We start from the raw sequence: 49,667 nt of genomic DNA on the forward strand, positions 1-49,667 counted from the left end.
GCCACCTTATTTTTATGCACCCTATTGCGTTCTTGCATAGATAGGGAAAGAGGAACTGCACTGTGGTATTCAGGGGAATAGGAAAAGATAACTTGGCCGTTTTTCTCCTCAAAAGTACCGCATAGCTCCCCGTCCAGATAAGCCTTGAGTTCACTCATGATGTAGCTCTTACCTGTAGTTCTAGGTCTAGGGCCCAGAAGGCGTCAAGGACCTTATAGAGTTCGATTGTTGGCTTCCCTTGCTCCAGGTCGATATACCACTTGCGTGATACGCCGATTTTAGTGGCTACTTCTTTTTGGGTTAGGCCGAGTTGTTCTCGGCGGAGGCGGACGACCTCCCCAACTTCACCTGTGATGTGTAGGGTGCGTAAGCCGATAGATTCCTGTTGCGTCATACCGCAAGTGTAACCGAACGGATACTTTTAATAAAGCAACCGTACGGTGACTTGTTTTTGAGTTCTCGCATGCCACTACCGCCCCTCTCACCATGCGGTTCCAGACCCTGCACCGGGGGCCGGTAAAAGCTAGACTGAAACCATGACTTTTACAACTGGTGATTCTGTAGGCTTTGTTGGTTACCGTGGCATGGTTGGCTCCGTGCTCATGAAGCGCATGCTTGAAGAAGGTGACTTCGAGGGTATCAACCCCGTCTTTTTCTCTACCTCCCAGGCAGGCTCCCCCGCCCCCACCTTCGGCGGTGCCCTGGCTGAGTCCACCCTCAAGGACGCCCACGACATCGACGAACTAGCCAAGCTGCCCGTCATTGTGACCGCCCAGGGTGGCGACTACACCAAGGCCGTCCACCCCCAGCTGCGCGAGCGCGGCTGGCAGGGCATCTGGATTGACGCAGCCTCAACCCTCCGCATGAACGACGACGCCGTCATCGTCCTGGACCCCATCAACCGCGACGTCATCGACCGCGGCCTGGAATCCGGCATCAAGGACTACATCGGCGGCAACTGCACCGTCTCCTGCCTGCTCATGGGCCTGGGCGGCCTGTGGAAGCAGGGCCTGGTTGAGTGGGGTACCTCCATGACCTACCAGGCAGCCTCCGGCGGCGGCGCCCGCCACATGCGTGAGGTTCTCAAGCAGTTTGGTGACATCAACGGTAACGTCAAGCCTGAGCTGGACGACCCCGCCTCCGCCATCCTTGAAATTGACCGCAAGGTGCTGGAACTGCAGCGCTCCGGTGAGCTTGATACCACCCAGTTCGGTGTGCCCCTGGCTGGTTCACTGATTCCCTGGATCGATTCTGACCTGGGTAACGGCCAGTCCCGCGAAGAGTGGAAGGCTGAGGCTGAGTCCAACAAGATTCTGGGTCTGGAGGGCGACGAGCGGGTGGCCCTGGACGGCCTCTGCGTCCGTATTGCAACCATGCGTTCCCACTCCCAGGCGCTGACCTTGAAGCTCAAGGAAGACCTGACCGTCGAGGAAATCGAGAAGATCATCGATGAGGACAACGAGTGGTCGAAGGTTATCCCCAACACCAAGGACGCCACCGTGGAGGGCCTGACCCCTGTTGCGGCGTCCGGCACCCTGGACATTCCGGTGGGCCGTATCCGCAAGCTCTCCATGGGCCCCCAGTACATCTCTGCTTTTACTGTGGGTGACCAGCTGCTGTGGGGTGCTGCTGAGCCGGTACGTCGCATGCTGAAGATTGCAACCGGCACCCTCTAAACTGGTGCTATGACTGACCACGAAATGCCCCCGCTGAATGACTCCCAGGTGGAGTCGCACGGGGGCATTCGTGCTTTAAATTTTAGGGTTGATAAGGGGTCGGACGTCCCGCCCTACTCCCAGCTGCGCCGGGCGATTATAGCGGCGCGGGCTTCTGGGGTGCTGACTGCCGGTGACCGGCTACCACCCATGCGGGCCCTGGCGGCTGAGACGGGTCTGGCCCTGAACACGGTGGCTAAGGCCTATAAGGAGTTGGAGGCTGCCGGTGCCATTGAGACGCGCGGCCGGGCTGGGTCTTTTATTACGGCTCTTGATGCAACGGCGCATCAGGCGCAGACCTTGACCGAAAATTATATTTCGGCTATGCACAAACTGGGCTTTGAGGACCAGCAGATCCACGAGACCCTGGACCGTATGCTTACGTTCCACCTCCACTAGAATCCCATGCGACCAGAGGGGTCTATACTCTTTGGCATCTGCTAGGCGCAGAAGTAAGTCGCACGTTGGCATCGGTAGCAGTACGCATGCGTCGAGAACAGCGGATAGCCCAGACATTACGATATGCGAGTCTGCGCGAAGCCTGTGGGGAGGTCAAAGTAGCTACCGTCTGCTGATGATTCTTGCGTTTGTTCCTGGAGGAAAGCTCTACGTTCCCTTCGCTCTTTCTCTTCATACTGAATCAAGTCTGCGAGAAGTACACGACGATGGCGGCCAACAGTAGTAAAGGGAATATCACCAGATTCGAGAATTTTTACGAGTGTTGGGCGAGATATTTGGAGATAATCAGCAGCTTGCTGAGTGGTGAGCTTGGTATCGGTAGGGGTAATCGAAACAGCCTTGTTATGGGCTAAGGCATCAACAATGGTTGTTAGTGTGTCATATAAGGGGAAGGGAATAACCTGTTTTTTACCGTCTGGCGATAGCAGCGCAGGCTGAGCCCCCTCACCCTCAGTAGAAGCGCTGTGCAAAAAAGAAAAAAGTAGTTCCAAGTCTGCTTCATGGAAGGTGGAGGGTTCAAGAATAGAACGCTGATTATTTTGAGTGACGGTCATGCCACCACTATAGCACTATTCGAAATATTCGAAATACTATGATGTTTCCCGGTAGTGGCAGCCTGTGGGGCAGTAGTGGCTGGAGTTGGTGCGTCCGGCCCAGCGGGCGGCGGTGCGACGGCGGTTGACCCGCTGCCGCTTGGCCTCAAGTTCCCGCCAGATGGATAAGACTTTAGCCCGCGCCCACACGTTCAGGCGGTGGGCCCAGTGGAACTCCGTGCCCCACAGGCTCATGCCCATGAAGATAAAGAGCCAGCCGGGCCCTGGCGTCACCAGCATGATAATACCGGCAACAATGCAGAGAAAGCCGACCCCAATCACCAGCAGGCGGTAGAAGAGCAGCAGGGCGGGGTGGCGTCCCATCATGGCGCGGAACCGCTCCATACGCTGGTGCAGGCGGCCCCCCTGCCCGCTCTCGATCTCCTTATCCAGGCCCATAGACGTCCTAGAGGGTGAAGCCTACGGTAACGGGCTCAGGTTCCAGGTGCACCCCAAAGCGGGCCTGGACGCCGTCGCGCACAGCGCGGGCAATGGCCGCGATATCGGCGGTAGAGGCGCCCCCGCGGTTGGTGATAGCCAGGGTGTGCTTGGTAGAGAGTGAGGCCCGGCCACCGGCAAGTTCCGCCGCCTCGCCTTCTAGACCGAAGCCCTTGTCAAAGCCAGCGTGCTGGATCAGCCAGGCGGCAGAAAGTTTGACCATGCCCTCGATGGGTTCACCGGCGGGGGTGGTTGCAGGGTAGGACGGGGCCCCCTCGGGCAGGGTGGCTGCAACAGCTTCGGGGACGATGGGGTTGGTGAAGAAGGAGCCGGTGGAGTAGGTGTCGCGGTCGGCGGCGTCGAGCACCATGCCTTTACCGGCGCGTAGGCGCAGCACGGTTTCGCGCACCTGGCGGGAGTCGGCCCGATCCCCCACTTCAACGCCTAGTTGGCGGGCCAGCTCAGCGTAGCGGACGGGGGCGGACTGGGAGCCGTGCGGCAGCTGGAAGTCTACGGTCAGCACCACATAGCGGGGGGAGCCGTTGACGGTGGACTGCTTAAGGATCGAATCCCGGTAGGCGAACTTGAGGTCGGCGTTAGCGAAGGTCTTGTAGCCGCCGGTTTGGCGGTCCCAGGTACGCACCGAGGCGATGGTGTGGGCGACCTCAGAGCCGTAGGCACCCACGTTCTGCACGGGGGTAGCGCCCACGGTGCCGGGGATACCTGAGAGAGCCTCAATCCCGGAGAGTTCCTGTTCGACAGCGTAGGCCACCAGGTCGTCCCAGGTATGGCCGGCCTGCACGCGCAAGGTGGTGCCGCCGCAGGCATAGTCGCTAACGGTCTCGATACCGGTTGAAGCGATGTGGACCACTGTCCCGTCAAAGCCCTCATCGGCTACCAGCAGGTTAGAGCCCCCACCGACTACCAGCAGGTCTTCTCCTGCCTGGTCGGCGGTGCTTACGGCCTCGATAATTTCCTGCTCGCTGGTGGCCTCAACGAAGAGGCGGGCGGGGCCGCCCACAGCGGCAGTGGTCAGTTCACTTAAAAGCTTGTCAGTCACGGTGCCTATTCTACCGGCTTAGCCCGGGTGCCGCCTGCCTGCCCCCTGAGCTGTGGCTGGGAGCCGGGCAGGGGCGTCCTGACAGCTCTCCCCTAATCTAGAGCTTTTCGGTATGGACGGTGCGGCTGGGCTTCTTAGGTTCTAGCTGGCTAGTTAGAGCCAGGGAAACCACCACGAAGACCAGCACGACGATCAGGCCGTTCCGAATGCCGAAGTGCTCCCCTAGCAGGCCCAACAGGGGCGGGCCGCCTAGGAAGGCTGCGTAGCCGATGGTGGAGACGACGGAGACGCGGACGGCGGCCTTGAGCGGGTCGTCGGAGGCTGCTGACATGCCGGTGGGGAAGCCCAGGGAGGCGCCGAGGCCCCAGAGTACCAGGCCGACGAAGCCGAGGGGGACGGTGGGGGCAAGGATGAAGAGGGCTAGGCCGAGGATGGCGAGGGTGCAGGTGGCCCGGAGGACGGGAATCCTCCCGTACCGGTTGAGCAGGGTGGTGCCGCCGAAGCGTCCTGCCATCATGGCTACTACGAAGGTGAAGTAGCCGAGGGAGCCGATGGTGTTGCTGGTGCCGTAGTCGTGGGTGAGGGCGAGCGCGACCCAGTCGTTGGCTGAGCCTTCTGCCAGGGCCATGCCGAGGACGAAGAGGCCGATGAGGATGGTGTGTTTGTCGCGCCAGGCGTCGCGCACCCGGTAGGAGCCGACGGCTGCGATGGCTTGGGTGTCGTCTTGGCCGTAGTGTTCGCTGTGGCAGAGTTTGAGGGAGATGAGGACGAGGGCGGCTACGGCGAGGGCGAAGTAGAGCATGTGGATGGCGAAGGGGACGCCGAGGCGGGTGTCGAGGGTGCCGATGGCGGCGCCGATGACGGTTCCGATGGAGAAGAAGCCGTGCATGATGGGGGTGACGTAGCGCCCCAGGGCTCGTTCGTTGGCTACGCCTTGTACGTTGGAGGCGACGTTGGAGACGGCGCTGCCTAGGCCTTGGAGCATGAGGCCGAGTAGGGTTACGGGCACGTTGGTGAGGTGGACGCCGAGGCCGATGAGGATCATGCCGGTGACGGTGGTGGTGTAGGCGGCGGCGATACAGCGGATGGCGCCGTGGCGGGCGACGAGGGCGCCGGAGAAGCTCACGGCGCAGAAGGAACCGATGGTCATACCCAGTAGCAGTAGGCCCATGGGGCCGGAGCTGAGCCCTAGCCCGTTGGCGACGTCAGGCAGGCGGGTGAGTAGGGCAGAAACCACTAAACCGCTAGCAAAGAAAAGCCCCAGCACCGCCCTGTACCAGGTCTTAATCTGCCGGTCGGAAAGCTGGGTGCGGGAGGTGTGTGCCATGGTGGGTGAGGTCGATTCTCTCGTGGTCAGTCTCAAAAGGCTCGTTCGTGTTTGTGTCCTGCTGTCTATTCTAGTGGTCGTGCACGACAAGGCGCCCGCTCAAGCTCTGAACGGGCGCCTTTGGTACGCAATTTGGGGGTGCGCTAAGCGAGCTTCACTAGGGCCTGGGCCTTCATCAGCACCTTCTGCTCCTTGCCCTCGCTGTCGGGGGCAGTGACGGTCAGATCAATACGGGCTGTGCGGGCGTCCGAATCCAGGGCCCCCACCTTACCGGCAACCGAAATCACATTCCCGCCGGTAGCCGGGGAGGCCGCGTCATCAGCATCGGGTACCGGAACCGGCTTGGAGAAGCGGGTCTGATAATCCACAATAGCGCCAGCGTCGCCTACCCAGTCAGTCACCAGCTGCACGGCAGCGCCCATGGTGAACATGCCGTGGGCAATCACGCCAGGCAGGCCCACAGCGGTTGCGAAGCGCTCGTTCCAGTGGATGGGGTTGAAGTCGCCGGACGCGCCCGCGTAGGCCACCAGGTCAGCACGGGTGACAGGAATCTGACGGGCACCGATCTCGGTACCCTTTTCAAGGGAGTCAAAAGAGATAGCCATGGGTTAGTCCTCCGCCCGAACCAGCAGTGATGAAATGCAGGTGGCAACCTTTTCGCCCTCTACAGTGGTGATTTCCTCGCGGGTGGTCAGCATAGCGCCAGCCCCCATAACCCGCACGCTATCGACGTGAACCTCGGTCAGCAACTTGTCCCCGGCCACGATCGGGCGGTGGTGGGTAAAACGCTGGTCGGCGTGGACCACACGGGAAAAATCGATACCGGCCTCCGGGTCGCCGATCAGGGCGGCGTCCGCTTTCTGGGCCAGAATAATCGCAAAGGTGGGAGGGGCAATCAAGTCGCTGTAGCCTGCGCTCTGGGCGGCCTGCACATCAAAGTGCAGGGGGCTGGTAGCTTTCACAGCGGCAGCGAATTCACGGATTTTCTCTCGCCCAACCGCATAGGGCTCTGTGGCCGGGTAGACCCGGCCCACGATCTCTTCATTAATAGCCATGTAAACACTCTACGGGGCAGAACCATGTTTCATGAAATAAAAAGGAAAAAAGTTCAAATACCAGCCCGGGGTGACTCCCCTGCTTGTGGGTAAGAAAAAACCTGCCAAGCTTCTGCTTGACAGGTTATCTGAGCCCCGACCGGGAATCGATCCCGGGACCTCCATCTTACCAAGATGGCGCTCTACCACTGAGCTATCGGGGCGTAGCGGTGGACGGGCTCGATCCGTCGACCTCACGATTATGAGTCGTGCGCTCTAACCAGCTGAGCTACACCGCCAGGTATAAACCACATGGGCTCATACGAGAGCCCCGACCGGGAATCGATCCCGGGACCTCCATCTTACCAAGATGGCGCTCTACCACTGAGCTATCGGGGCAACAGATACTAGCTTACGGTACATTGTTTAGTAAACGCAAATCCAGAACCTGTTTTTTGAGGTGTTCTAGGGCACAACCTTAGAACTTTTTGCGGCCCTTCTTCTTACCACCGAAGTCCTTGCCGCCGAAGTCGCGGTCGAACTTCTTCTTGCCGCCAAAGTCCTTCTTGCCGTAGCCGCGGTCGTCGCGGTCGAACTTCTTTTTGAAGCCCTTACCGCCAAAGTCCTTGCCGCCGAAGTCACCGTCGCGGTCAAACTTCTTGCCGCCGCCCTTGGGGCCGCGATCCTTCTTGATGTTGATGAACTCACCGGCTACCTGGGTGTCGCGCAGGCGGTCGAAGAAGTCACCGGGCAGTTCGTTCTCGGGCAGGGAGACAATAGTGAAGTGCTGGCGGATGTCAATGGCACCCACCTGGCTACCCTTGAGGCCACCCTCGTTGGTCAGGGCACCGACGATCGCTGCCGGGGAAACCCGGGAGGAACGGCCGACGTTCAGCTTGTAGTCAACCATGCCTTCCTCTGAATGGCGGCGGCCGCCGCGGGGCTTGTCGTCCCGGTCGAAATCGCGGTCGCGGTCGCGCTTCTTGCTCTTGGGCTCGGGCATTTCTTCAGCCAGGAAGGGGCGGCCCTGCTGGGCGATGACGGCCAGGGCAGCTGCGATTTCTTCACCCTCAACGTCGTGTTCCAGGGCGTAGGCGTCGATGAGCTCGCGGAAGAAGCTGAGATCTTCGGTTTCGATGGTGTCGGTGATCTGCTGGGCAAACTTCTGCTTGCGGTTGCTGTTCACATCGTCCACGGTGGGCATGTGCATCTGCTCAACCTGCTGGCGGGTTGCCTTTTCGATCTGGCGCAGCATGTACTTTTCGCGGGGGGTCATGAAGAGGATCGCTTCACCCTCGCGGCCTGCACGGCCGGTACGGCCAATACGGTGGACGTAGGATTCGGTGTCGTGGGGAATGTCGAAGTTGACGACCAGGGAGATACGCTCGACGTCCAGGCCTCGGGCGGCGACGTCGGTAGCGACCAGGATGTCGATTCGGCCGTCACGCAGGGCTTCGACGGTGCGTTCGCGCTGGGTCTGGGGGATGTCACCGTTAATGGCGGCAGCCTGGTAGCCGCGAGCCTTGAGCTTATCGGCGACCTCTTCGGTTTCCTTCTTGGTACGGACGAAGGCGATGACGCCGTCGTAGTCCTCAACCTCAAGCACGCGGGTCATGGCTTCGAGCTTGTGGGAGTGCATGACCTGCATGTAGCGCTGGCGGATGTTGGCGCTGGTGGTGGTCTTTGACTTGACGCGCACTTCGACGGGGTCGTTGAGGTACTTGTCGGCGATTTTGCGGATGGTCTTGGGCATGGTGGCCGAGAAGAGGGCTACCTGCTTGCTGTCGGGGGTGCCTGCCAGGATTTCTTCGACGTCCTCAGCGAAGCCCATGCGGAGCATTTCGTCGGCTTCGTCGAGGACAAGGTACTGGAGGTTGGAGAGGTCCAGGGAACCCTTCTTGAGGTGGTCGATGACACGGCCGGGGGTGCCGACGACGACCTGGGCGCCGCGCTTGAGGCCGGCCAGCTGGGGGCCGTAGGGGGAGCCGCCGTAGATGGGCAGGACGGTGAAGTCGTCCATGTCGGTGGCGTAGGAGGAGAAGGCTTCTGCAACCTGCAGGGCTAGTTCGCGGGTGGGGGCGAGGACGAGCACCTGGGTGTCCTTGGAGACGCCGTTGATGTCGGCTAGTTCTGCCAGGGTGGAGAGGGCTGGCAGGGCGAAGGCGGCGGTCTTGCCGGTGCCGGTTTGGGCGAGGCCCAGGACGTCGCGACCTTCAAGGAGCAGGGGGATGGTTTTGGCCTGGATGGGTGAGGGCTTTTCGTAGCCTACCTTGTCGAGGGCGGCCAGGACGCGGCCGTCGAGGCCCAGGTCGGTGAAGCGCACGGTTTCTTCTTCGGTGGTTGCTTCGGTGTTTTCTGCGTTGACAGCAGTATTTTCAGTCAATGTTTTCCTCATCGAGTGGGGTTTCAGCACGGTTGTTCGTGCTTACGGGTGTTCCCCGTGGAATGCTCGCGAGGGGCCTCAGAGCGAGGTCTTCGGTTCGTGGGCGCTGTGCCTTCGACTGTTGACGCGCGTGTACGCGGTTTTCTAGCTCCTGGGCTAGTACAGGTGGGTTAGGGGTTCGTGGCAGCGAGTCTAACCGGGCAGGGCCCTGGTGGGGTTTCCTGCGGGTGAAGGGGTGCGCGCTTGGGCGAGCTGATTACACATCAGGTTCTCTTCTAGGTTCAACTGTTTTCTTTTGCCGAAGAGGGTTGAACGCGCGTAGCCCTTGGGTGGTTTGCCGGTTGCGTCCGGCGGGTTGCCGTGGTGGGCGTGGGCGCTAGAGAAGCGTCTTTCGGGGGTTCCCGAGTCTTACCTTTCAACCCTACCTTAGTTTGGTGGGTTTAGGGGTGTTGGGTGATAAAGGGTACAGGTTTAGGGGACGCGGCGGGCGATATCGATGGTGCCGATGGTGGTGTAGGGCTCGTAGGTGGCGTTGCCGTAGCGGCCGGTGGCGTAGGCGGTGGCGCTTGTGGGTGGGTTGCCGCCCCAGGCGCTGCCTGCGCGGTCGATGAGGACGTAGTCGGGGGCGGGTTGGCCTGAGTGGTTGATCCAGTAAACGGTGTGGTCGGGTACGAGGTAGGTCAGGACGGAGAGGTCGGCAGCGACGCTGGCCCCGGCGGGGATTGCGGCGACGGCTTGGGCTTTCATCTGGTCGGCGCTGCTTTGGGTGGTGGTGGCGAAGGCGGGGTTGGCCAGGTCTGAGAGGGGCTGGTTGGTGGTGCCGATGAGGTTGATGAGCAGGACCAGAGCGGGGATGAGGACGGGGGCCCGGTGCCGCAGGGTGCCGAGGACCTTGGCGGTGGTTTGGGCTAACGGGGCTGATCCTAGCCGGTAGGCGGGGGTTTCGGTGCGGGCCTTTGCCTTGGCGAGCGCGTCCAAAAGTGCCATGAAGATGATGGGCATGAGGATGAGGTTGTAGTGCCAGGTGGCTTCCCAGTAGCCCTCTTGGGGGGAGAGGAAGCGCCAGATGAGGGTGGGCGCGACGATCAGGGCAAGGGGGCTGGCCAGCCAGGCGAGGGCTCCGGTGAGCAGGAGCAAGCCGAGGGTGGCGGTTTTGGTCCAGGGGTAGAAGAGTTGGGCGAAGGCGCCGAGGGGATTACCCAGGGCGGCTTGGACATCCAGTTTGTCGGAGTAGTCGAAGACGCCGCCTGTGTTGAAGAAGGGCAGGATCAGGCTGACGGCTAGTACCGACCAGGCGACGCCCCAGAGGGCCAGGAGGGTGGCTTCGGCGACGGCTGGGGCTTTGGTCCAGGAGCGGGTGAGGGTTTGGAGACGCTGGGACCATGGGGTGGCTCCTGCGCTGGCTAGGGGGAAGAGGATATTGGTGGCGGTGGTGATCCAGCCGGTGCGCCAGAGGATGACGAGTCCCAGGGCGAAGACGGTGATACCGACGTCCTCTTTCACGAATACGAGGGGGGCACCCCAGTAGGCGGCCCGGCGGAGCAGGGGGGCGGGGTCGTCGGTGAGGCGGGTGAGGGCCAGGTAGCCTAGGCTGAGCATGAGCAGGGGTAGGGCGAAGGCTACCTCGTGGAACTGTACGGAGATGGCCTGCTGGACGCCGAAGCTGAGGGCGTAGGCAGCACCCAGGGCGAGGGCGGCCCAGGGGGCTAGGAGGCGCTGGGCAAAGCGTACTAGCAGGTAGACGGAGAGGGCAACAAGCCCGTTTTGTACGTAGAGCAGGGTAGCCGGTGAGGGCCAGAGCCAGTAGAAGGGGGTGAGGAGGACGGTGAGGGGGTGGAAGTGGTCACCGAGTAGGTTGAACCCCTCGCCCTTGATGGGAACGATGGGGGCTTGCCCGTTGGCGTAGGCCTTGGCTAGTTGGGAGAAGATTCCGAGGTCCCAGGAGGGGGTGATGAAGTGCTGCCATTGGAACCAGGAGTAGAGGCTGTAGAGACCGAAGACAGCTACTGCGAGCAGGGCTGCAAGGACGCGGGAGCGCCCCAGGTTGGTTTCGGCAGGTAGGTTGAGCTTGGTCATGGGCCTTCTTAGGTGGGCTGGTTTGTGGGCTATGTATGAGTATAGACAGTTGACCTGGGTGCGGGGCGGGTAGCAGTTGGGGGTGTGAGACGATAGGGAGCATGTTACATGCCTCTATGACCCTTGAGCCGACCCACCGGGTAGATTTGGGGCAGACTTTTGCTCCCCTCCAGCGGGGCAAGGCTGATCCTCTCTTTCAGGCAGTTGCAACCCCGGTGGGCAGGGTTTTTTGGGCGACGGCCCGGGAGCAGGGGGTAGGGTTGCTGGCCCGGTTCTCCCGGACGCACCCCCACGATCTTCTGGCCCCTCTTGAGGTAGAGCTGTGGGAGGTCCCAGAGCCTAGCCGCGGGCAAGGGGGTGGGAGGGCCGCGTCCGCCCTGGAGGCCTTTGCCTCCCGCCTGCCGGGCTGGGTGGGTGAACGGGACCGCTGGAGCTCTTTCCTGGCCTCCCCGCCCTGGGGTCAGTTGCCGGAGCGTCTGAAACGAGCCCGGGCTGAGGCTCCGGGCTTGCGCCTGCCCTCGGTGGGGCTGCTCTCCCAGAACCTGCTCCTGGCCGTCAGTGAACAGCGGGTCACCGGCCTAGAAGCAATGGGTGGAATGAGGGCCCTCCTGCGCCAGTACGGAACCCCTGTACCAGCAACCGGGCACCCAGACCAGCCCGAGGGCATGATTGTTTTTCCTCCCCCGGAAGCCTTTGCCGCCATACCAGACTGGGCCTACCACCGGGCAGGTTTTGACCGATCCCGCTCCTCAGCCATGGTGAACTACGCCCACCGGGCAGCCTCCTTTGAGCGTTTTGCCGAGGCCAACCCCGTCGGCGAACTCGCCCGGGCCCTCCACTCGGTCCCCGGCATCGGCCCCTGGACTATCGCCGAAACCCTCCAACGCTACTGCGGGCACCCGGACGCGATCAGCGTCGGCGACTACCACCTGGCCCACCACGTCACCTACGCCTTCGACGGAACCCGGGGCGACGACGCCCGTATGCTCCAGCTCCTAGCCCCCTACGCGGGCAACCGGCAGCGCGTCATCTCCCTCATCAAGGCCGCTGGAATCAGCGAACCCCGCAGGGCACCCCGCTACGCCCCACAAGACATCAGAAAGCTCTAGGGCAACAAAAACCCAGGGCCGCTCCCCCATCAACGGGGAAGCGGCCCTGGGCCTTAAATCTATGCTAATAAGCCTTATGCCTGGGCGGGGTTATCGGAGACATCTTCACCAGCGGCCTGGGCAGCTTCAGCCTCAGCAACCTGCTTGTGAACTTCTGCCATATCGAGGTCCTTGACGGCCTCAATGATCTGGTCGAACTGCTGGCCGTTCAGCGCACCGGGCTGAGAGAAGACCAGGACGCCCTCGCGGAAGCCCATGATAGTGGGAATAGAGGTAATACCTGCGGCAGCAGCCAGCTGCTGCTGGTCCTCGGTGTCGACCTTGCCGAAGGTAATGTCAGCGTGCTTCTCTGACGCTGCTTCAAAAATGGGGCCGAACTGCTTGCAGGGGCCGCACCAGTCTGCCCAGAAGTCAAGGAAGAGAATCTCTGAGGATTCGACGTGCTGGGTGAGGTTTTCCTGAGTGATTTCAATGGTTGCCATGGGGAACACGCTACCTGGTTTAGGGGGCCTTGTCTAAAGAGTGTGGCAGGTTTCTCTCTCAATGAAGCCGCAGCCCCCACTTCACGGTGGAGGGCATAGAAAAATCCCGCCTCCGAAGAGACGGGATTTTTGCTGGTGGCAGATGAGGGATTTGAACCCCCGTAGGCAATGCCAGCTGATTTACAGTCAGCCCCCTTTGGCCGCTCGGGTAATCTGCCGTATTCAATTTCTTGAATCATTCACTCTTTCAAGCGAACAGTAGATTACTTTACACGAGATTTGGGGCCGTGCAAAATCGTTCCCCGCTTTTGTTGCCAAGACCACACAAAGATGGGGGGGTGGGTCCGGTCTTTCGGGCCCACCCCAAGCCTTTTAGGCGTTGACCGCCGCTTCTTGCTCAAGCAGGAGGGAAATTTCTAGGTTTTCAAGGTAGGCGTAGGCCTGCTCGGGGGTACACATGCTCCCGCGAATCTCACGCTCTAGGTTCTCTTTCACGCCCTCAAAACGGGCGATGAGGTCAGGGTGGCGGAGGGTCGCACCCAACTCAGGAGCAAAAATAAGCTGCTCCTGCTGGGAGACTGCCCCCTCCTGGGCCAGCTCGGGCATGTCAAAATTGTCTGCCGCAAGATCCGCGATCAGGGCCTCATAGGCCAACTGAACAGTTTGATCGGTTACAGCCTGGTGATTTTCTGCTACCTGGAGTGCCCCTGCGCCGGGCTGTACGCCAGCATCAGAAGCGGTAGCTATCTTTTGTTCAACCATGACTCCATTCTTTCTGACGAAGATGAACTCTAGCTGAGAATGCGGTCACAGTTTCATAACGATTCTCAGAACCTGACCTCTGACCCCAAAACAGGGTACGGTTAGAGGTGAAACCCCTCTCCCCCGGCTTTCCCCCGAGGTGAGAGCAACCCCCTACCGATTGAAAGAGGTGCCCACCTATGGCAAGCGATTCATCATTTGACGTAGTCTCCAAGGTTGATAAGCAGGAAGTATCTAACGCCCTCAACCAGGCCCAGAAGGAGGTCGCCCAGCGCTACGACTTCCGCGGCGTCGGCGCTGAGATCGATTTCTCTGGCGAGAAAATCCTAATCAAGGCTAACTCTGAAGAACGCGCCCTGGCCGTACTGGACGTCTTCCAGTCCAAGCTGGTCAAGCGCGGAATTTCCCTGAAATCACTTGATTCCGGTGACCCCTACGCCTCAGGCAAGGAGTACCGCATTGAGTCTTCCATCAAGGAGGGCATTGCCCAGGATCAGGCTAAGAAGATTTCTAAGCTGATTCGTGAGGAGGGCCCCAAGTCTGTCAAGGCCACCATTCAGGGCGATGAACTGCGCGTTACCTCTAAGTCCCGTGACGACCTGCAGGAGGTCATTGCCCTACTTAAGGGTGCTGACCTTGAGGTGGACCTCCAGTTCGTCAACTACCGCTAACCCACTGGCCCTAACCGGGCTAGCCGGGGCGGAAGCGTCCTCCCCACAACAATAAAAGCTCCCCTGACCGGTGCGGTCAGGGGAGCTTTTTCACGCCACAACCCCGGGTAATGGTACGAACCTTTCCCAGGGCGGGGTGGGTTAGAGGTGGCCCATCTGGCGGGCCATGCCCTCCAGGCGGGCAATGCGGTCGGACATGGGCGGGTGGGAGGCCATCAGGTTCTTTACGGAACCGCCACCCCGGAAGGGGTTAGCAATCATCATGGACGCTGCCCCCGCTACCTGCGGCTGATCAGGGTTCATGGGGTAACGGGACACCCCGTTCTCCAGCTTGTGCAGGGCAGAGGCCAGGGCGAGGGGGTCGCCGGTGAGGCGGGCACCGTCCTCGTCGGCGTCGTATTCGCGGGTTCGACTAATTGCCATCTGCATGACGGCTGATACCAGGGGGGCCAGGAAGGCCAGGAAGAGGGTGAAAATCAGGCCGCCTGCCCCGCGGTTTTCTTCGTCGCGGTTCCCACCGAACATCATGCCGAACATAGCGAACTGGGAGATGGACCCCACCACGGAGGCCAGGGCCGCTGCGATGGACCCGGTGAGGATGTCGCGGTTGTAGACGTGCATGAGCTCGTGGCCGATAACGCCGCGCATTTCGCGTTCGTCGAGGAGCTGCAGGATTCCTTCGGTGCAGCAGACGGCGGCGTTCTGGGGGTTGCGGCCGGTAGCAAAGGCGTTGGGGGTCATGGTGGGGGCGACGTAGAGCCGGGGCATGGGCTGGTTGGCCTTGGCGGAGAGCTCTTCGACGATGGCGTAGAGGCCGGGGATTTGCTCACGGGTGACCGGGTAGGCGTTCATGGAGCGGATGGCGATTTTGTCTGAGTTCCAGTAAGTGTAGGCAACCATGCCGACGCCGACGAGGCCCATGAGGAGGATCCAGATGGAGCTTTTGGTGTAGGCGGCCAGACCTGCGCCAATGAGCAGGAGGAGGCCCACCATGGAGCCGAGCAGGAGTGCGGTTTTGAGGCCGTTATTGTGACCGTGCACTGGGTGCCTTTCGTGGGGTTGGGGGTGTCTTTGTGGTTCTAGGGTAGCGGACGCGCCGGGTTGGTTTCTGGGGTCAGCCTGGGAGTTTGCTGGGTGGTGTTAAAGGTGGGGCGCCTGCCCTCCCCTGGGTGGGGTGGGCAAGCGCCGGGGGGGTTAGCTACACATGACGAATTCTAGGTTTCCGTAGTTGTAGTAGCTTTCGAGGACGTAGACCCCGTAGGGGTGCTCGAGGAGCATGATGGGGATGTACTCGCGGAAGTCGATGGGGGCGCCGTCCAGGTTGAAGGAGAGCTGGCAGGAGATCGTGGTGGGCAGATCCTTGCCGAAGTCATCCCAGGGGATTGACTTCATGAACTCGTAGTATTCCGGGGTGCCTACCCAGTTGCGGGGGTCGTCCGGGTCGAGTTCGGGTAGCTCGGGTTCAACCGGTACCGGCTCGGGCTCGGGCTCAACCGGCAGTTCCGGCTCAACCGGTAGTTCCGGCTCAACCGGTAGTTCCGGCTCAACCGGTAGTTCCGGCTCAACGGGCAACTCGGGCTCAACGGGTAGCTCGGGCTCAACGGGGAGTTCCGGCTCCACAGGCAGCTCAGGCTCAACCGGCAGCTCAGGTTCTACCGGCAGTTCCGGCTCAACGGGAAGCTCAGGTTCGACCGGCAGCTCAGGTTCTACCGGGAGTTCCGGCTCAACGGGCAGCTCGGGCTCGACGGGCAGCTCGGGCTCAACCGGCAGTTCCGGCTCAACGGGTAGCTCGGGCTCGACGGGTAGCTCGGGCTCGACGGGCAACTCAGGCTCGACAGGGAGTTCCGGCTCGACAGGCTGCTCGGGCTCAACAGGTTCAACCGGTAGTTCCGGCTCAACGGGCAGCTCCGGTTCAACCGGCAGTTCCGGCTCGACAGGTTCAACCGGGAGCTCGGGCTCAACCGGCAGTTCCGGCTCGACAGGCAACTCGGGCTCGACAGGCAACTCGGGCTCAACCGGCAGCTCGGGCTCGACAGGCAGCTCCGGTTCGACGGGGAGCTCGGGCTCGACAGGAAGCTCAGGCTCAACCGGCAACTCGGGCTCAACCGGGAGTTCCGGCTCGACAGGTTCAACCGGCAGTTCCGGCTCAACGGGGAGCTCAGGCTCGACCGGGAGTTCCGGCTCAACCGGCAGCTCAGGCTCGACCGGCAGTTCCGGCTCGACGGGGAGCTCAGGTTCGACCGGCTCGACAGGCTGCTCGGGCTCAACAGGTTCAACCGGCATTTCCGGCTCAACCGGCAGCTCGGGCTCGACGGGGAGCTCGGGCTCAACAGGCAGCTCCGGTTCGACGGGCAGCTCAGGCTCGACCGGCAGTTCCGGCTCAACAGGCAGCTCGGGCTCGACGGGGAGCTCAGGTTCGACCGGCTCGACAGGCTGCTCGGGCTCAACAGGTTCAACCGGCAGTTCCGGCTCCACGGGCAGCTCGGGCTCTACCGGGAGTTCCGGCTCAACGGGTAGCTCGGGTTCAACCGGCAGTTCCGGCTCAACAGGAAGCTCGGGCTCAACCGGCAGTTCCGGCTCAACAGGAAGCTCGGGCTCGACGGGCAGCTCGGGTTCAACCGGGAGTTCCGGCTCGACAGGCAGTTCCGGCTCGACGGGAAGCTCAGGCTCGACCGGTAGTTCCGGCTCAACCGGCAGCTCAGGCTCAACCGGCTGCTCGGGCTCAACCGGCTGCTCGGGCTCAACCGGCTGCTCGGGCTCAACCGGCTGCTCGGGATCAACGGGTAGCTCCGGCTCAACAGGTTCAACCGGCAGTTCCGGCTCCACGGGCAGCTCGGGCTCAACCGGCAACTCGGGCTCAACCGGGAGCTCGGGCTCGACCGGCAGCTCGGGCTCGACCGGCAGTTCCGGCTCGACGGGCAGTTCCGGCTCAACGGGGAGCTCAGGCTCGACCGGGAGTTCCGGCTCAACGGGGAACTCCGGCTCCACAGGGAGCTCGGGTTCAACCGGCAACTCGGGCTCGACGGGCAGTTCGGGCTCCACAGGGAGCTCGGGCTCGACGGGCAGCTCCGGCTCAACCGGCAGCTCAGGTTCTACCGGGAGTTCCGGCTCCACAGGGAGCTCAGGCTCAACAGGCAGCTCAGGCTCAACAGGCAGCTCAGGCTCAACCGGGAGTTCCGGCTCAACCGGGAGCTCAGGCTCAACCGGGAGCTCAGGCTCAACAGGCAGCTCAGGCTCGACGGGCTCGACAGGCAGCTCGGGCTCAACCGGGAGTTCCGGCTCCACAGGGAGCTCAGGCTCAACGGGGAGCTCAGGCTCCACAGGGAACTCAGGTTCGACCGGCTCGACGGGCAGTTCCGGCTCGACAGGCAACTCGGGCTCGACCGGGAGTTCAGGCTCAACAGGTTCTTCAGGAGCAGGAACCACAGGAACCACAGGCTCAACAGGTTCAAGGGGCTGCTCCGGAACAGGAACCACAGGCACCTCGGGCGCAGGAACAGGAACCTCAGGCGCAGGCGCAGGCACCTCGGGGGCAGGCTCTACCGACGCATCAGCAGGCTGAGGCGGCACGGAAACACCAGGCGCGGCAGCGTCAGGTGCGGCAGCGTCAGAGGACGCAGAGGCCGACGCAGCAGGCAAGGAAATACGATTCCCGACATTCTCAACAGAATTCGCCGGAATAGCCGACGAGGAAACAGCCGAACCCCCCGCAGACACAAGACCAGCAACAGCCGACCCAGCAGAGGCCCCACTAGCAGCAGAAACCCCGGCAGGTGAACCAGTAGCCTGGCCCGGACGGCTCTCACCAGCAGGATCAGCACTCGTCACACCCGCAGAAAGGGCATCCCCCTGGGGGGCAGCGTCCTCAGCATCAGCTGAATCAAGCTCCTCCACAGGAACAGGGGCACTCCCCTGGGGCTCATCCACCAGGGAATCAGCAATGCCTTCAGATACTTCCTTGCCCTCAGCAGATTCAGGGGTATGCAACTGGGAATCTGCACTAATCAGAGGCTGCTCAGGTGAAATGTTATTCACCAGGGCGATACCACCAGCGACAGCACCAAGAGCGGTTGCAACCGCAGCCGCCCCAGCAATCGCCTGGCTACCGGAGTTCCAACGTCCGCCCATCAGGCCATTACCTGAGAGCAGGCCACCACCCTGGGAAGCGCCAGCAACACCACCGGCTGCAATACCGCCAGTCAGGAAGGGCAGAAGCACCTTGGAACTGTCAGTGATAATGGGGGCAAAACCTGCCAGAACAGGGAAAACCCAGACGCGCATGGACTTGTTAATCCCCGCCAGATTCAGATACTCAGAGGTGCAGTAGGAGCACACCGAAAGGTGGGTTCGTAGGGCTTCACTACGCTTCTTCGTCAGAGAACCACGGACCATTGAGCTCAGATGGGACGAGTACTGAGCACATTCAGGGGTCTTGGGGGCATTCTGATGGGCGCGTAGGAAACCTTCCCGGAGACTTTCACGCGCACGAGTAGCCAGCGCCGACACGGCGTTAGCTGAAAGGTTCATAGTCAAGGCGACTTCGCGAGGCTTCTTATCTTCAACCTCAGTCATCCACAAAACGGCCTGCCAGCGCTCGGGCAAACCGGTGAAAGCAGAAATCAGCTCGTCAGATTCATGCAGACGCAGGACGGACTCGTCGAGAGACCCCATTGCCTCCAAGTGGTCGTCCTGGCTCGGAACTTCCTTCTGAGCCAGCAGCCCGTTCTCGGCAGCTAGGTGGGCGATGGTCGTCGCCAAATAGCCCCCCACGAAAGAGCGAGGGCCCTTGCCGTTTTTCAGGGCCTGAAGCACGCGAACGAAAGCCTCAGAAACAATATCCTCTGAGAGATTGGAATCGCTAGTGTGCTTGTAAGCGACCGCACGGGCCATGGATACGTAGCGTTCATAAAGTACACCGAAGGCGTCGAGGTTGCCCTCGCGAACATTTGACAACAAAAGTTCGTCGGTCATACCGGTCTGAGCGGTGTTCTGTGGTTGCATGGATGTCCCTAGTTCAATGCGAGCCAAACCCCAGAACGTAATACTGGGGCATTCTCTCTAGTCTACCTATTTTAGTGCTGCCTGTGCAGTTATGTGTACCGAATGTAACGAAGATATGGGCCCGGCAACTCTCCCCCGAGAGATGCCGAGCCCATAGACAAAACCGAAAAGAGACGGACGGTGCGAACGCCCTTCCCTTCCGGCCCAGCAGGCCGCCCCTAGCGGCCCACTCAACTGATGCGGTGTTTCAATTTCAAATTTTTTGTGGTGCCACCACCCGCGAACGGCATTGGCACCAGATGGTGGTCATGAGTGCGAAACATGCTCACCGGTTACCTCTATTGGTCGTATGTAATTTTTCCCTGGGTCTTCTGTGTGCCTTCCTTTCAGAACCCGCGAACGGCCCTGACTATCTAGCCTGGCGTGTTCAGAACCCGCGAACGGCCCTGAACCTCCTTGTGTATTCAGGTGGCAGAGCCGCCAGAGTTTCCAGCAGCGGCGGCCCTGCACCTTTTTGAATACACATCACAGTGTTTGCTTCTTGTCTGAGGCGTTTTCCCCTAGTCTCAGACGATCAGCGGTGGAGCTCACTGATCCCCACGATCGTATGTGGGCTCCGTTTGTTTATTCCCTTATGTTTCGCTCCCGCTTCCCATGACGGGAACGAATTTGGTTTGGTTCACTGTTAGGCCTTTGCAGGCTGTGGCAGATTCCCTGACAGTTTTGCGCTGTCATAAATAAAGAGCGCTGGGGGCCCGTTTCATGACGCAAAAATCAGAACTTTTTTAAAAAATCTTTCACTTTCTCAAGAGTCCTGTTGTGACTAGGCCTTTTATCGACAATATTTTTTCCCGCACCCCGCTCCACCTCCCTCCCACCCCCTCCCAGGAGGACAGGAACCTCTTAGGTTCACCTGAACAACACCCAAAGTTCACCTTATTGTGAAGAACTCAAAATAAGGATAGTATGGTGACATGATGTCAATAACCCGCCCGGATCAAGACCCAGGCTGCCACCACATCCCCGGCACAGCCCGCGTCCTGACAGAAGCCCCCCAAGAAGCCTGGGCGGCCCAACTCCGCGCCAAAGGACGCCGCGTCACAAAACAACGCCTCGCCGTCCTCACCGCCGTCCACGACAACCCCCACTCCACCGCAGACGCCATCGTCACCGCCGTCCGCGAAGAACTACCGGGCATCACGGTCCAATCCGTCTACGTCGTCCTCGCAGACCTCACCGACATCAACATGCTCCGCAAATTCGAGCCCCCCGGGTCAGCAGGGCTCTACGAAACCCGCACCGGCGACAACCACCACCACGCCTACTGCATCCGCTGCGGCAAGGTCGAAGACGTGGACTGCGCCATCGGAGCAGCCCCCTGCCTGACCCCCAACAACTTCCACGGCATGGCCCTCATCAGCGCAGACGTCCTCTACCGAGGAATCTGCCAAACCTGCCAAACAGCCGAGGAGAAAGAAGTAGCCCTGGCCCAGCAAGCAGCAGCCCTCGCTCCCGCCAGCTAAACCAGTAGCTACACCACCTTCAGCACCCCTATCTCACGCCCAAGGCCCGAGAAAGACCGCTGAAAATCCACCCCACACAGGAAAGTAGGAGAAATGAACAACCCGATTAAGCCCGGTTCATTCACCACCACCGCCCAGGGTGCCCCCGTTGCCTCAGACAACGACTCCCTGACCGTAGGCAATGACGGCCCCATCGTCCTGCACGACGCCTACACCGTAGAAAAGCTCGCCCAGTTCAACCGCGAGCGCGTCCCCGAGCGCGTCGTCCACGCTAAGGGCACCGGTGCTTTCGGCGTATTCGAAACCACCGAGGACGTCTCCAAGTACACCCGCGCCGCCCTCTTCCAGCCCGGCGTCTCCACCGACATGGTGATCCGCTTCTCCACCGTTGCCGGTGAGCAGGGCTCCCCCGATACCTGGCGCGACCCCCGCGGCTTCGCCATCAAGTTCTACACCACCGAGGGTAACTACGACATCGTCGGTAACAACACCCCCGTCTTCTTCATCCGCGACGCCATCAAGTTCCCCGACTTCATCCACTCCCAGAAGCGCCTGCCCGGTTCTGGCCTGCGCGACAACGACATGCAGTGGGACTTCTGGAGCCTCCGCACCGAATCAGCCCACCAGGTCACCTGGCTCATGGGCGACCGCGGTATCCCCGCGACCCTGCGCCACATGGACGGCTTCGGTTCCCACACCTACCAGTGGATCAACGCCGAGGGCGAGCGTTTCTGGGTCAAGTACCACTTCAAGACCGACCAGGGTAACGACTTCCTGACCCAGGAAGAAGCTAACCGTATCGCCGGTGAGAACGCTGACTACCACCGTCAGGACCTCTACGAGGCTATCGAACGCGGCGAGTTCCCCTCATGGACCCTCTACGTTCAGGTCATGCCCTACGAGGACGCCAAGACCTACCGTTTCAACCCCTTCGATCTGACCAAGGTCTGGCCGCACGCCGACTACCCGCTGATCAAGGTCGGTAAGATGACCCTGAACAAGAACCCCGAGAACTTCTTTGCCCAGGTTGAGCAGGCCGCCTTCTCACCCTCCAACTTCGTTCCCGGTATTGGTGCCTCCCCCGATAAGATGCTGCTCGGCCGTATCTTCTCCTACCCCGACGCCCACCGCTACCGTGTTGGCACCAACTTCGCTGACCTGCCCGTCAACTACGCGAAGAACGCTGAAGTAAACAACTACAGCCAGGACGGCGCTATGCGCTACACCTTCAAGACCGCTGACACCCCGGTCTACGCCCCCAACACCTTCGGTGGCCCCCACGCTGACGCTGCCCGCGCCGGTGAAGGCTCCTGGGAGGCCGACGGCGCTCTCGTCCGTTCCGCTGCTTCCCTACACGCTGAGGACGACGACTTCGGCCAGGCCCGCACCCTCTACGCCGATGTTATGGACGACGCCGCTAAGGCCCGCCTGGTATCCAACATCGCCGGTCACGTCGGTGCTGTGAAGTCAGATGAGATCCGTGAGCGTGCTTTCAAGTACTGGGATTCCGTTCACGAAGAGCTGGGTGCCCGCGTCCGCGAAGCTGTCGCTGCCCTCTAGGCTCAACACTTATCTAGATAGTTTCTAGGTGAAAGGACGGCCCCCGCACCAGCTGGTGCGGGGGCCGTTCTGTATGCCGGGGCTGTTCTGTATGCCGGGGCTGTGCTGTCAGCTGGGGCTGCGCTTCCCGCCGGGCTAGGGTCTAGCTGTCGGCGATATGCCGGGGCTTGTCGTCCTCGTCTACCTCTTGACGCCCAAAGGGCCACCACCAGGCGGCGTCCCCCAGTAGGTACATAGTGGCGGGAATAAAGGTGGTGCGGATCAAGAAGGCGTCCATGGCCACGCCCAGGGCCAGGGCGAGGCCGATGGGGCGAATCACGGTGAGGTGGGAGAAGACAAAGCCCGCAAAAACAGCGATCATGATGATGCCGCAGGCTGTCACGACGGCCTTGCCCTGCTTGTAGCCCAGGATCACGGATTCGTAGGAGGTGTGCCCGGCCAGCTTGGCGTCGCGCATACCGGAGACGATAAAGATTTGGTAGTCGACGGAGAGGCCAAAGAGGATGCCGATGAGCAGAATCGGCAGGAAGGCCAGGATGGGACCTGGCTGGGTGACGCCGAGGACGTCCCCGAGCCAGCCCCACTGGTAGACAGCGACGACAGCGCCGAATGAGGCCAGTGTGGACAACAGGAACCCGAAGGTCGCCATCACCGGGATGAGGATAGACCTGAAGACTATGGCCATCAAGATCAAGCAGAGTGCGATGACTACCGTGAGGTAGATCGGTACTGAGGTTGCGATGCGCTCTGAAATTTCGATGTTTGCAACCGTTTGGCCGGTCAGGCCGATGCTCGTTGCGGTGGCCTTCTCAACAGCTTCTTCTTTCTCCAGCATGGAGTTCACCGTGTTGAGGGTGCTTTCAGTGGAGGGGCCTTCCTCGGGGAAGAAGGCGACTACAGCGGTACTGTTGTCTTCGCTGGTTGAGAGGATGGCAACGCTGTCGATCCGGTTGTTTTTCAAGCGGTCTGCTGCGTCGAGGGCGACGTTTCGGAGGCGGTTTTCATCACCGGGAACTGCCAGGGTGACAGCAGCCATGATGGGGCCGTTGAAGCCTTCGCCGAAGTTGTCTGAGATGGTGTGGTAGGCCTTGTAGGCGGTGGTGTCGGGGTGCTGGTAGGAGCCGTCGGGTAGCCCCAGCCGCAGGGAGGTGGTGGGAATGATGGCGATGAGGAGGAGGCCAATGGAGGCCAGGGTGAGTAGGCCGGGGAAGCGGGTGAAAATGCCGGCCCAGCCGGTGGGGGTGGTATCGAGGGAGGCGACGGCTTCCTTGCGGCTGGTGGGGGTTACGGTTTGCTCGATGCGCTGGGTTTCGTCGAGGAGGGCGCGGTCTGCGCGGGAGAGGAGCCTGGTGCCAAGCAGGGAGAGGCAGGCTGGGACGAGGGTGACGGAGGCCAGGACGACCAGGGCAACGGAGAAGGCCCCTGCAAGGCCCATCACGGTGAGGAAGGGAAGTCCGGTGATGCTGAGTGCAGACAGGGCGATGATGTTGGTTGCCCCGGCGTAGATGACGGAGTGGCCTGCTGTGGAGTTGGCTGTTGCAACCGCGTCGATGACGCTCCGGCCGTCCCTGAGCTCTTCGAGGTAGCGGTAGAGGATCAGCAGGGCGTAGTCGATTCCAACGCCGAGGCCCAGCATGAGGGCGAGGACGGGGTCGGTGGGGGTCATGCCAATGAAGGCTGTGCTGGTATAGACCAGGGCGACGGCGGTTCCTGCCCCGATGAGTGCCAGCACGAGGGGCAGGCCTGCGGCCAGGACAGCCCGGAGGGTTACAAAGAGAACGATCAGGGCAACGATCAGACCGATGATTTCAGAAGCGCCCATGATGTCGCTGACGTCTTGGGCCAGTTCGTTACTGAAGTCTACGGTCAGTCCTACGTCAGTGAGCTGGCTGAAGGTGGCCATGAGGCTGTCGCGCAGCTCGGGGGGCAGGGAGTTGGAGTCTTGGTTGAAGGAGAGAGGGATGAGGGCGACGGTACGGTCGTCGTTAACCACCGACATAGTTCCGGCTGATGCCCGTTCCCGTTCGGCGAGTTTGAATTCTTCAGTTTGGATGCGCAGGGTTTCTTTGGCCTGGGCGAGGGCGAGGGCCTGTTCCTGGAGGGCAGCTTCCCTGCTGGCTAGTTCTTCGGGGCTGAGGCCTTCGGTGGGCTGGTTGCGGGCTTCTTCGAGGGCTTTTTCACCGTCGGCTACCTGGGCGCTGGCTTCGTTAAAACGGGTTTCGGCTTCGTTGAAGGCGGTTTGAAGTTCTTTGACGGCTTGTTCGACGGTGAAGGGGTCGATGATGCTGACGACTTCATCGTGTTCTAAGGCTTCAGCAATTGCTTCAACGACCCTGGTTTGCTGCTCTTCGGTAAAGGAGGAGGGTGATGAGAGGACGACGAAGGCGTTGGATATGCCGTTTTCTGGGATTTTGTTTTGGAGTTCCGTCCTCACGTGCTCAAATTCGGCTCCGGGCATGGTGTAGCTGGCGGTGGGGCCTTTGGCTAGGGTGAGGGCGCCTGTACCGGCGAGGGTCAGGGCCAGGATCCAGAGGATCAGGACGAGACGGGCGTGACGGGCAACGACGTAGCCGAGGGTTCGAAGGAGGCCGATCATGGGGTGTCTTTTCGGGGCTTAGGAGCTTGATTCTGCGAGGTTGATGAGTTCACGCACCTGTTCCATGGGCAAGGTTGCGTGGGGGGCGAGGGCGTTGATGCGTAGGGCAGGGCTGGTGCTTGAGGCAATGAGTTTGAGGACGTCGAGGGCGGGGGCGCTGCGGACCTGGAGGGTGGGGTCCAGGGCTGCGATATCTGCGACGGAGGTGAAGACGAGGGCGTGGGGTTCACTGCCTTCGTCGGGTTTGACCATGATGGGGCGGCCAGCAGAATCGTCGGGGCGCACTGCGAAGAGCAGGATTGATGAGGGGGCGGCCAGGGCGAGGAGTAGGTTGTGCATGTTTTCTTCGCTGAGGGCCCGCTGGGCTGCCAGGTTATGGGGTGAGGAGAGGACCCACTGGATTTGAGGTTTTTCAACGAAGCATTCGTGGCTGCTGCCTGGGTCGATGACGAGGACGTCGATGGTGGGGTCTTGGGCGACCTGCATGTAGACCTTGGCGGCGGGTTCGACGGCCAGGCGGGCCTGGGCCTGGCCGAGGCTGGCTGAGTAGGAGGTGGCTGCCTGGGCGCTGCTGTAGGCGGTGAGGGCTCTCATGCCGTTGGCTAGGCGGAGTACCTGGTAGTTGATGTGGGGTTGGCCTGCTTCGTTGGTGGTGGACTGGGTGATGTCCATGATGAGGTGGCCACCCTGGGCTGTGCGCACGACGTTGGCGAGGGCCTGTTCGGTGCGGTTGGTTTCAAAGGCCTTGAGGGCGTCTGTGAGGTGGGTGTTGATGGGGCCCTGGGGCAGGGGGCCGGCCTGGGTGGCACGCGGGTCTGCGGTTGCGAGGCGGGCTGCTGCCCAGATGGGGGTGTGCTCGTCGGTGCGGCTGAATTCTGTGAAGTGGGCCCGGATGTCTTCTGTTGTGTAGGGGCCTTCGTCGCCCAGGGCTGCGGGTTCAAGCATGCGGTTGTAGGAGGCCCCGATGCTGTAGGAGGGGGTGGGCCAGCCGCTTGCGGCGATAACGATGGAGGCTGTGAGCCAGGTGCCCTCGTTTTCGACGTAGGCGGCCTCTTGAAGTTTCTTGATTTCGGGGAGCACGGGGCTGCCGTCCTTGATGGGGCCGACGCTGCCTACGGTGTCTGTGTCGTCCCGGGTTTCGGTGATGCGGGCGAAGACGGCATGGGCGTGGGGTTTGAGGTCAAGGACGAGTTCACTCCAGCCGGGTTCCACTGAGACAACGCCGAGGAGCCAACTGCCGATGGCGTTGAGGGCTTCTTGGAGCTTGGCGGGGCGTTCTTCTGGGGTGTAGCGGGGGGTGGGCTGAGGCATGTCTTCCTAGCTGCGTGCTGGGGCCGGACGGGCTCCCCCCGGGCGGGGGTTGTCTGGGCGGCTTTTGTTTATATTTCTCACTATTAAAGCAAGATTTGGGCGGTCAGGGCGCTGGCCTGTTCTTTTTGTGGCAAAAACAGCACAGAGGCAGGGTTGAAAGGTGCGCTGGAACGGCTGACTTGCTAGCCTTGTCGTATGACTAAATCACTGCAGGATCTGATTGACGATTCAATCTTTTTGTCCACTGAATACCAGGCTCGCCTCGCTGAGGTCAGCGGCGATTCTGAATGGACGGTGGATTTTTCTGCACCGTCCTTCACCCTGAAATCTGATGCCTCCGTCAGCCTGACCCCCTACCTGTTGGGTACTGAGTCAGAGAAGCGCGGATCATGGATTTGGTCGTGGAAGGAACTCGGCTACTTCCCCGACGCTGTTGTTTCTGCTGCGATGCAGGCCCGCGAGGGCGGTCAGGTGCATTCTGTAGCTGAGCTGACCACCGATGAGCTCCCCCTCGACTCAGGTCTGGCCCGCAAGCTCACCCTGGCGTCCAAGGCCCTCACCGGCATTTACGCCCACTACCCCGTCACCGCCGGGGCTGGCGTCCGCGCCTGGATCCTGCTGGAAGGCCCCGAACTCGAATTGGGCGCCCCCACCGTCAACCGTATGGGCCAGGTCATGGCCCAGGCCCTGCAGACCGGCACTGCCGTTGACCACCTGCGGGCTGTCGATTCCTACGCCAAGCTGCGCGGCGCCCACATTTCCTGGGATACCGAAGCTACCGCTGTCATTACCGCCTCCGACGGGGCCCTCCGCCTCTGGTTCGACCAGGGCAAGATCTCCGGAATCGAATCAGCTGAACCTGAGGTTGACGCAGCTGAACTGAACCGTCTGGCAGCCCAAGCCCAGGACCACCGTGAACAGCTTGAGTCAGAGCGTCGGGAGATCCAGGCCCTGGCCGCCCGCGAAGCAGCAGCCCAGCTTGCCGCCCGCGAAGAAGCATCACGCCAGGCAGCAGAAGAAGCTGCCCGTGAGGACGAAGCCCGCGCCGAAGCCGCCCGCGCTGCTGAGGCTGAACAGCTGGCAGCCGAAGAAGCTGCCCGTGAGGCCCGTGACCTTGAGGTCGAGGCCGTCGCTGAACAGCCCGAGGCAGGCGACCTTGCCCAGGCTGAAGACGAGGTTGAGGGCACTATCACCACCGACCGTGTCTACCCCAACGTTGAAGATCCTTACGACCAGGAACCTGCTGAAGATGTTCAGCCCGGCCGCGTCACCACCAGCGCTATCGCTGATGAAGATATCGTCCGTGAAGAAGAGCCTGCCGCTGAGGTTGAAGAAGCAGCACAGGCTGAGGATCTTCCTGCCGGCTACGAATCAGTGGAGGAGGACGAGCCCGTCCGTCCTGCTGCTGAAATTCGGGTCGCTGGTTCTGCCCCCGACCTTGAGGCTGAACGCGCTGAGGCCGCTGCCCGCCCCAAGCCCAAGGAAGAAAAGAAGGGCTTCTTCAGCCGCTTCTTCGGCCTCTAGGCCCTCGCATAGAACACCTGCCAGTGGCTACCCGGTATGCATCGGGTAGCCACTTTCTCGTAGCGCCACCGGCCCGCCCCGCTGCAGGCCGCAGGCGCCCACCACCCCAAGCCCCACCACCGAGAGAAACATAAGGAAGACAGCGCGGTGAGCACAAGCAAAAACGAGCAGGTAGTAGGCGGCCTCTACGCCTTTTTCTGCTACCTGATCTGGGGGCTCTTCCCCCTCTACTTCATGCTGACAGCACCAGCCACTCCCCTAGAGATTGTGGCGGGCCGGGTGCTCTTTTCGCTGGTCTTCTGTTTAGCCCTGCTGCCGCTCACCCGGCAGGTCAAAAACCTGGTGGCGGTGCTAGGCAACCTGCGCCAGGTCGGCCTTCTGCTGATCGCTAGCCTGCTCATCTTCGGCAACTGGCTGCTCTACGTCATTGCCACCACCAGCAACAACGTCATGGAAGCCTCCCTGGGCTACTACATCAACCCCATTGTCTCGGTCGCCCTAGGCGTAGTCTTCCTGGGTGAGCGCCTGCGCCCCCTCCAGTGGGCCGGTATCGGTGTTGCTGCGCTTGCGGTGCTGGTCATGGTGGTCTTGTACGGCTCAGTGCCCTGGCTGAGCTTGGGGCTGGCTTTTACTTTCGGTTTCTACGGGCTGGTCAAGAAACGAATTGGGGCGGTGCCAGCCCTGGTCTCTTTGACCATGGAGACCCTGCTCCTGACCCCGCTAGCAGCTGTACTGATGTGGTACTTTGCTGGCAGCGGCCAGCTCACCCTGCTGACAGAAGGCCCGGCCCATTTCTGGATTCTGGTAGCCAGCGGCGTACTCACAGCGGTGCCCCTGCTTCTCTTTGCGGGAGCCGCTGCCCGCGTCCCGCTCTCTGTGCTGGGCATGGTTCAATACGTTGGCCCCACCCTTCAGTTCCTCGTTGCCCTGTTCGTGACCCAGGAACACCTCTCAGCAGGCCGCTGGGCAGGCTTTGTGCTGGTGTGGGTCGCTGCGGCCTTCTTCATCACCGACTCCCTGCTCACCCAGCGCAGGGCACGAACCCGCAAGCCGTCCGCTGAGGTTCCCTCCCCCGACACCAACACCGGTATGCTGCCCCAGATTAAGAACGACTAGGCAAAATCAAAGTCGGCTGAGACAGCCCCACAGAAAAACAAGCATACAAAAGCAGCCCAGGCCCGCATTCAAGGGGTCTGGGCTGCTTTTATGCTCTGGCGGTGCTGAATCTACTGGGCGGTGGGGTTGAGCACGCGGGAGAGGAAGAGCTTGGTGCGTTCGTGCTGGGGGTTGCCGATGACCTCATCGGAGGGGCCCTCTTCAACCACCACGCCGCCGTCCATGAAGACCACGCGGTCAGCGACGTCACGGGCGAAGGCCATCTCATGGGTCACCACGATCATGGTCATGCCCTCTGAGGCCAGCTGGCGCATAATGCCGAGGACGTCGCCGACGGTTTCGGGGTCCAGGGCGGAGGTCGGCTCGTCAAAGAGCATGAGGGCCGGGTTCATGGACAGGGCGCGGGCGATGGCGACGCGCTGCTGCTGACCGCCGGAGAGCTGGTCGGGGTGGCGGGCAGCCTTATCGGCCAGGCCCACTTTTTCGAGGTTGGCCAGGGCGATTTTCTGGGCTTCTGCCTTGGATCGCTTGAGCACCTTGATCTGGGCGACGGTGCAGTTTTCGAGCACGGTCAGGTGGGGGAAGAGGTTGAACTGCTGGAAGACCATGCCGACGGAGCGGCGCATGGCGTCGATGTCGACGTCGGGGTCGGTGACGGCGTGACCGGCAACCTCGATGGTGCCGGAGTTGGGGGTTTCGAGCAGGTTGACGCAGCGTAGCAGGGTGGACTTGCCGGAGCCGGAGGGGCCGATGAGGCAGACGACCTCGCCGGGGGCGACAGAGACGTTGATTCCCTTGAGAACCTCGACCTCGCCGTAGGACTTGTGCAGGTCTGTGATGGTGACAGAGGCCGGTGCAGTCTGTTCAGTCATAGTGTTGTTTCCTAGGTGGTTTCGAGGGGCGTTACTTGCGGGAGCGGGCCTTGGTGCGCTTTTCGAAGTAGCGGGCCAGGAAGCCGAGGGGGACGGTAATGATCAGGTAGCAGGCACCGGCGATGACCAGCGGGGTGAGGCCCGCCCCGGACGCTGAGATTCCCTCGCGGCCGAACTTGGTCAGTTCGTACTGGGCCACTGACATACCCAGCAGGTAGACCAGGGATGAGTCCTTAGTCAGCAGGATCACTTCATTGGTCAGCGGGGGCAGGACGATGCGGAAGGCCTGGGGAATGATGACGGTAACCATGGCCCGGGTATGGCTCATACCCAGGGAGCGGGCGGCCTCGTACTGGCCCTTGGGCACAGCTTCAAGACCGGCACGCAGGACCTCGCCGATGTAGGCAGCTGACACCATGCCCAGGGCAAGCATGACGGTGACGTAGTTGTTCAGGCGCAGGCCGAAGGCCAGGGGAATACCGTAGCCAAAGGCAATGAAGACCAGGAGGGCGGGCAGGCCGCGGAAGAGCTCGATGTAGAGGGTAGACAGCCAGCGGTAGGGGGCGATGGAGGAAATCTTCATCAGGGCCAGCAAAATACCGCCAGCTAGGCCGACGACGAAGCCCAGGGCCGTGTAAATCAGGGTGTTTTTGAGGGCTACCGTGATGATTCCGGGGAACTGGTTGGCAATAATCTCAGGGTTGAAAGCCTTATCGCGCAGGGTTCCCCAGTCGGCGACGACGAGGATGACGAGGGCGATGATAATCAGCAGGGCGTACTGGGCGTAGCGGGCGTAGTTCTGTTTCTGCCGGGTAGACAGGGCCATGGGCGGTTTTCCTTGGGGGACGCAGTGCGGGGGTAGGGCTGCTGGGTGCAGGCCTACCCCCCTTGGGTGAGGTTAGGGTCCGTCGGGTGAGGACGGGGTGGGTGCCAGTTTACTGGCTAACACCCAGGTACTTCTCGCGGAGGTCTGCCAGGCGGCCGTCCTCTTCCATCTTCTTGAGGGTACCGTTGGCGGCCTCAAGCAGGGCGGTGTTGTCGGTAGCGACGGCGCCAGCGATCTTTTCACCGGTTTCGATTTCCTGGACGACGGAGAGGGTATCGTCGCTGGTCAGCATTTCTGACAGGACGGTGATGTTACCGACGATGGCGTCGACCTGGCCGGTCTGAACGGCCTGCAACAGGAGGCCGTTGTCTTCGTACTGGACGGTTTCAGCGCCAGCTTCCTGGGCGTACTTTTCGCCGCTGGTTGCCTGCTGGACGCCAATCTTGCGGCCGGAGATATCGGCGTCGCTCTTGATGTCGGAGCCTGCCGGGACCAGGATAGCCAGGTTGTCGTCAACGTAGGAGTCGGTGAAGGTCATGACGGTGGCGCGTTCGTCGGTGACGGTGATACCGGAGAAGGCGATGTCGCACTGCTTGGAAGAGAGGGCCACACCGGACTGAATACCCTCAAAGGCAGTGGAGAACATTTCTGCCTCTACACCCAGGTCGGTAGCGATAGCGGCGGCGATGTCGGCGTCCAGACCAACGATCTTGCCGTTTTCTTCGTACTCGAAGGGGGCGTAGGGAGGGTTGGTGCAGACGGTGAGCTTGCCCTCATTGATGAGGGAGACGCCGGATGCGGTGGTGGTGCCGGTGCCAGATGAACCGCAGGCAGTCAGCAACAGGGCGGTTGCAGCAAGGGCGAAGGGAGCCTTCTTCATGGGTGAACCTCTATCGGTAGGTGCTGGTGAATGTGTTTTGCTTTGTGCTTTATTCTGCACCGACAAATGAATAAATGCAAACATGTGCATGATTATTCATTAGGTGTTGCCCACCCCCACTCCCCCACAGCACGGCCCCAGCCCAGCCGGGTAGGCCCCGTCCGACCCCTCCCCGGTGTTTCGTAGCCCACCAGAACATGTGCTTTGACGGTAAACATGACAAAATAACTAGGGTGAACCGAGCAGACCTTTCCAAAAAGACCACCGACATCTCTTCCATGTTCGATCAGGTAGCCGAACGCTACGACCTGATGAACGGCATCATGTCCCTGGGCCAGCACATCTACTGGCGCAAGCAGACCGTCGCCGCCGTAGACGCCAAGCCCGGGCAGAAAGTCCTCGACGTTGCCGCAGGAACCGGCACCTCCTCTGAGCCCTTTGCCGACGCCGGGGTCAAGGTCATTGCCGCCGACCTCTCCGAGGGCATGCTGGCAGTAGGACGCCGCCGTCGCCCCGACATCGAGTTCGTCCAGGCCGACGTCACCGCCCTCCCCTTTGCCGACGAAGAGTTCGACGCCGTCACCATGAGCTACGGGCTACGGAACGTCGCCGACTACCCCCAGGCCCTGCGCGAACTCTACCGCGTCACCAAGCCCGGCGGCCGCATCGTCATCAACGAATTCTCCACCCCCACCTTCGGCCCCTTCCGCGCTATCTACCGCAACTACATCATGAAGCTAATCCCGCCGGTAGCCCGCGCCGTCTCCTCCAACCCCGAAAGCTACGAGTACCTGGCCGAATCTATTCTGGCCTGGCCCAACCAGGACGAACTAGCCCGCCACTTCACCGAAGCAGGCTGGCAGAACGTTCAGTACAAGAACCTAACCGGCGGTATCGTCGCCCTCCACCGGGCCTACAAGCCCACCGCCTAACCCTGGCGTCACCAGCCTTACCAGGTACACTTATTAAGCCCGCCCAGATGTCAGCCAGACGGCTAGAGATACCAACAAGAAGTGAACACAACAGTGACTGAAACCCCCGGTTCCCCCCTGAGCCCTTCAGAACTCATGCCTGAAGCTGACTTCACCCTCCCCAAGGGCTTCGAACTCATCGCCCAGGACCCCGAGCTTGGGCCCCAAATTCTTGAAGCCCTCGCCGAAATTGAACTCCGCCTAGAGCGGGCAGTCGCCCAAACCAACCGTCTTGCCGACGTTGCCTCCCGCCACCTGCTCTCAGCCGGAGGCAAGCGGGTGCGCCCCCTGCTCACCCTGCTGGCCGCAGCAGCCGGTGGCGGCATCAACGACCGGGTCATTGACGCAGCCGTCGTCGTAGAACTCACCCACCTGGCGACCCTCTACCACGACGACGTCATGGACGACGCCCCCAAGCGCCGCGGGGTCGACACCGCCCAGAACATCTGGGGTAACTCAGTTGCTATTCTGACCGGCGACCTCATCTTCTCCCGCGCCTCCCTCATCGTCTCCGAACTCGGCGGCCGGGCCCTGGCCGTCCAGGCCCAGACCTTTGAGCGTCTGGTGCTGGGCCAGCTCTTCGAAACCACCGGCCCCGAAGAACACGAGGACCTGCTCACCCACTACATCAAGGTCATTGAAGGCAAGACCGGCTCCCTGATCGCGGCAGCCGGCTCCTACGGCACCATCCTCTCTGACTCCCCCGAAGCAACCGTCCAGATGCTGGCCCGCTACGGCGAGCTCGTCGGCGTCGCCTTCCAGCTCGCTGACGACGTCATCGACGTCACCAGCCCCTCCGCCTCCTCCGGCAAGACCCCCGGCACCGACCTGCGTGAGGGCGTCCCCACCCTCCCCACGATCCTGCTCGACCGGGCCGCTGCAGCCGGTGACCTAGAAGCCAAGCACGTCCAGACCCTGATCCAGGGCGATCTAACCAGTGATGAAGCCCTGGCCGAAGCCGTCGCCGCCCTCGCCGCCCACCCCGTCACCGAGGAAGCCTGGAAGATTGCCTACCAGTGGGCCGACGACGCCATTGCCGCCCTCGAACCCCTGCCCGACTCCGTCGTGAAAGAAGCCCTCAAGTCTTTCGCCCACGCCGTCGTTCATAGAGATTTTTAGCCGCCACCGGCTGACAAGCACCAAAAGAATCCCAGTGGAAAACCACCGGGATTTTTTTGTTTAACTTTTCTATCCACTATTTGAGAATTATTTATCACTTGCTAGTCTGAACCCACATACTACAATTTGTTTTTCATTCACCTTCACCCAGCGAGGGACTCTCCATGAGTACACAAACAACCTCAGCGCCCAAGAAACGCGAAGGCTTCTCCAGCCGCAAGGTCTTCATCTTTGCGGCCATCGGCTCAGCCGTCGGCCTTGGTAACATTTGGCGCTTCCCCTACGTCGCCTACGATAACGGCGGCGGCGCCTTCATGATCCCCTACCTGGTCGCCCTGCTCACCGCAGGTCTGCCCTTCCTCTTCTTTGACTACGTCATCGGCCACCGTGCCCGCGCCTCCTCCCCCCTGGCCTTCCGCCGCCTGAACCGCAAGACCGAATTCATCGGCTGGTGGCACATGGGCATCAACTTCATCATCGCCATCTACTACGCGGTGATTCTGGCCTGGGCAGCCCGCTACTTCATCTACTCCTTCACCCACGCCTGGGGTGAAGACCCGCAGACCTTCTTCTTCGCGGACGTCCTGCAGCTGGCTGACCCGGTCGCCCTGACCTTTGACTTCGTGCCCGGTATTCTCTACCCCCTGATTGGCATCTGGGTTCTGCTGGCGATCATCATGTCCCTGGGTGTGCAGAAGGGCGTGGGCCTGGCCAACGTCTTCTTCATCCCCGTGTTGGTCATCATGTTCCTGGTCATGGTCGGCTACTCCCTGACCCTGCCCGGCGCCATGACCGGCCTGGACGCCCTCTTCACCCCCGACTGGGCCGCTCTGACCGAGCCCGGCGTCTGGGTAGCAGCCTACGGCCAGATCTTCTTCTCCCTGTCCATCGGCTTCGGCATTATGATCACCTACGCCTCCTACCTGAAGAACAAGACCAACCTGACCGGCTCCGGTGCGGTCGTGGGCTTCGCCAACTCCTCCTTCGAGCTGCTGGCAGGTATCGGCGTTTTCGCAGCCCTGGGCTTCATGGCAACCGCCGCTGGCACCCAGGTCTCAGAGGTTGCTACCTCCGGTATCGGCCTGGCCTTCATCGCCTTCCCCACCATCATCTCCCAGGCCCCCGGCGGCACCCTGATCGGTGTGCTCTTCTTCGGATCCCTGCTCTTTGCAGGCTTCACCTCCATGATCTCCATCGTTGAGGTCATCGTTGCCGGTGTTGAAGACAAGTTCAACCTGGGCCGCGTGCGCTCCACCCTGCTGGTGATTGCCCCCATCGCAGTGATCTCCATCGTCCTGATGGCCACCACCTCCGGCCTCTACGTCCTGGATATCCTGGATAACTTCGTCAACCAGTTCGGCATCCTGGCAGCTGGCCTAGTCTCCATCTTCGTGGTTGCCTACCTACTGCGTGCCCTGCCGATCTTCCGTGACCACCTCAACGAGCGTTCGTCCTGGAAGATGGGCAAGCTCTGGATGCTCCTGCTGGCAGGCGTCACCCCCCTGATCCTGGGTTACTCCCTGATCAACACCTTCATCGGCCTGATCAACGAACCCTACGAGGGCTACCCGGCTGACATGCTCAACATCTTCGGCTGGGGCATGGTCATTGCCCTGCTGGTTGCAGCTATCATCATTTCCATGCTGCCCTGGTCTAAGACCTCCCGCGCGGCCCTGACCCCTCCCGCTCCCCCGATTGCTGGCGGCAAGGTCGTCCACGGCCACGTAGACGCTACCGCCCAGTCGGCAGCTGCCTCGGCCTCTGAAAAGGAAGGTGCCTAGTCATGAGCTCCATCGCCATTACCATGCTGATCGTTTCTATCGCCCTGATTTGGGGTGGCCTGGGCATGGCCCTGATCCACCTCTCCCGACACCCTGACGAGTCAGGTGCAGAGAACGACCAGGAACCCGTAGCCCCCTGGGCTACTGAGCAGGCCTAACCTGCCAGGTACCTTTCCATAGACCGGCCCCTCCCAGTTCATGCTGGGAGGGGCCGGTTTTTCTTGTGCTTGGTTTCTGCTGGGCCGGGCCGGACGGGCTTGTGGGCTGGCCTGATAGCCGCTAGGGGGTGATGACCTGTACCCGGATTCCGTTATCCCCCCAGGCCTGGGCCAGGGCTGCGAGGTCGGCGGTGTGCGGGGTGGTGAAGAAGCGGGTGACAGCTGCGCTGAACTGCTCGGTTTGCCCGAGTTGGCCGTGTTCGAGGGTTGAGAAGATTCCGCCGCCCCGGTCGTCGTAGACCAGGACTTCAAGGTCGGGTTTCCGCTCGGTGGGGCCGATGTTGAGGGAGCCGGTGTCGTGCAGGAAGGTCAGGTCACCGAGTAGGACGCGCACGGGCCGGTTGAGGGCCAGGGAGATACCGGAGGCTGTGGCGATGGTTCCGTCGATACCGGCCAGCCCGCGGTTGGCAAAGACCAGGGGGGAGGCTGGAAGGGAGGGGGCGATGAGGTCTAGGTCGCGAATCAGGTTGGAGGAGCCCACCATGAGTACGGTGTCGTCATCCAGGCAGGCCCGCCAGGTTGATTCTGCCAGGGCGTAGCCTGCGGTGCGGTCTGCGGAGCTGGCCCCGGGCTTGGCGCTGGTGGTGTTGGTTCCTGCCCGGTAGACGGCGATCTGCTGGTTCAGGTCCCGGGCTAGGTCCTGTCCGGCTGTGCTCCAGCTGGCCGTCCAGTCCTGCCCGTCCTCGGTGGTAGCCCCCTGGCCGCTACCGGCAAAGTCGGCCAGGTCTGCCAGGTTGCTTACCTCGCGCAGGTCGAGGGCCCCGGGTTCATACCAGGGGGCGGGTGCCGGGGTGTAGAGGGCCCGCTGGCGTGCCGGGTCGGCCAGGAGGGCTGCGACGGGGCGGGAGAGGGTGGGGTGGCCAAAGACGACGATCCGTTCAATCTGCTGGCCCAGTTCCCCGGCTAGCACCTGGCGGTAGGCCGGGATAGCAACCGGCGAGAACCGGGCGTTGGAGGAGGGCTCAGCCAGCAGGGGCAGGCCTAGTTTTTGGGCAAAGCCCTGGGCTAGGGGGCCAGCCCCGTCACCGGCGACGACGACCGTGCGGTAGCTTTCTGCGGGAAGGTCAGCTGAGCGGAGCCAGGAGTCAGCGGTAGAGTCTGCCGGGGGCAGGGGGGCCGGGGCCTGTGGTGGCTCGGCGGCGAGCGCCTGGGCCCAGCGTTTCAGGATGGTTTGGTCTGCCTCGTTGGGGGTGAGGGGGGTGTCGAGGGCCAGGTTGATTTGGACGGGGCCTCGGGGGGTGGGGCCTGGCTGGTCCCAGTTGTTTTCGTTGCGGCCGGTGAGGACGGCGAGTGCCCGGTTGAGGGCGGAGGTTTGGGGGTCTGCGGGGTCAGCCGAGTAATCTGCCAGGGTGACGGTTGCGCGGGTGTGGGCTGGGGCGATGTGGGCCTGGCGGGTGGTTTGGTTGGCCCCGGTGCCTTGGAGGCGGTCGGGCCGGTCGGCTGAGAGCAGGGCCAGGGGGGCTCCGCTGTGGTAGGCCTCCATGAGGGCGGGGAGGGTTTCGCCGACGCCGGTGCCGCTGGTGGTGACAATGCCTACCGGCTGGCCGCTTGCTCGGGCGAGGCCGAGGGCGGTAAAGGCGGCACTGCGTTCGTCGATTCTGACGTGGGCTTCTAGGATCCCGGCTTCGGCGAGGGCGGCGACCGCATAGGCCAGGGGGGCGGAGCGGGAGCCGGGTGAGAGCACCAGGTGGCGCATACCGGCCCTAACGAGGGTATCCAGCAGGGAGATTGAGGTGATGAAGGAGGATGAGGGCGCTACAGTCACCCCACCAGTTTACTCGCTGCCCCGTCCCTTTACTGTCTGTGGCCCCACCCCTGCCGGGGGTGGGGCAGGCGGCCTTGGTTAGGAGTTGGTTCCGGTGAGGGCCCGGTAGCTTTCGCGGATTCGGTAGTGCCACCAGGCGGTGCGAGCCTCGGAGGCTTCTGCGGCTCGGACGAGGTAACGGTCGGGGGTGACGTCCCTGACCGGCAGTTCCCCGTCGAGGGCGACGAGGGGCTGGGTGACGACGTCCTGTTCCATGAGGGATACCGTACCTAAGCCGCAGCCGTAGGGAAGCTCCGGCAGGGCGGCGGCCAGGGCCACTCCGGTGCGGATACCGATGGAGCTTTCGAGGGCGGAGGAGACGACGGCGGGTAGGCCAGCTTCGTGGACTATGGAGAGGGCCCGGCGGACGCCGCCGAGGGGGGCAGCCTTGATGATGATGAGGTCTGCGGCTCCCAGGCGGGCGACTTCGAGGGGGTCGTTGGCCTTGCGGACGGCTTCGTCGGCGGCGATGGGCAGGGGGTTGCCTGCGGCGCGGAGTTGCTCGCGGACGCGGGCTAGGCCCTCAATGCCGGGCACGGGCTGTTCTGCGTAGATGAGGTCGTAGTCGGCGAGCTCGGTGAGGGCGCGGACGGCTTGGTCTTCGGTCCAGCCCCCGTTGGCGTCGATTTTCAGGCGGGCAGAGGGCAGGGCGGCCCGCACGGCGGCGACCCGTTTGAGGTCTTGGTGCAGGGAGACGTCAAAGGGTAGGCCGGTCTCTGCCACCTTAATTTTGATTTCCCGGATCTCCCCCTGGTAGCTCTCCAGAACGTCCTCAACCTGGTACTCGGACACAGCGGGGACGGTGGCGTTGAGGGGAATACTGGTGCGGACGGGATCGGGGTAGGGCAGGTAGGCCGCTTCGAGGGCGCAGGCCAACCAGGCGGCGCTTTCAGCCGGGCCGTACTCGGGAAAGGGGGCGAACTCCCCCCAGCCCTGGGGGCCGCGGATCAGGGCGGTTTCCCGGGTGGTGACCCCCCGGAATTTCACTTTCATGGGTAAGGAGACCACGAAGGTGTCAGCCAATATTCTCTCTATAGGGGGTAGCTCAAAGGCGGGGGAAAGGGGCAAGGGATCAGTGTGGTTCATACTGTCAATGTACTCCTCAAGAGAGCAGAGTGAAAGAGGTGATTGGGCCGGTCTATCCAGATGCACCCCTGGCGCTAAGCGTTCTCCCAGGAAAGTCACAAGTGTATCTGGCACAATATGCAGTGGAGCAACATAATATGACTGTTTATTGCATGTGCAGGCTGGGTTTTCCTTGCCCTCCTGTGGCTCCACTTTGAATTGGCAGTAGGCGAAAGGTGCGACGGGTTTCACGTGGACGGTAAGAAGCTCAAGACAGGTTCGATGCCCGGTATCAATGACGATGCCACTGAGGTACTCCCAGCCCTTTCTCACCCTTCGTCAGCTGATGCCTTCGGGCAGGCAGATGACGACGCGACCGTCGTCCTGCCCCGACGCTCCTCCGGCGACCTGCCGCCGTCCGCACCCGCGCCCCAGGGCCAGGACCCGGACGCAACTACCGTCCTTCCCACCCGCCCCCTGCAGACTCCCGGGCCCTACGACCAGGACAGATTTGAGCAGGGCCGGTCCCCTCAGGGGCAGAATCCTGCCCCCCAGGACGCCACCCGCCCCCTCTCCTCCGTTCATATCCCGCCCTCAACCAGCGAAGACCTCAAGGCAAAGCTGCAGGCGGGGGCAGCCTCGTCCTTCTCAGCGGCAAAAAGCAGCCTGGCCGCAGCCAGCGCAAAAGCCAGCGTCAAGGCAAAGAAAACAGCCGAGCGCGTCAAGAAGGAACGTGCAGCCCGGGCCGCAAGTAAAGCCCAAGCCAAGGCCGCCCAGCCTATCCCCCAGCGAGCACCCCAGCCAGGTCCGTCCCCCTACCCCTTGGCGGGCCAGCCTTCCGCCTTCTCCAGTGGCACAAGCTACCCGGCCCAGCCCCACGCAGGTGAGGGGTCGCCGTCCGGCCGGTTGCAGATGCTGACCCCCTCCCACATCCGGCAGACCCGCCCCTCCCTCTGGACCCTGATCCAGCACTTCTTTGCCGGTGGCACAATCTTCGTGCTGCTCCTGACGGCCTTCATCTTTTTCATCACCACCCCCACCGGCCAGCACCTTGATGAAGTTTCCTTCCAAGAATTCTCCTACCAGTTCATGACCTACACAGAGCAGACCTCCAGCCTGCTGGACATGATTCCAGCTGCCGCCGGTGTCGTCGCTGGTATCGGCCTGCTCTTCGTGCTGATCTGGAAGCACCGTTTCGTGCCCGCCCTCGTAGGCCTGGGCATGGCAATCGGTGCAAACATCTCCACCCAGCTTTTGAAGAACTACTTCATCATCAAGCCCAACCTGGGTATCCAAGAGGCCCTGGGGAACTCCGCCCCCTCGGGGCACACCACCTTTGCCGCGGCAGCCGGCCTAGCCCTCTTTTTGGCCTCCCCCAAACGCTTCCGCCCGACCGTCGCCCTACTCAGCATGGTCTTCACGGTAGCAGCAGGCTACTCCACGGTGGTCAATGGCTGGCACCGCCCGGCCGACGTCGTCACCGCCATACTGATCACCGGGCTGTGGGCTGTGCTGGGCCTGGTGATCCTACGGTTCATGCGCTCAGAAGAGCTGGACATGAGCAACACCCAGCGGTCCGGCCTGATTCTGGTGCCCCTGCTCTCCATCTCAGGCTTCTTCATCGGCTTCTGCGCCTTAGCCCTCTACTGGATCACCTACACCAACCCCATCCCGGGTTCAGCCTTCGTCGCCGCTATCTGCCTCATCGCTGCAACAGCCTCCCTGACCACTAGCATTCAGATTGCCCTGCTCCGCCCTCAGAACAAGCAACGCAGCGCCTACCGCAAGGTCTGGGCCTACTAGCACCCCACCCCCAGACAGCAAAAACCCACGAGGTCCAAGACCTCGTGGGTTTTACTTTAGGCCAGCCCGGGGTGATGGCCCCTAGCCCTGCCCCAGGGTAATCGGGCCGGTGAGGCCAGAGGCGGCGTCACCCTCAAACCGGACGGTCGACAGCCCCTGCCCCTCAGCTTCGCGGGCCTCAAGTTTCATCAGACGATCCAACAAGATACGGGTAGAGCCACCAGAGTAGGGAAGCTGATACATTGAGGCGGTGGTAGCTCCCTTTACCTCATTCAGGGCCGAATCCGCGATCTTCTGCACGGCGTCTTCCATGGTGTCAGCCATACGCTCAATAAAAGTAGACTCAACGGGGGTGCCGTGGCCCGGCACAAAAATCCGGTAGCGGTCCAGCCCGGCCAGGGTACGCAGGGTGCTCACCCACAACTGGGGGTAGGAATCGTCAAAGGCCGGGTCGGAGCCCTGCTCAATAATGTCACCGGCAAAAAGCACATCATCAACCCCCACCAGGACGTCCCCATCCGTGTGGGCCAGGCCCAGATACATGAGGGTGACGGCGCGTTCCCCCAGATCAACCCGGGTAAAGGCAGGGCGGGTGCCGTCGCCGGGGAGGAAACGGGTGGGAACAACCAGCTCGGTGTTATGTCCCTGCTGGTGGGCCATCTCAGGCTCCAAGACCTCCACATACAGACGCTGGCGGTCGCCATAATTCTCAATGGCTCGGGCCGCTCGCGGGTGGGCCCAAAAATCGGTCACGCCGTCCCCCTTGAAGACCGCGTTACCCATGAAGCGGTCAAAGTGGGCATGGGTGTTCACTACCACCAGGGGAAGGCCGGTGACCCGTCGGACGGCCCGCAGAATTTCAGCGCCCTGACGGGGGCCAGCCCCGGTGTCAACAATCATTGCCTTCGTGGCACCGACAATGAGTCCCGAGTTGAGTCGGTAGTTATCGGTGGAGATTTGGTAGACACCATCGGCGATTTCTAGAGTTCTAGCCATACTTTAAAACTACTGGATACCGGGCGACTGCACTCTATTTTCCTTCCCTTGGCCTTGTTATTTCTTGCCACATTAGGGGAAGGGCCCTGCTGGGGACTGTTCTAGACTGGAGGGGTGCATAGTGAATTTAACCTCCACCCCCCTGTTTCGTGTGGCCGATACGCCCCCTCCCCCTCGGGTGACCTGCACCTGGGCAACCTCCGCACTGCCCTGCTGGCCTGGATGATGGCCCGCTCAGCCGGGGGCCGGTTCGTCATGCGGGTTGAAGACCTAGACCGAGTCAAAAAGGGAGCCGCAGAGCGGCAGCTGGCTGACCTGGCTGCCCTCGGCATTGACTGGGACGGGGAGGTGCTCTACCAGTCCACCCGGCTAGATGCCTACGCGGACGCCCTCGCCCACCTACGCGAGGCAGGGCTGGTCTACGAGTGCTTCTGCACCCGCAAAGAAATCCAGGAGGCCTCCAGCGCCCCGCACGGGGCCCCCGGAGCCTACCCGGGAACCTGCCGCAACCTGACTGAGGACGAACGCGCCGCCCGTCGCGCGGAACGGCCTGCAGCCCTGCGGCTCAAGGCCGAGGTCACCGAGTGGACTGTCACGGACCGTTTCTTCGGCCCCTACACCGATATGGTGGATGATTTTGTGCTGGTCCGCACTGACGGGGTCTACGCCTACAACCTGGTGTGCGTCGTTGATGACGCCTACCAGGGCGTCACCGAAATTGTGCGCGGTGACGATCTGCTACCGTCCGCACCCCGCCAGGCCTACCTGGCCCAGCTCCTCGGGCTGCCTACCCCCACCTACGCCCACGTGCCCCTGGCCCTCAACAGCGAGGGCAAGCGTCTTGCCAAACGCGACGGGGCAGTCACCCTGGCCGAGCTCACCGCCGCCGGGGTCAGCATCGAGCAGATCATGAGGATGATCGCAGCATCCATCCCCCTGCCTCCCCTGACCGGGGCTGCTGCCGGCGAATCCGGCCCCCACCTGCCCGAAACCGCCGCCGAAATGCTCTCCGTCTTCACCACCGACCGCATCCGGCAGGCCCCCTGGATCGTCCTGGACCCCCTCATGGGGAGCACCTGCGGCCTCTAAGGACGACCCCCGTGACCATCACCGACCGCATCCCCACCCAGCACCGGGGCACCGCCGCCCTGCTCCTGATCCTGACCGGCTCCCTGGGCATTCAAATCTCAGCAGCCATCGTCTCAGACCTCTTTGCCTCAGTAGGACCCACCCAGGTTGCTGCCCTACGCGCCCTGGTGGCCGCAGTCGTCCTGTGGGTCATCGTGCGCCCCAACCCCCTTGCCCTGCGACGGCGGGACCTCACCCAGGTCCTGGTCTACGGTCTGGTGCTGACCCTCATGAGCATCTGCTTCTACAATGCCGTCCACCATATTCCGCTCGGCGTTGCCGTCACCTTTGAATATCTGGGCGCCTTCATTGTGGCCCTGCTCGGGGTGCGCCGCCTGCGCGACGGGCTCATGGCCCTCTTCGCCCTGCTGGGGGTGGTCATGATCGCCGGGCCCACAATCGCCGGGGACTCCAACCCGATTGGGTTCATCTGGGCCCTTGGATCTGCAACTTCTATGGCCGGCTACACCATCTACTCAGCCCGCATGGGGTCTGGGTCAGCAGCCACCAGCGGCCTCAAGGGCACCACCATGTCCCTAGCCTTTTCAGCCCTGATCCAGCTCCCCCTATCCCTACCTGCCACAAGCGGGCTGGACGGGGCCGCCTGGGGCAAACTCGCCCTCTCGGCAATCGTGGGGGTCGCGCTGGCCTACTCGGCAGACAACATCGCCGGGCAGCTCACCAGTGCCGGAGTGATCGGGGTACTCTTCGCCATTGACCCGGTCGTGGGGGCAGCCGTCGGCACCCTCATGCTGAACGAGATCCTCTCCCCCTGGTCATATGCTGGAATCCTCCTCATTGCCGGATCAGGTGCCTACATTGTCTGGCGCACCAACCGATCTAACCTGCACCTACCGGCCACCGGCGTCATTCCCACCCTGCCCCGCCCTGAAAAACCGGGACGGGGACGTCCTCATCAGGAAAGCTAAAGATAGCCCCCAAGATATGTGAAAGGGCGACCCCTCCCCTCTCAGCCCACACCTCTGTAAGCTAACCCACAGGCAGAGATGTGACCTGCAGTCTATTCATCACGTAATCTAAACGAATTAGTTTAGAAGAACTACAGCATTACAACCTCTAAGGGGAGCACATGAGCAACACCGCCTACCAGCTGGTGGCCCTGGCTATCTACTTTGCCGCCATGATCGCCATCGGCATCTGGGCCAAGTCCAAGAACAAGAACCTCGACGACTACGTCCTCGGGGGCCGATCCCTCTCCCCCACCGCAGCGGCCCTCTCTGCCGGAGCCTCGGACATGTCCGGCTGGCTGCTCATGGGCCTGCCCGGCGCCCTCTACATCACCGGCCTGGCCGAAGCATGGATCGCCATTGGTCTCACCATCGGCGCCTGGCTCAACTGGAAGTTCGTCGCCCCCCGCCTGCGCTCCTACACCGAAGTTGCCGGTAACTCAGTGACCGTGCCCTCCTTCTTCTCCAACCGCCTGCGCGACTCCAAGGGCCTGATCCGCATCTTCGCTGCCCTGGTTATCCTGATCTTCTTCACCTTCTACGTCTCATCCGGTATGGTCGCCGGTGGCGTCTTCTTCCAGTCCTCCTTCGGCGGCAACTTCCACACCGGCATGCTCCTGGTTGCCGGCATTACCATCGCCTACACCCTCTTCGGCGGCTTTTTGGGAGCCACCTACACCGACGTCGTCCAGGGTCTACTCATGCTCACCGCCCTGATCGTGCTCCCCCTCATGGCCCTCTTCTACGTCGGCGGCTTTGAGGGCCTAGCCACCACCATTGAGGCCGTCAACCCCACCGCCCTCTCCCTCTTCGCCGGAACCACCACCCTCGGTATCCTGTCATCCGCCGCTTGGGGCCTGGGCTACTTCGGCCAACCCCACATCATCGTGCGCTTCATGGGCCTGCGCTCAGCCCAGGACGCTGCCGCTGGCCGCCGCATCGGAATCGCCTGGATGATCGCCACCCTGGTCGGCGCCATGAGCGCCGGCCTCATCGGTATCGCCTACTTTGCCCGCCACCCCGAAGCAACCCTGACCGATGCCACCAACGCTGAATCAGTCTTCCTGGACATGTCCCAGATTCTGCTCCACCCCCTCCTGGCCGGTTTCGTCCTGGCCGCGGTGCTAGCAGCCATCATGTCCACCCTCTCCTCCCAGCTGATTGTCTGCGCTTCAGCCCTAGCCGAAGACCTCTACAAGCTCACCAGCGGCGGCAAGGACCTCTCAGACGCTAAAGGCCTCTGGCTTGGCCGGGCCGGTGTTATCGTAGTAGCCCTCATCGCTATCGCCCTAGCCTGGAACCCCGAATCCTCAGTGCTCGGCCTGGTAGCCTTCGCCTGGGCTGGCTTCGGTGCAGCCTTCGGCCCCGCCGTGCTCCTAGCCCTCTACTGGCGCAAGTTCACCGCCGCAGGTGCCGTAGCAGGCATGGTCACCGCTACCATCACCGTCTTCGCCTGGGGCTACAACGACACCCTCTCTGGCCTCATGTACGAAATCGTGCCTGGCTTCCTCGTCAACCTGCTCTTCTCCTACATCGTGTCAGTGGCCACCTACAAGGGTGATTCAGCTGCCGCCCAAGAGATCAGCGAAGAGTTTGACCGCGCGGTAGAACTCTCCCGCTAACAGCTTCATCTGGGTCAGGACGCCGCACCCCACTCCCCTGCCTGCAGGTAGGACGGTGGGGGCGGCGTCCTCACTTTTTCTCTGTACGAAGAAAGCAGCCCCGGGGCTCCCCTGGGTAGACTGGTGGCTATGACTAACGAACTTCCTGCCAAGGTTTCTGACATTTTCGACCCCTACCAGTGGCGCCTGGTGGAGGGCTTTGAAGACCTGACCGACATCACCTACCACCGCCAGGTGGAGCGCAACGAGGCCGGTGAGATCCTGCGGGATCTACCGACCGTCCGCATCGCCTTCGACCGGCCCGAGGTGCGCAACGCCTTCCGTCCGCACACCGTCGATGAGCTCTACCGGGTGCTGGATCACGCCCGCATGACCTCCAACGTGGGTACCGTACTGCTGACCGGCAACGGCCCCTCAGCCAAGGACGGCGGCTGGGCCTTCTGCTCCGGCGGCGACCAGCGCATTCGCGGCCGCGACGGCTACCGCTACGCCGAGGGTGAGACCCGCGATTCCATTGACCCGGCCCGGGCAGGCCGCCTACACATCCTGGAGGTGCAGCGCCTGATTCGCACCATGCCCAAGGTGGTTATCGCCCTGGTGTCGGGTTGGGCTGCCGGTGGCGGTCACTCCCTGCATGTGGTTGCGGACCTGACTATTGCGTCTGAGGAGTACGGCAAGTTTAAGCAGACCGACGCGACCGTGGGCTCTTTTGACGCCGGCTACGGCTCTGCCCTGCTGGCCCGCCAGGTGGGTCAGAAGTTTGCCCGCGAGATTTTCTTCCTGGCCAAGGAGTACGATGCCCAGCGCATGTACGAAATGGGCGCTGTGAATGACGTCGTACCCCACGCTGAGCTGGAGGCTAAGGGCCTGGAGTACGCGGCCCACATTGCCCGTCAGTCACCGCAGGCGATTCGTATGCTCAAGTTCGCTTTCAACCTTCCGGACGACGGCATGGTCGGCCAGCAGGTCTTTGCCGGTGAAGCCACCCGCATGGCCTACATGACCGACGAGGCCGTCGAGGGCCGCGACGCCTTCCTTGAGAAGCGCGACCCCAACTGGGAGAACTACCCCTACTACTTCTAGGTCTTACGCGAACTGCGGGGATTTTTTCGAGATGCGGATATTCTTACCGCATCTCGAAAAAATCCCCGCAGTTCGCGTTTTAAGAGGTAAGTCTGATTGCCACTTAATGTATAGAGCACACCAATACGCAGCAGAAGATAGAATCCCCACACCACTTCGCTACTCAATCCTCTGCAATGGTTTAGAGTTGATACACAGTCACCATTTCCACGCACTTTCTTCGAAGAGTTCCATGTCCACTACCCCTGGCTCACCCAAAAACCTACGAAGCGATATACAAGCCCTCCGAGCAATCGCCGTCACCCTCGTCATCGCCAACCACTTCTGGCCCCGCCACCTCACCGGCGGCTACATCGGCGTCGACATCTTCTTCGTCATCTCCGGCTACCTCATCACCCTCCACCTCCTCAAAGAACTCACACAACACAACACCATCAACCTCAAACACTTCTACGCAAGCCGAGCCAGACGACTCCTCCCAGCAGCCCTCTTCGTCGGCACCATCTCCTTCACAGCCACACTCATCCTCACCCCACCCAACTACTGGACACGCACCGCCTGGGACTTCTTCGCCTCAAGCGCCTACTTCCACAACTGGAACCTCTACACCGCAGCAACAGACTACTTCGCCCAAGACAGCAACCCCACCGTATTCCAGCACTACTGGTCCCTCTCCGTTGAAGAACAGTTCTACCTCATCTGGCCAGCAGCACTCACCCTCGTGTTCATTGCGGCAGGTGCAATCGTTTCCTGGCTCAAGACCAGCCAATCATCCAAGGTAGTAATTATTGGTCTATTCATGGCCCTCTGTGCTGTCGGATCGCTACTTCTTGCCTACAGCATGGTCGAAGCTAACCATCCTGGTGCATACTTCAGCACTTTCACCCGTGCCTGGGAGTTTATGGTTGGTGGCCTTATCGCTCTCGGAACACCCCTGTTAGCCCGACTACTTCCCCAAGACAGTGAGCCCGTTTTTATCACCCTGGTTCGTAACATTGCCCAGGCCGTGGCTTACCTCGCCATCGGGGTATCTGCCTTCCTCTTTACCGGAACCGCAGGAGTACCAGGGCCAATTACTCTGGTTCCCGTCCTTTCAACAGCCCTCATCATTGCTCTAGGCCCAACCACTTTCATCCCCTGGCTTCGGGCCCTCGTTGAGTGGCGCCCTGTCCAGTTCACCGGTGACATTTCCTACTCTCTCTACCTCTGGCACTGGCCAATTGCAGTCCTCTTACCCTTCATCCTGCAACAGCCAGTGACCTGGTGGATGTATCTTCTTGCACTTATCCCTACCTACCTGCTGGCCTTTGCCACCCAAAGACTCATCGAGAACCCCTTCAGGTTTAAAATCCGTGCTCTCCATCAGCCCAGGATTGTATTCCTGAGTGTACTTTCAACCCTCGCGCTTGTAGCCGTTTCTGCTTTCGGAGCTAACCTCTACGCTCAGCACACAGAACAGCAGCAAAAAGAAGCGCTGCAAGCTATGCTCTCTGGCGAAAGCAGCCAGCCCTGCATCGGGGCTCTAGCGATTTCCACCCCGGATCAGTGCCCCGATATTTTCACTCAAGAACCTTTAGTTGCCCCTGCGGCAGAAGACCAAGCTCCGTGGCATACGGCAACCGATGGCTGCGAAACCTTGACGCAAAGGGATGTGCCTAACGGTGGAGCTCTCTGGAGATTGCATTGCAACTATTCAGATACCACTGATACTTCTTCAACAGTCTGGATTATTGGAGACTCACATGCTGAACAGTGGCGGGCGGCTTTCTTGCCTATTGCAGAGGAAAAGAAGTGGAATCTCACGTACTACACTCATTCCGGTTGCCCCCTCTGGACACGTCCTTTAAGTTTTTGGGTCAATGGAAGTAACTATTCGCCTGTGCGAGACATAGAAACTTCAACCTGCTCCGAATGGTCACAGACTATCCAGGCTGAAATTAAAGAGGCCCGTCCAGATGTCATTATCCTCAGCACTTACTCAACGGTACAGGGCATCGATGATGGCTCCGGAGCTTCGCAGGAACAGCAATATGCCGCTGTTATGAAGGAGACATTCAGCACATGGGATTCTTGGAATCCCAAGGTTATTGTTCTCAAAGATACCCCCACTGCAGGCACCATTGTTGGCCCAGAGTGCGTTAGCGTTTCAGGCGCTGCCTGCCAAGCACCTGTTGAAGAGCTGTTAGCAGCAGACCCCCAATTCGAAGCAGCCCAATCATTAGGGGCAGAAACTATTGATATGACCGAGTACATTTGCCCAGACGGAACCTGTCATGGCGTTATTGGCGGACTTCCCGTTTTCTTCGACACCAACCACCTCTCCAAGAGCTACAGCTTCTCCATGTCAACGCCCTTGTCCCAAAGGTTAGAGAAGGCTCTCGAAGAGTAAAACAACAAGTTGTGGGGTTAACATCAAGATAAGAATCTTTTCTTATACTTGGGTAAAAGCCACACAGTTTATACCCAATAGTTAATCCGAACTTGCCCTACCGCAATAAAGTGACTGGATTAGCAAAATAAATTTCGTCGCGCCGCATACAGTCCAGAAAAAGCACATGACTTCTACCCCCCCCCCCCCGCTTATCTAAAAACCTACGAAGCGATATACAAGCACTCCGAGCAATCGCCGTCACCCTCGTCATCGCCAACCACTTCTGGCCCCGCCACCTCACCGGCGGCTACATCGGCGTCGACATCTTCTTCGTCATCTCCGGCTACCTCATCACCCTCCACCTCCTCAAAGAACTCACACAACACAACACCATCAACCTCAAACACTTCTACGCAAGCCGAGCCAGACGACTCCTCCCAGCAGCCCTCTTCGTCGGCACCATCTCCTTCACAGCCACACTCATCCTCACCCCACCCAACTACTGGACACGCACCGCCTGGGACTTCTTCGCCTCAAGCGCCTACTTCCACAACTGGAACCTCTACACCGCAGCAACAGACTACTTCGCCCAAGACAGCAACCCCACCGTATTCCAGCACTACTGGTCCCTCTCCGTTGAAGAACAGTTCTACCTCATCTGGCCAGCAGCACTCGCCCTGCTCTTTCTGGGAGCATATAAACTCAAGAGGTATCTGAGAGGGAACGATGAGGCTTATTCAAAAGTCCCACCCGCAGCCAAAAACACCAACCCCCGCACCACCGCAAACACCCGCCCATACAACCCCAACGGCCGCCTAAACCCCGTATGAAGAATCCGCCAAGTCTTGATGTGAGCGATAACCCGCTCCACCACCGACCGTAGCCGATTCAGCACCCGGTTATTCCGCCTCTGCTCCCGACTCAGCCGTTGGCCCGGCTTGCGCCTGGCCGGGGTAGCCAACCCCAACCCGATATAGCCCTTATCAGCCACAGTGCTCTCATCAAGATATCTTTCCAAGCCATGATGTTTGAAGGCGTAAGCATCATGCCTGGCCCCGGGCACCGGGTCTGTGATAGCCAGCAACTTTCCCTCCAAGGTGCAAATGACTTGGTGGTTGAATCCGGCTCGTTTGTGCTTTCCAGAGAAATTTGTTTTACCAAGTGAACGCCAATTCCACGTGGGTATCAGAGTCCCGTCAACTACTAAGGACCCGGGTGCTTTGAGGCTTTCTTTCAAAGGCTGAGTCAGCGGAGTGAGAATCTTCTCCAGGGCCTTTTCGATGGTGTTGATAGGGGACTGTCAGGAAAACGGTGTAAACCCTCCCAACCCCAACAGGAGAAAATAACACCATGACAACAGAACACCAACTCGCCCAAAACCTCATCACCCAAGCCAAAGAACAAGGCCTAGACCTCAGCA

Annotated in this window: 42 protein-coding genes and 4 tRNA genes (1 of these 46 cut by a window edge); 19 read left to right on the forward strand and 27 right to left on the reverse strand. The window is 61.4% G+C overall.

Going from position 1 to position 49,667, the window contains the following annotated elements; all coding sequences use genetic code 11:
* Positions 1–158: the 5' portion of a HipA N-terminal domain-containing protein gene (locus tag L7A15_RS03130; protein ID WP_237188818.1), read on the reverse strand. It extends 52 nt beyond the left edge of the window; the window shows 158 of its 210 coding nt (coding positions 1–158); the start codon lies at positions 156–158; its stop codon lies off the left edge, out of view.
* Positions 155–394, reverse strand: coding sequence for a helix-turn-helix domain-containing protein (locus tag L7A15_RS03135; protein WP_237208882.1), 240 nt, complete (start codon positions 392–394; stop codon positions 155–157). The genes L7A15_RS03130 and L7A15_RS03135 overlap by 4 nt, the downstream gene beginning before the upstream one ends.
* A gap of 142 nt (positions 395–536) precedes the next feature.
* Between L7A15_RS03135 and asd the strand changes: the two genes are divergently transcribed.
* Both asd and L7A15_RS03145 read left to right on the forward strand, forming a co-directional pair.
* Entirely contained in the window at positions 537–1,676 is a 1,140-nt protein-coding gene (asd, locus tag L7A15_RS03140; protein ID WP_237188816.1) for an aspartate-semialdehyde dehydrogenase, read from the forward strand.
* Positions 1,677–1,685: 9 nt separating this feature from the next.
* Entirely contained in the window at positions 1,686–2,114 is a 429-nt protein-coding gene (locus tag L7A15_RS03145; RefSeq protein WP_237208883.1) for a GntR family transcriptional regulator, read from the forward strand.
* Between the two features lie 116 nt (positions 2,115–2,230).
* Here the strand turns inward: L7A15_RS03145 and L7A15_RS03150 are convergent, their stop codons facing one another.
* From L7A15_RS03150 to L7A15_RS03200, 11 genes are all read right to left on the reverse strand, one after another.
* Positions 2,231–2,728: a helix-turn-helix domain-containing protein gene (locus tag L7A15_RS03150; RefSeq protein ID WP_237208884.1), complete on the reverse strand. Its 498-nt coding sequence runs from the start codon at positions 2,726–2,728 to the stop codon at positions 2,231–2,233.
* A 36-nt stretch (positions 2,729–2,764) separates the two neighbouring features.
* Positions 2,765–3,166 carry a PGPGW domain-containing protein gene (locus L7A15_RS03155; RefSeq protein WP_237208885.1) on the reverse strand — a complete coding sequence of 134 codons (402 nt, stop codon included), beginning with the start codon at positions 3,164–3,166 and terminating at the stop codon, positions 2,765–2,767.
* A gap of 7 nt (positions 3,167–3,173) precedes the next feature.
* The gene (locus tag L7A15_RS03160) at positions 3,174–4,265 is read right to left on the reverse strand and encodes a UDP-N-acetylmuramate dehydrogenase (protein ID WP_237208886.1); all 1,092 of its coding nucleotides are present in this window, start codon (positions 4,263–4,265) and stop codon (positions 3,174–3,176) included.
* A 97-nt stretch (positions 4,266–4,362) separates the two neighbouring features.
* Positions 4,363–5,592 (reverse strand): MFS transporter, encoded by a 1,230-nt coding sequence (locus L7A15_RS03165; RefSeq protein ID WP_237208887.1) that lies wholly within the window; start codon positions 5,590–5,592, stop codon positions 4,363–4,365.
* Positions 5,593–5,735: 143 nt separating this feature from the next.
* Positions 5,736–6,197, reverse strand: a complete 462-nt coding sequence (locus L7A15_RS03170; protein ID WP_237208888.1) for a MaoC family dehydratase — start codon at positions 6,195–6,197, stop codon at positions 5,736–5,738.
* Positions 6,198–6,200: 3 nt separating this feature from the next.
* Positions 6,201–6,647: a MaoC family dehydratase N-terminal domain-containing protein gene (locus L7A15_RS03175; protein WP_237208889.1), complete on the reverse strand. Its 447-nt coding sequence runs from the start codon at positions 6,645–6,647 to the stop codon at positions 6,201–6,203.
* A gap of 131 nt (positions 6,648–6,778) precedes the next feature.
* Positions 6,779–6,850: transfer RNA gene (locus tag L7A15_RS03180), tRNA-Thr, on the reverse strand.
* Between the two features lies 1 nt (position 6,851).
* Positions 6,852–6,925, reverse strand: a tRNA-Met gene (locus L7A15_RS03185).
* A gap of 28 nt (positions 6,926–6,953) precedes the next feature.
* Positions 6,954–7,025: transfer RNA gene (locus L7A15_RS03190), tRNA-Thr, on the reverse strand.
* A 79-nt stretch (positions 7,026–7,104) separates the two neighbouring features.
* The gene (locus L7A15_RS03195; RefSeq protein ID WP_237208890.1) at positions 7,105–9,021 is read right to left on the reverse strand and encodes a DEAD/DEAH box helicase; all 1,917 of its coding nucleotides are present in this window, start codon (positions 9,019–9,021) and stop codon (positions 7,105–7,107) included.
* A gap of 459 nt (positions 9,022–9,480) precedes the next feature.
* Positions 9,481–11,085, reverse strand: coding sequence for a DUF2079 domain-containing protein (locus L7A15_RS03200; protein WP_237208891.1), 1,605 nt, complete (start codon positions 11,083–11,085; stop codon positions 9,481–9,483).
* A 101-nt stretch (positions 11,086–11,186) separates the two neighbouring features.
* Here L7A15_RS03200 and L7A15_RS03205 point away from each other — a divergent pair, with 101 nt between their 5' ends.
* Positions 11,187–12,194, forward strand: a complete 1,008-nt coding sequence (locus tag L7A15_RS03205) for a DNA-3-methyladenine glycosylase family protein (RefSeq protein WP_237208892.1) — start codon at positions 11,187–11,189, stop codon at positions 12,192–12,194.
* 74 nt (positions 12,195–12,268) lie between these two features.
* Here L7A15_RS03205 and L7A15_RS03210 read toward each other — a convergent pair whose 3' ends face one another.
* The 3 genes from L7A15_RS03210 to L7A15_RS03220 all read right to left on the reverse strand — a co-directional run bounded on the left by L7A15_RS03210 (position 12,269) and on the right by L7A15_RS03220 (position 13,438).
* Positions 12,269–12,676, reverse strand: coding sequence for a thioredoxin family protein (locus L7A15_RS03210; RefSeq protein ID WP_237188804.1), 408 nt, complete (start codon positions 12,674–12,676; stop codon positions 12,269–12,271).
* Between the two features lie 133 nt (positions 12,677–12,809).
* Positions 12,810–12,894, reverse strand: a tRNA-Tyr gene (locus L7A15_RS03215).
* 154 nt (positions 12,895–13,048) lie between these two features.
* Complete coding sequence (locus L7A15_RS03220; RefSeq protein ID WP_237208893.1) at positions 13,049–13,438, reverse strand: hypothetical protein; 390 nt, start codon at positions 13,436–13,438, stop codon at positions 13,049–13,051.
* A 179-nt stretch (positions 13,439–13,617) separates the two neighbouring features.
* Between L7A15_RS03220 and L7A15_RS03225 the strand changes: the two genes are divergently transcribed.
* Complete coding sequence (locus L7A15_RS03225) at positions 13,618–14,109, forward strand: YajQ family cyclic di-GMP-binding protein (RefSeq protein WP_237188802.1); 492 nt, start codon at positions 13,618–13,620, stop codon at positions 14,107–14,109.
* A 141-nt stretch (positions 14,110–14,250) separates the two neighbouring features.
* Here L7A15_RS03225 and htpX read toward each other — a convergent pair whose 3' ends face one another.
* Positions 14,251–15,150 carry a zinc metalloprotease HtpX gene (htpX, locus tag L7A15_RS03230; RefSeq protein ID WP_237208894.1) on the reverse strand — a complete coding sequence of 300 codons (900 nt, stop codon included), beginning with the start codon at positions 15,148–15,150 and terminating at the stop codon, positions 14,251–14,253.
* Positions 15,151–15,303: 153 nt separating this feature from the next.
* The gene (locus L7A15_RS10655; protein ID WP_272878645.1) at positions 15,304–19,110 is read right to left on the reverse strand and encodes a sigma-70 family RNA polymerase sigma factor; all 3,807 of its coding nucleotides are present in this window, start codon (positions 19,108–19,110) and stop codon (positions 15,304–15,306) included.
* 974 nt (positions 19,111–20,084) lie between these two features.
* Between L7A15_RS10655 and L7A15_RS03245 the strand changes: the two genes are divergently transcribed.
* Positions 20,085–20,633: a Fur family transcriptional regulator gene (locus L7A15_RS03245; protein ID WP_237208895.1), complete on the forward strand. Its 549-nt coding sequence runs from the start codon at positions 20,085–20,087 to the stop codon at positions 20,631–20,633.
* A 93-nt stretch (positions 20,634–20,726) separates the two neighbouring features.
* Positions 20,727–22,193, forward strand: coding sequence for a catalase (locus tag L7A15_RS03250; RefSeq protein WP_237208896.1), 1,467 nt, complete (start codon positions 20,727–20,729; stop codon positions 22,191–22,193).
* A 142-nt stretch (positions 22,194–22,335) separates the two neighbouring features.
* Here the strand turns inward: L7A15_RS03250 and L7A15_RS03255 are convergent, their stop codons facing one another.
* Positions 22,336–24,789, reverse strand: a complete 2,454-nt coding sequence (locus L7A15_RS03255; RefSeq protein WP_237208897.1) for an MMPL family transporter — start codon at positions 24,787–24,789, stop codon at positions 22,336–22,338.
* Between the two features lie 18 nt (positions 24,790–24,807).
* On the reverse strand, positions 24,808–26,100 hold the full coding sequence (locus tag L7A15_RS03260) for an SseB family protein (RefSeq protein ID WP_237208898.1): 1,293 nt from the start codon (positions 26,098–26,100) through the stop codon (positions 24,808–24,810).
* A gap of 195 nt (positions 26,101–26,295) precedes the next feature.
* Between L7A15_RS03260 and L7A15_RS03265 the strand changes: the two genes are divergently transcribed.
* Both L7A15_RS03265 and rarD read left to right on the forward strand, forming a co-directional pair.
* Complete coding sequence (locus L7A15_RS03265; protein ID WP_237208899.1) at positions 26,296–27,624, forward strand: DUF6882 domain-containing protein; 1,329 nt, start codon at positions 26,296–26,298, stop codon at positions 27,622–27,624.
* 147 nt (positions 27,625–27,771) lie between these two features.
* Complete coding sequence (rarD, locus tag L7A15_RS03270) at positions 27,772–28,740, forward strand: EamA family transporter RarD (RefSeq protein ID WP_237208900.1); 969 nt, start codon at positions 27,772–27,774, stop codon at positions 28,738–28,740.
* A gap of 110 nt (positions 28,741–28,850) precedes the next feature.
* Here the strand turns inward: rarD and L7A15_RS03275 are convergent, their stop codons facing one another.
* The 3 genes from L7A15_RS03275 to L7A15_RS03285 form a co-directional block, all read right to left on the reverse strand.
* The gene (locus tag L7A15_RS03275; RefSeq protein ID WP_237208901.1) at positions 28,851–29,612 is read right to left on the reverse strand and encodes an amino acid ABC transporter ATP-binding protein; all 762 of its coding nucleotides are present in this window, start codon (positions 29,610–29,612) and stop codon (positions 28,851–28,853) included.
* A gap of 31 nt (positions 29,613–29,643) precedes the next feature.
* On the reverse strand, positions 29,644–30,438 hold the full coding sequence (locus L7A15_RS03280; protein ID WP_237188793.1) for an amino acid ABC transporter permease: 795 nt from the start codon (positions 30,436–30,438) through the stop codon (positions 29,644–29,646).
* 109 nt (positions 30,439–30,547) lie between these two features.
* Positions 30,548–31,318 (reverse strand): ABC transporter substrate-binding protein, encoded by a 771-nt coding sequence (locus L7A15_RS03285; protein WP_237208902.1) that lies wholly within the window; start codon positions 31,316–31,318, stop codon positions 30,548–30,550.
* Positions 31,319–31,515: 197 nt separating this feature from the next.
* Here L7A15_RS03285 and L7A15_RS03290 point away from each other — a divergent pair, with 197 nt between their 5' ends.
* The 4 genes from L7A15_RS03290 (at position 31,516) to L7A15_RS03305 (ending at position 35,347) form a co-directional block, all read left to right on the forward strand.
* A complete protein-coding gene (locus tag L7A15_RS03290; protein ID WP_237208903.1) occupies positions 31,516–32,250 on the forward strand; it encodes a demethylmenaquinone methyltransferase in 735 nt (244 codons plus the stop codon).
* A 135-nt stretch (positions 32,251–32,385) separates the two neighbouring features.
* Positions 32,386–33,408 carry a polyprenyl synthetase family protein gene (locus L7A15_RS03295; RefSeq protein WP_237208912.1) on the forward strand — a complete coding sequence of 341 codons (1,023 nt, stop codon included), beginning with the start codon at positions 32,386–32,388 and terminating at the stop codon, positions 33,406–33,408.
* Between the two features lie 164 nt (positions 33,409–33,572).
* Complete coding sequence (locus L7A15_RS03300; RefSeq protein WP_237208904.1) at positions 33,573–35,189, forward strand: sodium-dependent transporter; 1,617 nt, start codon at positions 33,573–33,575, stop codon at positions 35,187–35,189.
* Positions 35,190–35,191: 2 nt separating this feature from the next.
* The gene (locus L7A15_RS03305) at positions 35,192–35,347 is read left to right on the forward strand and encodes a methionine/alanine import family NSS transporter small subunit (protein WP_237189886.1); all 156 of its coding nucleotides are present in this window, start codon (positions 35,192–35,194) and stop codon (positions 35,345–35,347) included.
* Between the two features lie 121 nt (positions 35,348–35,468).
* Here L7A15_RS03305 and menD read toward each other — a convergent pair whose 3' ends face one another.
* Together menD and L7A15_RS03315 are read right to left on the reverse strand one after the other, a co-directional pair.
* Complete coding sequence (gene menD, locus L7A15_RS03310; protein ID WP_237208905.1) at positions 35,469–37,172, reverse strand: 2-succinyl-5-enolpyruvyl-6-hydroxy-3-cyclohexene-1-carboxylic-acid synthase; 1,704 nt, start codon at positions 37,170–37,172, stop codon at positions 35,469–35,471.
* A gap of 78 nt (positions 37,173–37,250) precedes the next feature.
* Positions 37,251–38,297: an o-succinylbenzoate synthase gene (locus tag L7A15_RS03315; protein WP_237208906.1), complete on the reverse strand. Its 1,047-nt coding sequence runs from the start codon at positions 38,295–38,297 to the stop codon at positions 37,251–37,253.
* Between the two features lie 231 nt (positions 38,298–38,528).
* Between L7A15_RS03315 and L7A15_RS03320 the strand changes: the two genes are divergently transcribed.
* The gene (locus tag L7A15_RS03320) at positions 38,529–40,079 is read left to right on the forward strand and encodes a phosphatase PAP2 family protein (protein ID WP_237208907.1); all 1,551 of its coding nucleotides are present in this window, start codon (positions 38,529–38,531) and stop codon (positions 40,077–40,079) included.
* An 81-nt stretch (positions 40,080–40,160) separates the two neighbouring features.
* Here L7A15_RS03320 and L7A15_RS03325 read toward each other — a convergent pair whose 3' ends face one another.
* Positions 40,161–41,075 carry an MBL fold metallo-hydrolase gene (locus L7A15_RS03325; protein WP_237189848.1) on the reverse strand — a complete coding sequence of 305 codons (915 nt, stop codon included), beginning with the start codon at positions 41,073–41,075 and terminating at the stop codon, positions 40,161–40,163.
* Between the two features lie 114 nt (positions 41,076–41,189).
* Between L7A15_RS03325 and gluQRS the strand changes: the two genes are divergently transcribed.
* From gluQRS to L7A15_RS10755, 6 genes are all read left to right on the forward strand, one after another.
* A complete protein-coding gene (gene gluQRS / locus L7A15_RS03330) occupies positions 41,190–42,164 on the forward strand; it encodes a tRNA glutamyl-Q(34) synthetase GluQRS (RefSeq protein ID WP_237208908.1) in 975 nt (324 codons plus the stop codon).
* Positions 42,165–42,175: 11 nt separating this feature from the next.
* Positions 42,176–43,132, forward strand: coding sequence for an EamA family transporter (locus L7A15_RS03335; protein WP_237208909.1), 957 nt, complete (start codon positions 42,176–42,178; stop codon positions 43,130–43,132).
* A gap of 161 nt (positions 43,133–43,293) precedes the next feature.
* Positions 43,294–44,793, forward strand: coding sequence for a sodium/proline symporter PutP (gene putP, locus L7A15_RS03340; protein WP_237208910.1), 1,500 nt, complete (start codon positions 43,294–43,296; stop codon positions 44,791–44,793).
* Between the two features lie 129 nt (positions 44,794–44,922).
* Complete coding sequence (locus L7A15_RS03345; RefSeq protein WP_237200174.1) at positions 44,923–45,876, forward strand: 1,4-dihydroxy-2-naphthoyl-CoA synthase; 954 nt, start codon at positions 44,923–44,925, stop codon at positions 45,874–45,876.
* A 232-nt stretch (positions 45,877–46,108) separates the two neighbouring features.
* Entirely contained in the window at positions 46,109–48,265 is a 2,157-nt protein-coding gene (locus tag L7A15_RS03350; protein ID WP_237212273.1) for an acyltransferase family protein, read from the forward strand.
* Positions 48,266–48,516: 251 nt separating this feature from the next.
* Positions 48,517–49,077, forward strand: a complete 561-nt coding sequence (locus tag L7A15_RS10755) for an acyltransferase family protein (protein ID WP_423817387.1) — start codon at positions 48,517–48,519, stop codon at positions 49,075–49,077.
* Here the strand turns inward: L7A15_RS10755 and L7A15_RS10760 are convergent.
* Positions 48,981–49,484, reverse strand: coding sequence for a transposase family protein (locus tag L7A15_RS10760; protein WP_369127677.1), 504 nt, complete (start codon positions 49,482–49,484; stop codon positions 48,981–48,983). The genes L7A15_RS10755 and L7A15_RS10760 overlap by 97 nt on opposite strands.
* Between the last annotated feature and the right edge of the window lie 183 nt (positions 49,485–49,667).

The organism is Rothia nasimurium, assembly GCF_928391935.1.
Classification (GTDB): Bacteria; Actinomycetota; Actinomycetes; order Actinomycetales; family Micrococcaceae; genus Rothia; species Rothia nasimurium_D.

Coding starts and splice junctions, on each gene's coding strand:
- L7A15_RS03135 (WP_237208882.1), bottom strand. CDS start 394: ATGACGCAACAGGAATCTATCGGCTTACGCACCCTACACATCACAGGT.
- asd (WP_237188816.1), top strand. CDS start 537: ATGACTTTTACAACTGGTGATTCTGTAGGCTTTGTTGGTTACCGTGGC.
- L7A15_RS03145 (WP_237208883.1), top strand. CDS start 1,686: ATGACTGACCACGAAATGCCCCCGCTGAATGACTCCCAGGTGGAGTCG.
- L7A15_RS03150 (WP_237208884.1), bottom strand. CDS start 2,728: ATGACCGTCACTCAAAATAATCAGCGTTCTATTCTTGAACCCTCCACC.
- L7A15_RS03155 (WP_237208885.1), bottom strand. CDS start 3,166: ATGGGCCTGGATAAGGAGATCGAGAGCGGGCAGGGGGGCCGCCTGCAC.
- L7A15_RS03165 (WP_237208887.1), bottom strand. CDS start 5,592: ATGGCACACACCTCCCGCACCCAGCTTTCCGACCGGCAGATTAAGACC.
- L7A15_RS03170 (WP_237208888.1), bottom strand. CDS start 6,197: ATGGCTATCTCTTTTGACTCCCTTGAAAAGGGTACCGAGATCGGTGCC.
- L7A15_RS03175 (WP_237208889.1), bottom strand. CDS start 6,647: ATGGCTATTAATGAAGAGATCGTGGGCCGGGTCTACCCGGCCACAGAG.
- L7A15_RS03195 (WP_237208890.1), bottom strand. CDS start 9,021: ATGAGGAAAACATTGACTGAAAATACTGCTGTCAACGCAGAAAACACC.
- L7A15_RS03200 (WP_237208891.1), bottom strand. CDS start 11,085: ATGACCAAGCTCAACCTACCTGCCGAAACCAACCTGGGGCGCTCCCGC.
- L7A15_RS03205 (WP_237208892.1), top strand. CDS start 11,187: ATGTTACATGCCTCTATGACCCTTGAGCCGACCCACCGGGTAGATTTG.
- L7A15_RS03210 (WP_237188804.1), bottom strand. CDS start 12,676: ATGGCAACCATTGAAATCACTCAGGAAAACCTCACCCAGCACGTCGAA.
- L7A15_RS03220 (WP_237208893.1), bottom strand. CDS start 13,438: ATGGTTGAACAAAAGATAGCTACCGCTTCTGATGCTGGCGTACAGCCC.
- L7A15_RS03225 (WP_237188802.1), top strand. CDS start 13,618: ATGGCAAGCGATTCATCATTTGACGTAGTCTCCAAGGTTGATAAGCAG.
- L7A15_RS10655 (WP_272878645.1), bottom strand. CDS start 19,110: ATGCAACCACAGAACACCGCTCAGACCGGTATGACCGACGAACTTTTG.
- L7A15_RS03245 (WP_237208895.1), top strand. CDS start 20,085: ATGATGTCAATAACCCGCCCGGATCAAGACCCAGGCTGCCACCACATC.
- L7A15_RS03250 (WP_237208896.1), top strand. CDS start 20,727: ATGAACAACCCGATTAAGCCCGGTTCATTCACCACCACCGCCCAGGGT.
- L7A15_RS03255 (WP_237208897.1), bottom strand. CDS start 24,789: ATGATCGGCCTCCTTCGAACCCTCGGCTACGTCGTTGCCCGTCACGCC.
- L7A15_RS03260 (WP_237208898.1), bottom strand. CDS start 26,100: ATGCCTCAGCCCACCCCCCGCTACACCCCAGAAGAACGCCCCGCCAAG.
- L7A15_RS03265 (WP_237208899.1), top strand. CDS start 26,296: ATGACTAAATCACTGCAGGATCTGATTGACGATTCAATCTTTTTGTCC.
- L7A15_RS03275 (WP_237208901.1), bottom strand. CDS start 29,612: ATGACTGAACAGACTGCACCGGCCTCTGTCACCATCACAGACCTGCAC.
- L7A15_RS03280 (WP_237188793.1), bottom strand. CDS start 30,438: ATGGCCCTGTCTACCCGGCAGAAACAGAACTACGCCCGCTACGCCCAG.
- L7A15_RS03285 (WP_237208902.1), bottom strand. CDS start 31,318: ATGAAGAAGGCTCCCTTCGCCCTTGCTGCAACCGCCCTGTTGCTGACT.
- L7A15_RS03290 (WP_237208903.1), top strand. CDS start 31,516: ATGTGCTTTGACGGTAAACATGACAAAATAACTAGGGTGAACCGAGCA.
- L7A15_RS03295 (WP_237208912.1), top strand. CDS start 32,386: ATGCCTGAAGCTGACTTCACCCTCCCCAAGGGCTTCGAACTCATCGCC.
- L7A15_RS03300 (WP_237208904.1), top strand. CDS start 33,573: ATGAGTACACAAACAACCTCAGCGCCCAAGAAACGCGAAGGCTTCTCC.
- L7A15_RS03305 (WP_237189886.1), top strand. CDS start 35,192: ATGAGCTCCATCGCCATTACCATGCTGATCGTTTCTATCGCCCTGATT.
- L7A15_RS03315 (WP_237208906.1), bottom strand. CDS start 38,297: ATGAACCACACTGATCCCTTGCCCCTTTCCCCCGCCTTTGAGCTACCC.
- L7A15_RS03325 (WP_237189848.1), bottom strand. CDS start 41,075: ATGGCTAGAACTCTAGAAATCGCCGATGGTGTCTACCAAATCTCCACC.
- putP (WP_237208910.1), top strand. CDS start 43,294: ATGAGCAACACCGCCTACCAGCTGGTGGCCCTGGCTATCTACTTTGCC.
- L7A15_RS03345 (WP_237200174.1), top strand. CDS start 44,923: ATGACTAACGAACTTCCTGCCAAGGTTTCTGACATTTTCGACCCCTAC.
- L7A15_RS03350 (WP_237212273.1), top strand. CDS start 46,109: ATGTCCACTACCCCTGGCTCACCCAAAAACCTACGAAGCGATATACAA.